Here is a 57,671-nt window from a genome sequence, read left to right as displayed (position 1 = left end):
ACTGCCCTTTTGATTGCTTGGCGGGTCAGCGATGATGAGATCGTAAGCGCCGAGTTTACGCAGCTTACCCCAGGAGCTGAAAATATCGTGTCCCAGAAAGCTCACCCCCTTATCAAATCCATTGAGCTGGTGATTTTGCTTACCTACAGACAATGCGCCTTTGGCCATATCGATGTTGATCACGGCTTGCGCCCCTCCTGCCATCGCCGCAACAGAAAAACCACAGGTATAGGCAAACAGATTCAGTACCCGCTTTCCCTGGCTGTGCTGCTTGACCCAATGCCGCCCTTCGCGCATATCCAGAAACAGCCCATGATTCTGACCTCTGAGCAGATGCACCAGATATTGGCAGCCATTTTCGGTCACAACATGACGCTCGGGAACTTCACCGGCCAGCAAACGGGTTTGGGTTTGTCCACCGGCACGATACTGGTATACCAGATTAAAGGGCTGAGCGGCCGCTACCCGAGTCCAAAATGCAGTCAGGCTTTGCTGCAGACTTGCCAACTCCTGCTCAGGTAACTCCCGAAAGCTGGTCAACAGCAATACCGGGGCGAACCAGTCAAGACAAAGATGCTCAGAGCCTCCAAAACGCCCGCCCCGCCCATGAAACAATCTGCCGGAATCTGCGGGCAGTGAAATGCTGTCCAGATATTCAATAAACGCTTGCATATAATTCAACCATAAAAAAGGCCATGGAAACCATGGCCGGCAATGACGCGCAGGATACCACATCCGCCCAGTCAGCGGACATGCAGACTAGGGTTGAGGAGGCAATCCGGTACGTGAAGGTAATTCGTCAACCCGATCAGACAGCATGACGGCCAGCCACTGACCACTGTTGCTCGACTCCAGCGCAATTTTAACGATCATGGTTAAAGGCACAGACAGCAGCATACCGACGCTGCCCAGCAGCCATCCCCAGAAAATCAATGACAAAAATACCACCAGCGTCGACAGTCCCAGCCCACGCCCCATGAATTTTGGCTCGACAATATTGCCCATAACGGTATTTACCGCCAGATAAAGACCGGCGACCACGCCGGCTGACGCCGGGCCAAGCTGTAAAAACGCCAGCAATACTGCCGGCACCGCCGCAATGATTGAACCAATATTGGGGATATAATTAAACAGGAAGGCAATCACCGCCCACAGCAAGGCATAATCAACGCCGACAATCCACAATCCCAGACCTACAATCACCCCGGTCGCCAGACTCACCAGGGTTTTAATCACCATGTACTGGTTGATGGACTGCAACACCTTATCAATTTGTTTGAGGCGCATGTCCGGATCATCCAGCGCAAAATGCAGCTTTTTGGGCATTTCCGAGGCTTCAAACAACATAAATACAATAGTCAGAATGATCAGAAACAAGTTGGCCATCACATTGCCCACGCCGGAAAGCATATTGGTGGTCATCGACAAGGCGACACCTGGGTCGAATAACGCCAGAACTTTTTCCTTGGAAATCTGAATATTAAACTCTTTCAGCTTATCCAGTATCCAGGCGAACTGGTCAATCAGCTGAGTCTGATAATGGGGTAACTGACGGGTAAAGTCGTTGACGCTGCTGCCCACCACCGACGCCAGCCACAATCCCATCAACACGATAAACAACATCAGCAGCGACACGGCCACGACTTTGGGAATACGGTGGCGCACCAGCCATTGAATCACCGGGTTGCAGATCACCGCAATAAAGGCCGACAGGACAAAAGGAACCACTATGGTACTTGCCGCTTTGATCCCCGCCAGAATAATCACCAGAAATGCCATCACGGCAAAGCCCCGGTACGCCAGCGATACGCCTTCCAAGCGTTTCATTTGTCACCTCTTTCCTGTTTTACATTGGATACTGGCCGATACCGGCAATACTGAATACACTGCCAATAAATCAATTAATTAGCCAGATACAATTGATCCTGCCGTCAGCCTTGAGGGTATTGTACAGAATAAAAGGAGTGACTCTGTCATGAATATACTGATTACCGGCGCAACCGGCTTTATCGGTCAGGCACTGGTATCCAGACTGGCCGGGCAGCACAACTTATTACTCCTGACCCGGGATCCCCTTAAAGCGGCCAGGTTACTGCCTGACCCCAACTGCCGCTTCATCGATAACCTCGATTCCCTTTCAACCCTGAATGATACTGATGCCATCATTAATCTTGCCGGTGAACCCATTATAGGCAAGCGCTGGAACCCGCAGCAAAAGCAGCGGCTATGTCACAGCCGCTGGGATATCACCGAAACACTGGCGGCACTTATTCGCCGGTCAGAAACTCCGCCACAGGTATTTATCAGCGCCTCTGCCGTAGGATTTTATGGCACCTGGAATACTGAATCCCTGACTGAATCATCAACGCCCAAAGCGGACTTCGCCCATGCCATCTGCGCCAGATGGGAGTCGCTGGCGCTTGGTGCAGCCAGTGAACATACTCGGGTGTGCATCGCACGGATTGGTATCGTACTGGGTAAGCAAGGGGGCGCGCTCGCCAAAATGCTGCCAGCCTTCAAACTTGGTCTGGGCGGACCCATTGGGCATGGGCAACAGGGCATGAGCTGGATCCATCTGGATGATTTGCTGTCGTTGCTGGAGTTCATGCTGAACAGCCCGACCGCCAAAGGCATTTACAACGCGGTAGCGCCCAACCCCGTCAGCAACCGTGAGTTTGCAATCACGCTGGGCAAGGCATTACACCGGCCTGCCGTGCTGCCCGCCCCGGCCTGGATGTTAAGCGTGTTACTGGGGGAACAGGCTATGTTGTTGACCCAGGGACAATATGTGCTGCCAACACGGGCCATTGAAGCCGGCTTCAACTTCCGCTATCCGCAGCTTTCTCAGGCGCTGGCCGCGATAGTACAAAACTGATAGCCAAAGGACAGCTCAGAACTGATGTTTGAAATACAGCAGAATATCCACGGATGCCGCCTTCAGGGCCTGCAATTCACTGTCGTCGAAGTCCGATGACAGTATGTTGGACAGGCCCACTGCCGACTCACCATCAAGCCTGTCTGTATCGACAAATCCCATGCTCCAATCGGCAAAATGTCGCTCCAGCAGATACCCGGCATACAGTTGAGTCACTCTGGAATGGCGGGGATCGCGCTTGATTTTGTTAAACAGTTCCCGCACCGCGGGCTCTTCTCCCTCGAGCAGTTGCACAAATGACCCGGATTGATACAGCAATACTCCGGAGATCCCAAGACTTGCATTGCCTACTCTGGCCTGCTCCAGCAAAGCGTTAAGATCCCGGGGCAGCAGCGGACTTTGTGCGCGGGACATATAAACAAGTTCAAAATACATTGCGTCGGCCTGATGCAGGTATCATAAGTCAATTCTATGCAAACCTGGCGGATAATGCCTGCCCGCTATTCGTCGGCGCGGGCGGCTGATGCTGACTCCATTGCTTTGCCAGCCAGGAGACACTGATATTCCATCCCGTCTATATGCGATGACTCAACCTCAAACAGATCAACCTGATATCTGTCATGATAGCGATACCCGGTGCGGTGATAGCGGGCATGCGAACAAGTCATCAGTGACTTTTCACCGGCTTCGCACTTGAGCGCCGCCCAGCCACGGGTTAACATCTTCGAAACAACATGCAACCAGAAATTAGAACGGTGACACGGGCCTGCGGGCTTCTGTCCACATAAAAAAGGTCGTTGATTGCAGAATACTAAATTTAATCCACCGCTGTTGCAGTTGGCGCTGCTGCTTGGGCTGCTGGGATATGTACTCAACCTCTACCCCATTCCCCTGTTTGCCAACGTAGAACTGGTCATTGGTAATGTTTGTCTGGTGATTGTTGCTGCGGTCGCCGGCCCTTACTATGCCCTGCTGACAGCCTTCTGGTGCGCAGCCGGGCTCTATATGAGCTGGGATTCCCTGTATCCCTTCATTATTTTCATGCTCGAAGCCCTCTGGCTTGGTTATGCCAAGCGCAGGGGATTTTATGTGTTCTATGCCGCAATAGTGTTTTGGTTGATGGTCAGCCCGGCGATATTCATGCTGTATGCGTCTTTGTATACCGGCCTGACAGAAGACCACATCTTTTTTATCGTCATTAAACAGGCCATCAACGGCATGCTGTATGCCAGTCTCGGCTGCCTGGTGGTATTGCTTATCCCTGCACTGTTCAGGTTAAGTTTGCGTCAGGGGCATCTCAGACGCAGCTTCAAACAACAGCTGAACTATGTGTTTGCCCTGCTTATCACTGCAGCCATGCTGATATCTTCACTGCTCTACAACCATACTTACCTGAGCAATCAGCAGCAGATAGTGCAGAACAACCTGCAGGACTCGCTGGGCTCGCTGGCCAATTCGGTGGAACGTTATCTGAAAACCCACCAGCAGGCAATCAGCAACGCTGCCCGCTGGTTAAGCCTCTCCAACACAGATAAAGACCACTGGCAGTTTATGCTGACCCGTCTGAACCAGACTTATCCCAACTTTCTGACCATGCTGATTGCCGACCACAAAGGCAACATTCTGCATGCCAGCCCGGCCTCCATGCTCAAGGATAAACCCGCAGCGAGCCTGAATGTCGCCGATCGGGATTATTTTCGCGAAGCCCTGTACAACCAGAATGACTTCATTTCTGATGTGTTTCTTGGCAGGGGGTTTGGCAATGACGTCATCGTTGCCATGAGCTCTCCTGTGTATCTGCAGGAAAACTATCAGCGCCCTCAGGCCATTGTAGAAGGCTCTCTGGATCTGACGGGCTTTTCGCAACTCGAGTTACCCGCTATGCAGCGGGAAGATTTGAGCATGGTGCTGACCGATGCCAGAGGCAATGTCATTTATGCCTCAGATACCCTGGCACTGACGCCATTGTCGACGTTTCTGTTCAGCCCCAGCGGTAACTTCTATCGCATGTCCATGCCGATGATGAACCTCAAACAAACCAGTAGTCAGGTACCTGAATTTCTGTACACCCGCAAAGAACTCAACAACCAGTGGCAGCTGTATCTGCTCAAGCCATTTGACCCTATGCTGAGCATGGCACAGCGTCAGTATCTCACCTCAGTGGCATTGCTGGGAGCGTCTTTGCTGATCACCCTGATACTGTCTTCGCTGCTGGCAAAATCCCTTACCCGCCCGCTGGAGCTTATTGCCCAGCAGTTCCGGCAGTCAGATGATAAACCGCGCCCCAGATGGAATGACGAAGAAATCACCACGGAAGTGCACCAGCTCTATGAGCAGTTGAAATCCTCACAGCAGGAGCTGATAAAACAGCAGCTGCAACTCGAGGAGCAGGTCGCGCTGCGTACCTTTGAGCTGGAGCGGGCCAACTCAGAGCTGCAGACACTGGCCGAGCGCGATGCCTTGACCGGGATTTACAACCGGCGATTTGCCGAGAGTCAGTTCAAACAGGCACAGATGCTGTGTCAGCGCGGTGAGCAGGCGCTGGCAGTGGTACTACTGGATTTGGATCACTTCAAACAAATCAACGACGAGTATGGTCATCTGGGAGGAGATGCCAGCCTCAAAGCCGTTGCCAACCTGTTGTGTCAGCATTTTGTACGGGAAACCGATATTGTCTCCCGCTATGGCGGGGAAGAGTTTTTGCTTATTCTGCCGATGTGCAACCCGCTGAAGGTGGAATCCCACCTCAAAGAGTTTGCCAGCAAACTTCGCAGCACGCTGATCACCAATCCGGACGATGGCCGTCAGTTCACACTCAAGACCAGTGTGGGTGCGGTTATCGCCAACGCTGCATTTTCAGGCAAAATCGACAGCTGGATAAAACGGGCAGACGATAACCTGTACCGCGCCAAGAGTGCCGGTCGCGATCGGGTCATCTGCAGTATTATCGAAGATATTTGACGCCATCCAAACGAATGGCGACAACGCTTACCGGCCAGCGATAGACCGGCCGCAGCATGAAATCAATCGTAGATAGTCGGAATAGCCTGACGTTTATGCTGGGTAGCCAGGTAAATACTGATGAGGCGTTTTTCCACTTCAACAGGTACAGGTTTACCCTCCAGGAAATCATCTATCTCATCATAGGTCAGCCCCAACGCCACTTCATCTTCCAGCAACGGCTTGTCCTCCTCCAGATCAGCCGTCGGCGCTTTGTGGATAAGGACTTCAGGAGCCCCCAAATATGCCGCCAATTGACGCACCTGGCGTTTATTCAGGCCAAATAACGGCGCCAGATCGCAGGCGCCATCGCCCCACTTGGTATAAAAACCCGTAATATTCTCGGCACTGTGATCTGTGCCAACCACCAGTCCGCCGGTTAATCCACCGATTTCATACTGAGCAATCATCCGCATGCGGGCTTTAACATTGCCTTTGACGAAATCGACATTGACTTTAGGGGGCACATCTATGCCTGCATCACTCAGGGCATTGAGGGTTTCATAGTGCACGCCATCCACACCGGCATGGATATTCACGGTAACCTGGCGGCTTGGCTGAATGAAACGACAGGCCATTTGCGCCTCATCCTCATCCTGTTGTACATCATAAGGCAGACGCACCGCGATAAACCGATAGTCATCACTTTGCTGCTCCCGGTTCATTTCATCCACCGCCAGTTGACATAATTTACCAGTGACTGAAGAGTCCACCCCGCCGCTGATCCCCAGCACCAGCGTCCTGCTGTTGGCCTGATGTAATTTACTCTTGATAAAACTCACCCGGCGTTGCACCTCCAGCTGAGGGTCGATACTGGGCTGTACTTTCATTTCACTAAGAATATGTCCTTTCACAGGCAACGCTCCAAACTGATTAACGCAAATATTCGCTGCGACTATTATGAGTTAACTGTCTCAGAAACTTAAGCCTTTACTGACGATTGCCGGGGAGCAATTCCATTATGCTCAAATCTCCGGCGCAGATTTTAACGAAGCGATAATTGCCGATGGTGCAATCATTTACTGGTTTTTGACGGCGGCTGAAGATTAGAATCCAGTGAAATGTTAACCAGAGTGCAGCCCATGCAGGAAAAGATGACCTATTTGCGGCCCGGGCAATTGCCCGGGGTGGAAATAAGCCAAGGCCATTTCAGGCAATTCAGTTTCGCGCCCCATGTCCATCTGGATTTTCATATCGGGGTAGTCACCCATGGCGCCCAGCGTTACCGGCACAGCGGGGAAAACCTGCTGTTACATCCCGGCAAACTGGCCACCATGAATCCGGATATGGTGCACACCGGAGAAAGTGCTGATGCCGGCGACTATGTGACCAAAGTACTGTCCTTGCCGGTTGACTGGATGACCCTGATTGCCCGTGAGCATGGCTCCGGTGAGTGGTTTTTCCGTTGTGGACAACACACAGACCCACAGCTCTACCACAGGTTTGTGACGTTGCATCAGCAACTGAGCGATCCGCGCATGCCGACACTGGCACTGGAATCGGCGCTTATCAGTCTGATGGCTGATATGATGCGCAGTTGCGGCGAAAACCGGGCAGAGCCCAGGGATTATTCGTTATCGTCACCGGCACTGAGCCGGGTCATCGACAGGCTTCACGCGCATCCGGGGGATGACTATCAACTGCAAACCCTCGCGGACATTGCCGGGCTGGGGAAATATCAGCTGCTGAGGCAATTTAAACAGACACTGGGGATCACGCCGTTTGCCTATCTGCAACGCCTCAGACTGGAACATGCCAAAAAACGCCTCCACAGGAATGAACGTCTGTGCGATCTGGCCTGCTCGCTGGGCTTTTATGATGAGGCACATTTGAACAAAGCCTTTAAACAGGCCTTTACCGTGTCGCCTTCGGCATACCGAAAAGCGATGTGTGGATAAGAAATACTATGGAAACTCAGTTGTTTATTACCCTTGCCGGGATTCATTGGCTGGCACTGATGAGCCCGGGTCCCGACTTTGCACTGATGCTCAACAAGGCCACCGCCCAGCGCAGCGCCGCACTGGCAACGGCACTGGGTATCAGTGTCGCTATCCTGATCCACACGCTGGCCAGTCTCAGTGGGATCAGTTTGCTGATCCAAAGCAGTCCCCCCCTGTTTACACTGGTAAAAATTCTGGGGGCAAGCTATCTGGGCTGGATGGGACTGCAAATGCTCAGAAGCGGCTGGCGTCGGGCCCGGACCTGTGACACGCAGCTTCCGGCGACTGAATTACCCACAGGAAACAGCTTTATGCAGGGACTGTACACCAATCTGCTCAATCCCAAAGCCCTAGTGTTTTTCCTGACGCTGTTCTCTACCCTCGTCAGTGCTGACGCAGGATTTATGGATAAGCTTCTGATCTGTATCCTGATGTTCAGTCTCAGTCTGCTGTGGTTCAGCCTGCTGGCAGTGGGCCTCACCAGCCGCGGATTAAGACCCTGGCTTCAGGCAAAAACCTGCTTTATCAACAATCTTTCCGGGCTATTATTCGTGGTGGTGGCCATCACAATTCTGGCTAATTTGCTGGTTGCTTATTAAGTAAATCGCAGATATGTGAACTGGCAATCCAAAAGCATCTTTAGTATTTGCTACCCTGCAACCAAATATTCATGGAGGTTGTTTCATGTGGTGGCGAAGTATTCTGGTTGCTTTGGCGTTCTGGCTTATCGGTGCTCATTTCCTGCGTTTTGATGATATCTGGCTGTGCGTGGCGGCAGCACTGATGCCAGCCCTGCTGCTGTTTTCCAACCTGGCGGTCTATCGGGTTATGCAACTGGCATTGGTCATCGGCGCCGTGGGAGTGTGGGGTGTCAGCGGCTACGATTATGTACAGATGCGTATCGCCATGGATGCCCCCTGGTTAAGACTGGCCGCCATCATGTCGGCAGTGGCGCTGTTTACGTTCGCCGCGGCCTGGTGGGTGGAGGGCATAGCCCGTTTACGCAAACTCAGCCGCTGAATCCCGCCTGTGACTGCGCCCATTCAACAGGCGCGGTCACAGATTCACACCAATGCATGTTTCTCCAGTCGATATAAAAAAGCTTTGTAACTCATCCCCAGCCATCTAGCCGCCCGGGTCCGGTTGTTATCATGTCTGAGCATCGCCTGTTGCAAGCACTGTTTTTCAAACTCATCCCAGTTGACTCCGGAATCAGGCAGGCAACAAGCATTGCCACTGACTGCTGCCGATGAGGCCTGTTTCAGCTCCTGCAATAACTCCTGCTCATCGCCCAGCAGCACAAAGCGTTCAATGCGGTTGGATAACTCTCTGACATTGCCCGGCCAGTGAAAATCCAGCAACTGTTTCATGGCGACTTTATCCAATACCGGGACCGGCAGGGAGTAGGCTCTGGCGTGCAGTTTGAGAAAATACTCAATCAGCCGGCCAATATCCTCTTGCCGCTGGCGCAGGGCCGGCATATGCAAAGGCACCACGTTGAGCCGGTAAAACAGGTCTTCACGGAAGCGACCGGCACTGACCTCTGCACTCAAATCCCTGTGGGTCGCGGCAATAACCCGAACATCCAGCGACAGCTCGCCCTGCTGACCGAGTCGACTGATAATCCCTTCCTGCAGGAAGCGCAACAATTTGGTTTGCTGCAACAAGGGGAGTTCTGCCACCTCATCTAGAAACAAAGTGCCCCCATCCGCCATTTCCAGTTTACCGATTTTCTGGCTGGTTGCGCCGGTAAAAGCCCCCTTCTCAGCCCCAAACAGCTCAGCTTCGGCCAGAGATTCCGGAATCGCACCACAGTTGATGGCGACAAAGGGTCTGGCGCTGCGATCCGATAGCTGATGCAATGCCCGGGCAGCCAACTCCTTGCCGGTACCACTCTCACCGCCAATCAGTACGGTAACATCGGTAGCACTGATCCGCCGGATCCGTTCATACACCTTCTGCATGCAGGGAGCTTTACCCACCAAACCCACCAGTTCCTGCTGTTGACTGAGGGCGCTGGAAAGCGCTTTATTCTGTCTTTTCAGCTCCTGGGTCCGGGCGACTTTATCGATAGCCAGCAACAGGGCCTGACGCTGAAACGGCTTCGCCAGATAATCATCCGCACCGGCCCGGATAGCCTCGACCGCATGACTGATGGTGCCGTAAGCTGTCGCGATGATAAACCCGGTTTCTCCCTGCTCCCGGCGCACATAACTGAGCAAATCCATCCCGGATAACTGGCCCAGTTTCCAGTCTGAAAACACCAGATCAGGTTTGTCCGCCTTGATCAGCAAAATGGCTTCCTCAACACTGCCGCAGTCAGAAGTCCGGTACCCTGCCTCCTGCAGCATGGCACTTATCAGCTGCCGCTGTTGTGGTTCGTCCTCCACCACCAGAATATGCAGTGTTTCACCCATTATGCGTCCTCCCTGAATATCACGGTAACCACGGTGCCACCTTCGGGATTATCGTCAAACATCAGCTTGCCGCCATAGTGGGCTTCAAGCAGTCTGCCGGCGATATAAAGTCCCATGCCCGTCCCTTCGGCTTTGGTGGTGTAATGGGGCTGCCCCAGATGTTGCTGTTGCTCAGGCGTCAATCCACAGCCCCAGTCGGTAATATGAATATGAACCTCCTCTCCGCTCTGACCGCCGTCGATGAGGATCCTCGCCAGCGTCTGCCTGCTGGCTTCACCGGCATTAACCAGTACCGCGTGCAATATGCTGCGGATCTCCGACTCAGCGCCGGTGACAAAGGTGCCCGGGGCAATCTGAAGGTCGGCATCAACCCGGGTTCCGGTGACTGACAGCTCAAGCAAAATGTCCTGCACAATTGCCCCCAACGGCACTTTTTGTGTGCGGCACAAACCATTGGCAGACAGTGTCAGCAAAGACTGTATTTGCTTGTCCATCAAATGAATTTTCATGCGCATTTTATCCAGGGTCTGCAGCCGCGCGGTCTCATTTTGCTGCGCACACATGGATTCGGACAGCAACCCCAGAGTCTGCAGTGGATTTCTCAGGCTGTGGGCGATACCTCTGGCTATCTGCCCAAGCTCGGCCAGATGCTGTTGCCCGGCCATTTGCTGCTCTTGGTGACTGAATTCCAGCAGTCTTAAACTCATGGTATTGAATCCTGACAGCATGCGCCGCAGCTCGCTGACGCCCTGCTCCCGGATTTGCACGCCAAGCTGTCCTTCCCCCAACGCCCGGTGACCACGGGCCAGCTCCGACAGCGGACGGCTGAAACGGGATATCACCCAGGAAGCCAGTAAAATCGCGATAAGGCCGGTAATCGAGATAAGCAGCAGCATCCACTCCACATAGCGGGACAGCAAATCATTGGTGTGACGCTGACTGAAATTGAGTTCATGGATCATATCGGGAGTGGCAATAAGTTCTACCCGGCCAGGTGTCATCTGGATATTTTCCAGCCGGGTCAGCACAGCATCGGCTTTGTCACGATAATATGCCTCGGTCTGACGCCTCACCCGCTCCGCCCAGCGACGTTGCAGCTCAGCCAACTGCTGCTCGCGAAACTGCACCAGCCCTTCGGCCTGCAAAGCCCGCTGACGCAGCATCACAAGTCGCTCCTCCTCTCCATCCGGTAGGGTTTCTGCGTTACCTTCAGCGTCTATTCTTTCCTCTGGCGTGACAGACACCCGGTGAAGGCGCTCATCGATGCTGCTCAATTCATCCTCCAGCCTGCCGTATTGCTCAGCCAGTGCCTCCAGCTCCCGCAATTGCTTAAGTTGCTCGCTGGGCAACGGCTCCTCCGATTTTTGGGGAAAATTGAACGGTGGGAGCGGTGCCGGTGAGCCAAACACTACGCTGACTACCTCCCGGGACAGCGCCCTGGAATCAGCCTGCACCTCCTGCTGCAGTTGCCCCTTAAAAAACCAGGCAAGGAACAGCTGACTGGTACTGAGCAGCAGGATGACTCCACTTATCAGCAGAAACAGATAACGCCGGATGGACATAACTCTTCCTTTCGTCACGCCGCGTTGCGGCTCAGGTACTGCAGGTAATCAATAATCGCGCCATTTTGCAGCAAACATGTCGAGTGCATCATCAATGCAGTCCAGCTGCCGGTTTTTCATCGGCCGATGTGCAAACGACAGATTTACCTTTGATACATTCCCGGCTCCTGTCAAGGCAGATTTCCTGATATGGGGAAGCGCAGCTGCGCAAATCGGCACTGTTAGCGGCATACGCCCCTATGAGTAAATCCCATCAGCATAATATTCATACAGTTAGCCTGATGGCACGATTCTGGCTGAGCACATAGGGTCCGAACATCAACAACAAGGAAATTGTATGAAAACCTTCATTCCACTGCTGCTGGGTATCAGCCTGTCCGGCGGACCGATGATTGCCCCGGCAGGTGCCGTCGATGTGCAAACCATCCATATCAAGGGCGATGAACAAGCTTTTGGGACCACTACCCTGAAAGTCTTTCAGCAAGGTGTTGAACTGACGGAGTCTTTCACCAGTGATGAACTGAAAGATCCCGACGTGCTGGCAAACCGGCTGGCCTCATTGCCGGAGGATAAGCGCAGCAAAATCATTAAATTGCTGCAGAGCATGCAAAACAACGCGCTGCTGTTCGACGTGGAGCCTCCTCCTGCAATGGACGCTGCAATGGAAGAGCGTGCCCGGGTGTTTGAGCAGCAACATGAGCAGTTTCTGCAGGAGATGGAGCAACATGCCAGGCAACTGGAGCAGCGCAGCCGGGAGATGGAGCTGCATGCGCTGAAAATGGCGGATCAAGTGGATTTATTCCTGCCCGGACTGGAGGGATTCAACATAGAGATCAGTGAAGAAGGTGCAGACAGGCTGATCGTCGTTCGCGATGACGCCAGACCCGCAATGACCCGCCGTATCGTCGGCATGATTGAACACAGTGAGCTGACCGAAGAGGACAAACAGGCGATCCGCGATGCCCTCAACAAGTCAGGCAACAATCCATAATCTCACAGTGTCAGCAACTCCCTGCGCCACGCAAATCCGGGGCGGACGCGGAGTCAGCAGGCCATGGGGCGCACAGCCCGGGCCTGCAGTCGCTGACTCAAGGCGTCTACCAGCATATTCAGCAAGGCGGTAAATAACAGCAACATCGCCGCATTGGCCAGACGTAACTCGGCAAAAGCACTGTCCACGTAAAATCCCAGCGTCATCACCCCTATCATCCCCAGAATGGCACTTTCCCGCAGGATCACCTCGAAGCGATACAGCAGCAATGCCATGGCATTGGGGTAAAGCACCGGCAGTACTCTGAAATGCCAGTCATCAAAACTGTTCAGGGGGACACTCTGGGCCGGCAGCTCATCCGCCTGCCTTGCCAGCAGAAAGACCAGCAGTGCGGCATTGTGCAGCGCCAATGCCAGAATACCGGGCAACATGGATGGCCCTACCAGCAACACAAACACAAATGCCAGCAGATATTCCGGAGTCGAACGCAGCGCCAGTGAAGCCAGTTGTCCACTCAGCCATCCGGGCCAAAAACGCCGGCTTGCCAGAGGCAGGCAGAGCAGCGTCAGCAGATGGGTCAGGCCAAGGGCGGCCAGCGCCAGCAACAGGGTGGCAGCCACTCCGGGCAGGATTTGCCCGTAAAATAGTGGTGCAAACCAGTCAGATACCCCCTGCATCAATGTCATCACGTTGGTATTTCCCGGTCGGGAGTCCAGCTGCAGTGGTGGCAGCAAGTCGTGCAAAAACTGCTGCAACAGTGTGAGACTGTCCAGTGCCGGTGCGGCTGGCAGCCAATACCATGCCGCCAGCAGGTAAAATGGCAATAACGTCCGCCTTGCCCAATACTTCAGCGTGCCAATCAACAGGATAAACAGTAACAGCAGTGCGCCGCCCAGTGCATATTGTCCCTGAGAATAAGCAGACTCAAGGTAAAACCCCAGGGTCGGCAGCCCGATAAACCCCAGCACGGCACTGCTTCTGAGCGCACATTCAAAACGGTAACGAATATAACTGGCCATCAATGGCCACACTTTGGCCATACGGCCATACACAAACCGGCTGAGCCAGTCTCCGGGCAAGCTGTGTTCCAGCGGCGCCGGCGCGAGTCTGAGCATGTCATAAAACACCCGGGCAAACGTGGCCGCAAATGGCAGCGCAATCGCCAGTATGCCGGTCAGCGGCGCAAGTCCGAAAATCTGCATCAGCAGCAATGCCCAGAATAGCTCATGGACACCCCGCACCAAAGCGCAGCCAAGTGCGATCCCCTTATGCTGATACCCCAGCGCCAGCATCAGTCCAGCAGGCAGCGCCAGCGCAACCCCCAGCAGGGCAAAGGCAACCGTTTGCCAGACTGTGCGCAGCAGAAATTCCATTTGCCCAAGTCCGGGCCGCAAAATTCCCTGAGCGATCAATTGCAGCTCGTGCCAGGGATCGATGGTAAGCACAGCAATATCCGCAAGGTACCAGGCGATGGCAAACAGGCTATAGAGCAGTGCAGTACGCCACTGCCAAGGACCGGGATGCCAGTGCGGCGCAGCAGGAGAGGAAGGTTTCTGTGGCATTGACAGTATCAGCCGGCAGATTCGGGGATGGCGGCAACCGCGTCCTGTTGATACAGCGCAGTCAGCATGGATGGGGTCACCTGCGCCGCCGGCAGATCAAACTCGATTTGCCCCCGGGCAATCCCCACAACCCGATCGAATGCCCGGCAAGCCAGAGAGGCGTCATGCATGACCATGATTTGGGTGTCGAATGTCCGGTTGATGCAGGTAAGCAATCTGTCGGTCATCCGGGCATCCAGTGCAGAAAAAGGCTCATCGGCCAATAACACCCGGCGCTGCTGATACAGAGCCCGGGCCAGCGCCAGACGCTGCCGTTGGCCGCCGGACAACTGAGTCACTGCACCGGTCAGCGGCACAGCCAGTTCCAGCTGAGTACAAATCTGCGCCACTTCACACCTGTGACGCCTGCCAGGCCAAATGAGAGTTGCCAGATTATACAGCCAGTTGTGTCGCCCCAATGCGCCCATGTACACGTTGTGAAACACACTCAGATTATCGACCAGCGCATGGGACTGGACACACAATGCAGCCTTTCCGGCAGGTAAACGCCGGTAAAGTGCATGCAGCAGACTGGTTTTGCCGCCCCCGGACGGACCGAGTATGGCAATCCGCTCGCCCTCTTCAATTGACAGACTGACACGTTCAAGCACAGTCTGCTCACCATAGCCGATACGCTCAGCAGTCAATTTCAACATCAATCGAGCAGTCCGATACTCTGGGCCAGCTCTTCAATGGGTAAATAGTCCTGATTGACTGCCGGCACAAAGGACTGGCGCGGAAAACTCGCCAGCAGTTCGGGATCTTTCATATTCAGCAGCGCCTGAGTCAATTTTTGTCTGAACCCCTCGCCCCAAACTTCATCAACCCCGGCACGAACCGTCCATTGATAGTCGGGATAGGCCGGACTTTCCCAGATCACCTGCACCTTATCCGTGTCAATTTTGCCTTCGGCCAGTGCCGACTCCCATACCTTGTAGTTCAGCGCACCGACCTGATATACGCCAGCCTGAACCAGCGCCAGAGTACGGCTGTGATCACCTGAATAGCCAATCCGGGAGAAAATTTCCGTCGGTCGTTTACCCAGATTCCGTTCAATGAAAAACTGCGGCATCAGGCGCCCCGAGGTGGAGTCTTTGGAGCCAAAAGTAAAGGTCAGGCCGTTCATGCCGGGAAAACTGTCTGATGGCGTCAAACCCGCTGATTTATGTGCAATAAAATAGCTTTTGAAAAACTGGTCTTCATATCCCTGGGCGATGGCCTCAGAGCCGGGCACCAGGCGTCGAGCCTGCACACCTGACAAACCACCAAACCAGGCCAGCTGGACCTGATTGTTACGAAATGCAGTCACCGCCGCAGCATAGGATTTAACCGGCAAATAGGCCACCTCGATCCCCAGTTCCCCTTCAAGGTAACGGGCGACTTTTTCAAAGCGGGTCTTTAACTGGGTCTCATCCTCGTCAGGAATCGCCGTAAAGGTGAATACCTGCGCCCAGGTCAGCGCGGGCAGAAGCAGAAAAACACTGAAAAGACAGACCCTCAACGATTTCACAACACAACCTTCGGTAAAAATTTTACGAATACTTAACCAGACAAACCGCAAACTCAAGTCTTTTTTACCGGCTTTTTCATTCAGGCTGTGATTCAGCTAAGGTACAGGCGAGTTGTATTAGCATAACGATGACTTTTACAGCGCATCGCCCGATAGGTAAGATATTGATCAGACGTGGGAAGATGCGAATAGGCCGGATATCGGGAGAAATTCGATGCGAATTTTGGTTGTAGAGGACGATGCTATCCTGTCCCACCATCTCAGAGTGCAATTAAGTGAACTGGGCAACCAGGTGCAGGTTGCCTCAACGGCAGCAGAAGGTCTGTATCAGGCGCGGGACTATCCAATCGATGTCGCCATAGTGGATTTGGGTCTGCCCGACGGCGACGGCGTGGAACTGATAGGCCGGCTGCGGGAGCTGGGCATCAAAACCCCGGTGCTGGTACTGACCGCCCGGGTGAACTGGCAGGATAAAGTCACTGCCCTAAACGCCGGCGCCGACGACTATCTGGTCAAGCCGTTTCAGAAAGAGGAGTTGGTGGCCCGCCTCGATGCACTGGTGCGCCGTAGCGCCGGTTTTGTCAGACCGGTGATCACCAGTGGTGCCATCAAACTGGATCTGGCCGCCAAGCAGGTCAGCTGGCGGGACGAAGAGCTGGAAATCACCGCCTTTGAATACCAGATCCTGGAATACCTGATGCGCCACCATGGTGAAGTCGTGGCCAAACAGCGACTGCTGGATGTGCTTTACGGTGACAAGGAGGGCGATCCCAACACCATTGAAGTGATGATTAGCCGTTTGCGTAAAAAACTCACCCGTGAGGGCAATGATTGCCCCATTACCACTATCCGTGGTCAGGGTTACCGATTCACCCAGACGTGTCACTGAGCCAGCCATGCCGGTAACCATCAAAAAGCGCCTGATGGCGCGCATGTTTTTCACCTCATTGACGATTATTGCCCTGGTCGGGTTCGGTCTGGCAGCACTGATCAACCTGCTCCATGAGCAGAACGCCTACAATGAGGAAACCGCAGAGCTGATTGCCGAAATGCCCAGCGTTGCGGCAGAGCTCAGGGAAAGCCGTCAATTGCCGCCAGCCCAAGAATGGCTAGACAGCAACCGTTTACCCAAGCGATACATCATGGCAGCCTGCGGTCCGGACTTCAGCCAGATCTGGACGTCATCAAAAGCCTCCGAGCTGGGGTTGATAAACGCCTGCCATGCATTCGATGACATCAGACACGACTCCCCCCCCTACCGACTCACCCTGTCGGATAATCGCCACTACTACGCCTACCTGCTGAGCGTTGAACTTGGCGGCAAGCCATACAGTTTGCTGGTCATGAAAGACGCGGCCAAAATCCAGCAGGAAAACCGCGAGTTCAGCGAACGCACCTACTGGCGCCTGGCGCTGGTGATGGCACTGGCCTTTATTCTGCTCGCCAGCGCAGGATATTGGGGATTGAGGCCGCTGATGACACTGCGCAACGAATTGCAGGCGATCAATCAGGGTCGGGCAAGCGAATTGTCGGCTGACTATCCGGCAGAGCTCAATGGCGTAACCACTGCGGTCAATCAGCTGCTGGGCCAATCAGCAGCGCAGCAGCAAAGAGTTGAGCATGCGATGAACGATCTGGCCCACAGCCTGAAAACCCGCCTGGCGGCAGTGCATGCCATCACAGATGACAAAACGTTGAGCCGTGAGGAAGCCAATGAGCGCATCATGGCACAGATAGGTCAGATGGATCAGTTGGTTAAATATCAGTTGAAACGTGCCACCATGGGTCGGAAAGGCCTAAAATTGGAAGCCACTCCGGTACTGCCGATGCTCAAACAGATGCAGCAGATGCTGGACAAAGTCTATCGGGACAAACAGGTCATGCTGACGCTGGCCGTGGATGACACGATCCATTTTCCCGGTGCGCCTGAAGACCTGATGGAGCTGTGCGGCAATCTGATGGAAAACGCCTATCGTTTGTGTATCAGTAGCGTCAGGGTCAGTGCATCCATGTCTGACGGGCAATTTGTGCTGACGGTGGAAGATGATGGGCCGGGTATCCCGCCCCCCCTGAGAAACAAGGTGCTGCAACGTGGTATCCGCGCCGACAATCGGACATCGGGTCAGGGAATTGGTCTGGCGGTATGTGATGAAATTGTCGGCAGCTATCTGGGCACCCTGACCATCGAAGACTCTCTAATGGAAGGCGCGCTGTTCCGTATTACGATTCCCGGCTGACAGCTTAAGGTGGACTGATAACCTTAAGCTGTAGCTAAAAATTAACTGCCTGATTTTTTCAGCGGGCCATAAAGCTGCTCTGCCCGGTTAAACATGATCCAGGAGGTGGCGATGTACTTATCGCCACTCAGTGGCATATTGCCCCGGTGTGAGTGGGTAAACGCTGCCGGCGCAATCACCAGCGTGCCCTTGCGTGGCGTCAGCTTGCGTCCCTGATAGAAAAACTCGGTTTCGCCACCCTCTGCCACATCGTTTAAGTAGAACATGTAAAGCACCACCCGGTGCAGCGCCTCATTGTGTCCGGCCTGGGGAAACTGCTCTGAATGCCAGTGAGGGTAGCCCCCTTTTCCCTGCGGATATTTCTGGATATTAATAGTGCCGCTGCGAAACAGGTAGCGGATAAGCGCTTCGGTCCTGGGACGGCCAAGTCGCTCGAAGTTCTCCGGAGACAGAGTAACAGGCCGGTCATGTTCATCACTGACCTGCACAGCCACGGCGCCCATCATCGCCAACGGATATTTGTTGAAATAATCCACTGCCCGGGTCAGGGTATATTGCAGCAGTTCATTGCGCAGTGCATCCAGGTCCCGATGGGCATCGAGCATCAAATCCTGACTGTTCTTCTTTTCCTTATCAACACCATGCCCGGTATGACCGTCAGTCACTCCGGGATGCTGCTCAAAAGTAGCGATCAGACGGTCACAAAACGCGTCCGGCAAAGCATTCGGATACACTTCGATAAAGTCCATGGCAATCCCTGTTTTCCCTGTTAATTTCAGCGCGATGCGCATCATTTAGCGCTTCACCCGGGCTGAAAGAAATGCAGCATCTGCTCAACATCTGCCGTTTACGCTATCCGCAGAATCCCGGGTAGCCTCAAAGCCATTTGTGAAACACGGTCACATCCTGGCCCATCAACTTATCACGTCTCAGCGCTGCCATGCCTATCTGCCGGGCCACGCCCATGGACGCCAGGTTGCCATCCAGGATCAGCGCAATGGCCTCATCCAGCTGCAGCCGTGGCTTAAACTCGGCGATGGCGGCGCGGGCAGCTTCAGTCCCCAACCCCTGGCCCCAGTACTGAGGCATATAACGGTAACCCAACTCCACCTTATCAAATTCAGGAAGATACTTGGGACCACAAAAACCTATGACCTTGCCGCTTTCTTTAAGCTCCACGGCCCAGCGCCCGAAACCATGGGTGCGATAATCTTCAAAAATCACCTCATGCAGCACTTTTTCGGCCTGAGCCCTGTCAGTCAACGGCTGCTGGGGAATATAGGTCAGCACCTTGGGGTTGCTGTTCATCAGAAATAATGCATCGACATCCCGTTCGTCGAAGTGTCTTAAAATCAGCCTGTCAGTGGTGGTAATTATCACGGTATGCGCTCCTGCTCCGCCCGTCTGAAAGAAGTTTCTCTCCTGAAACAGGCCTCACGTTAACACAGCCAACCAGAAGATCACAGTCAGGATACACAGGGTGGATGACAGTACCACTGTGCCGGCGATAACCTCGCTGTCCCGCTTCAGCTGAGCAGCAATCAGGTACGCATTAACACCAAGGGGCGACGCACCAAGCAGCACTGTGACCGCCAGTTCCACCTCTGACAGTGACAGCATCTGTCCACACAGCAGAATAAGTGCAGGCAACATCAGCAGCTTGACGGCACTGAGCCCCAGACTGACCGCAATGGCACCGGACAACCGATATTGATTGAGATTGGCACCAAGGACAAACAATGCGCATGCTATCGCGGGCTTGGCCAGCATATCCAGGCCGCTGCTCAGTGCCGCCGGCAAGCTCAGTCCCGCAGCATTGCCCATTAACCCAAGACCAATACTGGCCACAACAGGATTGAGCAGTAATCCCTTTAACAGACTGCCCCGCCGTTTATGCTGCTGTGGGGCAATGGCAAAGGTCAGGCCAAAGAGTACTGCACTATGAAAGGGAATGATCAGAAACACACTCGCCATCTGCTGCGGCCCAAAGGCTGCCACGATGACAGGTAAGCCCACCAGCAGGGTATTGGAATAACTGCCTCCCAGGGCCAGCACCGCGGTTTCTCTCTCCGTTCGCTTAAGCAGCCACGCGCAGCCCAGCAACGTCATGACAAAAGTCAGGATGACCGGTATGTAAAAGGCACCCAGTACCGGCAGGCGGATGCTGTCTTCCAGGGGCACCCTGAGCATGGCTGAAAACAGCAGCGCAGGAATACTCACATAAAAGGCAAATTTACTGATCCCGGCAATATGCTCAGCACTGAACCAGCCGCTTTTACTGGCAGCAAACCCCAGCGAGGCGATAAACAGAAGCGGAAATACAATATCAATGGTGGCCATGGTGACTCGATAATTAAGGAAACTCAGGACGCGGAAACCAGACAAAAAAGGCGCCCGCAGGCGCCTTTTTCTGAAGGATGGGATTACCAGCCTGTCTTTTCGCGCAGCGCCTTGCCGATATCGGCCAGCGAGCGAACGGTAGTAACACCGGCCGCTTCCAGAGCAGCGAATTTATCTTCGGCAGTGCCTTTACCACCGGCGATAATCGCACCGGCGTGGCCCATGCGCTTACCGGCAGGTGCTGTGACACCGGCGATGTAAGACACAACCGGCTTGGTCACGTTGGCCTTGATGTAAGCCGCCGCTTCTTCCTCGGCAGTACCACCGATTTCACCGATCATCACGATGGCTTCGGTCTGAGGATCGTTCTGGAACATTTCCAGTACATCGATGAAGTTGGTACCCGGAATTGGGTCACCACCAATACCTACGCAGGTAGACTGGCCGAAACCTTCGTCAGTGGTCTGCTTAACGGCTTCGTAAGTCAGAGTGCCTGAACGGGAAACGATACCCACTTTACCTGGCTTGTGGATATGACCTGGCATGATACCAATTTTACATTCGCCAGGAGTGATAACACCCGGACAGTTAGGACCGATCATACGCACGCCGGTCTCTTCCAGCTTCACTTTCACCTGCAGCATATCCAGCGTTGGAATACCTTCAGTGATACAGACGATAAGCTCGATGCCACCGTCAATAGCTTCCAGAATGGCGTCTTTACAGAAAGGTGCAGGTACATAGATCACCGACGCTGTGGCGCCAGTCGCCGCAACCGCATCTTTTACTGTGTTGAATACCGGCAGATCAAGGTGAGTGGTACCGCCCTTGCCGGGAGACACACCACCAACCATTTTAGTACCGTAAGCAATCGCCTGCTCAGAGTGGAAAGTACCCTGACCACCGGTAAATCCCTGGCAAATTACCTTGGTATCTTTGTTGATCAAAACAGACATTATTTACCCTCCGCAGCTTTAACTACTTGCTGTGCAGCGTCGGTCAGGCTCTTGGCAGCAATAATGTCCAGACCAGATTCAGCCAGCACCTTGGCACCCAGTTCCGCGTTGGTCCCTTCCAGACGCACAACCACAGGCACCTTCACGCCTACTTCTTTGACCGCACCAATGATACCTTCGGCGATCATGTCACAACGTACGATACCGCCGAAGATGTTCACCAGAACGGCTTTTACATTGCTGTCAGACAGAATGATCTTGAAGGCTTCAGATACGCGCTCTTTGGTTGCGCCGCCACCTACGTCGAGGAAGTTGGCTGGCTTACCGCCGTGCAGATTTACGATATCCATGGTCCCCATGGCCAGACCGGCACCGTTCACCATACAGCCGACGTTGCCATCCAGCGCCACATAGTTCAGTTCGAACTTGGCCGCATGAGCCTCACGTGGGTCGTCCTGGGATGGGTCATGCATATTCTTGATTTTTGGCTGACGGAACAATGCGTTACCATCAACGCCAATCTTACCGTCCAGACAGTGCAGGTTGCCTTCAGTGGTGATCACCAGCGGGTTGATCTCCAACAGCGCAAAGTCGTGGTCGATGAACATGTTCGCCAGACCCATAAAGATCTTGGTGAACTGTTTCATCTGAGTCGGGTTCAGACCCAGCTTAAAACCGAGATCACGGGCCTGGAAAGGCTGAGGACCGGTCAGCGGGTCAATGATGGCTTTGTGGATAAGCTCAGGTGTTTCTTCCGCCACCTTTTCGATTTCTACGCCACCTTCGGTAGAGGCCATGAACACCACGCGACGGGTGCCACGGTCAACCACTGCGCCCAGATACAGCTCATTGGCAATATCAGTGCAGCTTTCTACCAGGATCTTGGCAACTGGCTGGCCATTTTCGTCAGTCTGATAAGTCACCAGGTTCTTGCCCAGCCAGTGCTCGGCAAAGGCGCGGATCTCTTCTTTGTCGCCAGTCACTTTCACACCACCAGCCTTTCCGCGGCCACCGGCATGTACCTGACACTTCACTACCCACATGTCTCCGCCAATGCGGCCCGCTGCTTCCACCGCTTCCTGAGGGGTATCACAGGCATAGCCTTCAGAGACAGGTAAACCATATTCGGCGAACAGGCCTTTTGCCTGATACTCATGCAAATTCATGATGATCTATCCATATACTTCTAATCAGTTCCAACTGGCCGTCACCGGCCAATCACCAGGTTTTAGGAGGGCGACAACTCCTGTTTGCCCTCCACTGGCCTGCCCGAAGAGGGTGAGCAGGCCTGGTCAGCATGCTCAGAGATCAAGCAGCAGACGGGTTGGGTCTTCCAGGAATTCCTTAATGGTCACCAGGAAGCCCACAGACTCACGGCCATCGATGATACGGTGGTCGTAGGACAGTGCCAGGTACATCATCGGCAGAATTTCTACCTGGCCATTTACTGCCATAGGACGGTCCTTGATGGCGTGCATGCCAAGGATCGCGCTTTGGGGCAAATTCAGAATCGGCGTGGACATCAGAGAGCCAAACACGCCACCGTTGGTCACAGTGAAGTTACCGCCGGTCATGTCTTCCACGGTCAGCTTGCCATCGCGGCCCTTGATGGCCAGATCGCGCACCGCTTTTTCAATATCGGCCAGGCTCATGGTGTCGGTGTCACGCAGCACTGGCGTGACCAGTCCACGTGGGGTAGAAACCGCGATGCTGACATCGAAGTAGTTGTGGTAAATGATGTCATCACCGTCGATAGAGGCATTGACTTCAGGGAAGCGCTTGAGGGCTTCGGTCACGGCTTTCACGTAGAAAGACATGAAGCCCAGACGAATACCGTGCTTCTTCTCGAACTCATCCTGATACTGTTTACGGATGTTCATGATGGGCTTCATGCTCACTTCGTTGAACGTCGTGAGCATGGCGGTGGAGTTTTTGGCTTCCAGCAGGCGATTGGCGATGGTCTTGCGCAGACGGGTCATCGGCACCCGCTTCTGGCTGCGCTCACCCAGCGGAGCAACCACAGCAGCGGCTGGAGCAGCCGTTTTGGCCGCGCCACCTTTGACGAAGGCTTCAACATCTTCCTTGGTGATGCGACCACCTACACCTGTGCCCTTGATCTTGCTGGCATCCAGGCTGTGTTCGGCAATCAGACGACGCACTGATGGACTCAGGGCATCGTTGCTCTCGTCACTGGCCGCTGCTGCAGGCGCCGCAGCTTCAGCTTCAGCCTTGGTCACTTCCTGACCGGCAACTGCACCGGCGACAAAATGGGCAATCACCTGCTCACCCAGCACAGTGTCGCCTTCCTGAGCCAGGAATTCAGCAATCTGGCCGTCTTCCGGGGCAACCACTTCCAGTACAACCTTGTCAGTTTCAATATCAACCAGGTTTTGATCACGGGAAACCTGCTCACCTGGCTTAACGTGCCAGGTCGCGATGGTAGCATCGGCAACAGATTCTGGCAGGACGGGTACCTTAATTTCGATACTCATGGATCAATATCCTTTTTATAAAAATGTCTATTACTTTAGATTCAGTGCGTCATTAATCAGGGTCTGCTGCTGCAGGTTGTGCAGTTCAGGGTACCCACAGGCCGGAGCTGCTGAAGCAGCACGTCCGGCATAGGTCAGGGTTGCGCCTTTGGGGACAGCACTCCAGAAATGATGCTGGCTGCAATACCAGGCACCCTGATTCTGAGGCTCTTCCTGACACCAGACGAAATCTTTCACATGCTGATAGTCTGCCAGCGCCGCCACCATCTCCTCATGAGGGAATGGGTACAGCTGTTCAACACGGATAATGGCAACATTATCAAGCCCTTCCTTACGGCGTTTCTCGAGCAGTTCGAAATACACTTTACCGCTACAGAACACCACGCGGTTGACCTTGCTGGCGTCCAGTTCGTCGATTTCACCAATCACGTTCTGGAAGCTGCCATTGGCCAGCTCTTCCAGACTGGACACCGCCAATGGGTGACGCAGCAGGGATTTTGGTGACATGACTATCAATGGACGACGCATCGGACGCACCACCTGACGGCGCAGCATGTGGTAAACCTGCGCGGGAGTTGAAGGCACACACACCTGCATATTGTGGTCAGCGCACAGTTGCAGGAAACGCTCCAGACGGGCGGAAGAATGCTCAGGGCCCTGTCCTTCATAACCATGAGGCAACAGCAGCGTCAGACCGCACAGACGGCCCCACTTCTGCTCGCCGGAGGACACGAACTGGTCGATCACCACCTGGGCACAGTTGGCAAAGTCACCGAACTGGGCTTCCCAGATGGTCAGACCGCCGGGTTCGGCCGTGGCGTAGCCGTATTCAAACGCCAGCACAGAGGCTTCGGACAGTACAGAGTCAGTAATATCGATTGGCCCCTGCTCATCAGCCACATGGCGCAGCGGCAGATAGGTAGTGGCATCATTCTGGTTATGCAATACCGCATGACGGTGGAAGAAGGTGCCGCGACCAGAATCCTGGCCAGTAATACGTACCCGCTTGTTGTCTTCCAGAATCGTCGCGTAAGCCAGCGTTTCGGCAAAGCCCCAGTCCAGCAGTTTCTCACCTTTGGCCATGGCTTCACGGTCACTGTACAGCTTGGCAACACGCGCCTGCAGCGGATGGCTGGCAGGCACATCAACCAGACGGGCAGCCAGATTCTGCAAACGAGCCATAGGCAACTTAGGCTCATAAGCCACATCCCAGTCGTGACCGATGTAAGGGCTCCAGTCCACTGAATGCAGCGTCATCGGCCGCCATTCTTTGACCACGCACTCGCCCTGATCCAGAGCGTCACGGTAATCATTGATCATACCGGTGACGTCATCGGCTGCCAGGGTGTTTTCAGCGATAAGCCTGTCCGCATAAATCTTGCGTGGTGTTGGATGCTTTTTGATCTTGGCGTACATCAGCGGCTGAGTCGCGCTGGGCTCATCCGCTTCGTTGTGACCATGACGGCGGTAACACACCAGGTCAATCACCACGTCACGACGGAAAGTGTTGCGATAATCTACCGCCAGACGGGAAACAAACGCCACCGCTTCAGGGTCATCTGAGTTCACGTGGAAAATCGGTGCCTGCACCATCTTGGCAATATCAGTACAGTATTCGGTAGAGCGAACGTCCTGATGCAGTGAAGTGGTAAAGCCCACCTGGTTGTTGACCACGATGCGGATACTGCCACCAATCTTGAAACCGCGGGTTTGAGACATGTTGAATGTCTCCTGCACGATCCCCTGACCGGTAATGGCGCTGTCGCCGTGAATGGTAATGGGCATCACCTGCAGACCGGTTTTACAGTGACGTCTGTCCTGCCGGGCACGTACCGAGCCCATCACCACAGGGTTAACAATCTCAAGGTGAGAGGGGTTGAACGCCAGGGCCAGGTGCAGATTGCCACCGGGTGTTTCAAAGTCAGAGGAGAAGCCTTGATGATATTTCACGTCTCCTGAACCCAGCTCGCCCTTGTGTTTACCGGCAAACTCGTCAAACAGTTCTCCCGGGCGTTTGCCCAGCACGTTGACCAGCACGTTCAGACGCCCACGGTGAGCCATACCGATGACGATTTCCTTGGTACCGGCTTCACCGGCACGGTACAGAATTTCTCGCATCATGGGGACCAGCGCATCGCCACCTTCCAGTGAGAAGCGTTTGGCACCGGGGAACTTGGCGCCCAGGTACTTTTCCATCCCTTCGGCGGCATTCAGTCCTTCGAGGATACGGGTCTTTTCAGCTTTAGTAAGCTGAGCACGCCCCAGAGTCGGTTCGAGTTGCTGCTGGATCCAGCGCTTCTCTTCGGTATCTGTGATGTGCATATACTCGGCACCAATAGCACCGCAGTAGGTGGTCTTCAGCGCCTTGACCAGGTCAGCCAGTTTCATGGTCTCGCCACCGTGGGCGAAGGAACCTGTGTTGAATTCCCTGTCCATGTCCTCGGCATCCAGGCCGTGGAAAGCCGGATCGAGTTCTTTTACCGGCTCACGCTTCCACAGTCCCAGCGGGTCCAGATTGGCATTCTGGTGACCACGGAAACGGTGGGCGTTAATCAGCTGCAGCACTTTAACCTGTTTGGCGTCCAATTCTGGATCCGATACCCGGCCTGAGCCGCCTCGGCGTCCTTCCAATGCCAAACTGCGAAAATAGTCACGAACTTTGGAATGCGCGGCTTCCGGGGCAGACCCATTCACCGCAGGGAGATTATCGAATACCGCTCGCCAGTCATCAGTAACCGATGAGGGATCGTCCTGATAGGCCTCATACATCTCTTCAACATAAGTCGAATTAGCACCACTCAGGTGAGATGATTCGAGCCAGGCTTTCATAGTGCCTTGGTGCATTGCTATTCCTTTCAAACTTGATACACGTGCTTAGCTTGTTGCCCAGCGAAATTCTGTTTGCCGCCCCGGATGTCCCGTCCAACGGCGCTTTGTCATCCCTGACAGTAAAGAGTCACCTTCCCGCCAGGAGAAAGTGACTCTGGATGAGCTAACTGATTATATGTTTTTGCTCAGTATCTTGCATCTATACAGCCCGGTTCAGCAGCATGGATTTAATGTGTCCAATGGCCTTGGTGGGGTTCAGCCCCTTGGGACAGACATCCACACAGTTCATAATGCCGTGGCAACGGAACACGCTGTAGGCATCGTCCAGACCCGACAGACGCTCCTCAGTGGCCGTATCCCGGCTGTCAATCAGGAACCGATAGGCATGCAGCAAGCCGCTTGGACCAACAAACTTGTCCGGGTTCCACCAGAAGGATGGACAGGCCGTTGAGCAGCAGGCACACATGATGCACTCGTACAAACCATCTAGATGCGCACGCTCCTCAGGACTTTGCAGGTGTTCACGGGCAGGCTTTTTGTCATCATTGATCAGGTACGGCTTAATCTTTTCGTACTGCTGATAGAACTGTGACAGGTCCACCACCAAATCGCGCACCACCGGCATACCAGGCAGTGGACGAATTACCACCTTCTTGCCCTTGAAGCTGGAAATAGGCGTGATACAGGCCAGACCGTTCTTGCCGTTCATATTCATGCCGTCAGAGCCACACACCCCTTCACGGCAGGAGCGACGGAACACCAGAGTGGGATCCTGCTCTTTGAGCAGCAGCAAAGCATCCAGCACCATCATGTCGGAGCCTTCCTGGACCTCCAGAGTGTACTCCTGCATGCGCGGCTTGGTGTCCACATCCGGGTTATAACGATAGATAGAGAATTCAAATTTCATCGTCGTTGCCCTTCCTTAGTAGGTGCGCTTCTTGGGTGGGAAGGCTTCCCTGTGCTTGGGCGCCATATTCACTTCACGGCGGCTCATCTGCTCTGTGATCGGATCAAACAGCGAATGGCACAGCCAGTTGTCGTCGTCACGCTCCGGGAAATCTTCACGGGAGTGTGCGCCGCGGCTCTCGGTGCGGTAGTTGGCCGCATATGCGGTAGCAATAGCCGTAGCCATCAGATTATCCAGCTCCAGACACTCGATACGCTGAGTATTGAACTCGCGCGAGTTGTCAGACAGCTTGGCATTGGCCAGACGCTCACGGATTTGCTGCAACTGCTCCAGACCTTCTTTCATGGCCTCGCCACTGCGGAATACGGAGAAATTCAGCTGCATACACATCTGCAGATCTTTACGGATAACCGCCGGGTCTTCACCGTCTTTGTTGCTTTCCCAACGCTTGAGACGCGCAAGAGACTGCTCGATGTCGGCTTCGGTAGCAGGCTTGGGATCCGGAGTTTCATCCAGTGCCTTGCCCAGATGCTGGCCGGCAGCACGACCAAATACCACCAAATCCAGCAGCGAGTTGCCACCCAGACGGTTGGCGCCGTGTACCGATACACAGGCAATTTCGCCTACGGCGAACAGCCCAGTGATGTCAGTTTCACTGCCATCATCGTTCTTGCGGATCACCTGACCACTGATCTTGGCAGGCAGACCACCCATCATATAGTGGCAGGTTGGAATAACCGGAATGGGGCCATCAGCCGGATCTATGTGCGCAAAGGTACGGGACAGTTCGCATACGCCCGGCAGACGGGCTTCCAGGGTTTCTTTACCCAAATGGTCCAGCTTCAGCTTGATGTGGGGGCCCATTGGACCGTCACAGCCACGGCCTTCACGGATCTCAGTCATCATGGAACGTGCGACCACGTCACGGGAGGCCAGATCTTTGGCATTGGGGGCATAACGCTCCATAAAGCGCTCGCCATCTTTGTTCAGCAGGTAACCACCTTCACCGCGGCAACCTTCGGTCACCAGCACACCGGCTCCGGCAATCCCAGTGGGATGGAACTGCCACATTTCCATGTCCTGCAGCTGCACACCGGCACGGTAAGCCATACCAACGCCGTCACCGGTGTTGATGTGGGCATTGGTGGTGGAGGCGTAAATACGACCGGCGCCGCCAGTGGCTAGCACAGTCGCTTTGGCTTTGAAGTAAACGATTTCACCACTTTCAATGTCGATAGCAGTACAGCCGACAATCACGCCGTCTTCATTTTTTACCAGATCCAGGGCATACCATTCGGAAAACACCTGGGTTTTGTTTTTGACGTTTTGCTGGTACAGACAGTGCAGCAGCGCATGACCGGTACGGTCAGCAGCGGCGGCCGTACGGGCTGCCTGCTCACCACCAAAGTTCTTGGACTGACCACCGAAAGGACGCTGATAAATCGTGCCATTGTCAAAGCGGGAGAATGGCAGGCCCATGTGCTCAAGCTCAATAATGGCCTCAGGACCTGTCTGACACATGTATTCAATGGCGTCCTGGTCGCCGATAAAATCGGAACCTTTTACCGTGTCGTACATGTGGTATTCCCAGTTGTCTTCATGGGCATTGCCCAGCGCAACAGTAATACCACCCTGTGCAGACACAGTATGTGAGCGGGTCGGGAATACTTTGGACAACAGCGCGCAGCTCTTGCCTTCCTTGGAAATTTGCAGTGCAGCACGCATACCCGCGCCGCCTGCGCCGATTACCACGGCATCAAATTCGCGAACTGGAATACTCACTTAAACACCCCACACGATAATCAAGCCTGCTGCCAGATAGCTCAGGGCAACCACAACAAAGGCAAATTGCAATACACCGCGAAGCGCTATGTTTTTCACATAGTCAGTCAGTACCTGCCAGACACCAATCCAGGCATGGATCAGCAGCGCCACCAGGGCAACCAGGGTGTACATCTTCATTGGCAGCGACGCAAACAGACCGCGCCAAACCTCGAAGGTCAGAGGCGAACTGAGCGCAATAAAAGCAACCAGAAAGATGGCGTAGGAAGCCAGTATCACGGCACTGGCACGTATCAGGATGAAATCATGGACGCCACTGCGACCAAAGCTTGCTGCATTCGTTACCATACCCAGATCCCCACAACTACGGAAAACACAATGGCCAGCACAAAAGTGGCCTTGGCTGACGCCGCACCTGAGTCCAGTTCTTCCCAACGACCAGTATCCATCACCAGATGACGGAGACCCGCCAGAATGTGATAGCCCAGTGCGGTCAGGATGCCCCAGACGATGAACTTCACGATCAAGGTATCAAACAGTGCCTGAACGTCGGCAAAACCCTGGGAGGAAGACAACGAAGTGTTGAGCAACCAGATCAGGATGCCTACGGCAAACAACATGATGACACCGGAGATACGGTGAAGAATGGATGCGATTGCAGTCGCAGGGAAACGAATAGTCTGCAGATCTAAATGGACAGGTCTTTGCTTTTTCACTTTCTGCTCACTCAGCTCCATTGAGCACTATTTTTGTTATTTGAATCGTTAGTAAAACTGCTTTCCATGACCAAAGTCACGAACACTGGCTTTAGATACGATGTTTTTAAACAAACGGTTTACCAACTGAAGTACCATCAAATTAATTTGTAAAAAAAATGATATTCAGATAAGTGCGTTTGCAACCCCTGATGGGCGGTCAAAGTATACAAGTGCTAAATGTCAAATACAAACATCACATTATCGAAATATTGTTTTTTTTGAGGCTTGATTCCGCTAAGTCTAGACTGTACTTGGTAATCACCAAGCATACCGACCAAGGTCTAATCAATTTAAACGCTTATTTAAATTGAAATGTGATCTATGTTGCCTGTAAAGTATGGCAGGTTTGATATGCCGCACTCACATAAGAATGAAGTAAGGAGACGGGGTATGGCTGATTTAAAAGCCAAATTGGAATTGCCTGAAAATGGCTCAATTGAACTACCGGTAAAACAAGGGACAGCTGGACACGATGTCATTGATATCAGCAAGTTAGGAAGCTCAGGTTACTTCACATTCGACCCGGGATTTCTGGCAACCGCATCCTGCGAATCAGCAATTACCTACATAGACGGCGACCAGGGGATCCTGTTACACAGAGGTTACCCAATTGAACAGCTGGCAGAAGAGTCCAATTTTCTGGAAGTCTGCTATTTGCTGTTTTATGGCGAATTGCCAACCAAAGCACAATTTGCCAACTTTGTTGAAACTGTAAAAACCCACACCATGGTGCATGAGCAGCTGGCATTTTTCTTCCGCGGTTTCCGCCGCGATGCTCACCCAATGGCCATGCTTTGTGGTGTAACAGGTGCACTGTCTGCGTTTTATCAGGATTCGCTGGATGTCAACGATCCAACCCACAGGAAAATCGCAGCATTCCGTCTGGTTTCCAAAATGCCGACCATTGCAGCCATGTGCTACAAGTATTCAGTCGGTCAACCATTCATCTACCCACGCAACAACCTCAGCTACGCCGGTAACTTCCTGCAAATGATGTTTGCCGTGCCCTGTGAAGATTACGTCGTAAATCCTATCGTTGAACGTGCGATGGATCGCATCTTCGTACTGCACGCAGATCACGAGCAAAATGCATCGACTTCTACCGTGCGTCTGGCTGGTTCCTCAGGTGCCAATCCATTCGCCTGTATCGCAGCGGGTATCGCGTCTTTGTGGGGGCCTGCACACGGCGGTGCCAACGAAGCTTGCCTTAACATGCTGGAAGAAATCGGTACAGTGGATCGCATTCCTGAGTTTATTGAACGCGCCAAAGACAAGAATGATCCATTCCGTCTGATGGGCTTTGGACACAGGGTTTACAAGAACTTTGATCCACGGGCCAAAGTGATGCGTGAAACCTGCCACGAAGTGCTGGAAGAGCTGAAGATTGACGACCCATTACTGGATGTCGCCATGGAGCTGGAACGCATCGCCCTGTCTGATGAATATTTCATATCCAAGAAGCTGTACCCCAACGTCGACTTCTATTCAGGTATCATCATGAAAGCCATCGGCATTCCTACCAGCATGTTCACCGTGATTTTCGCGCTGGCAAGAACTTCTGGCTGGATTGCTCACTGGAAAGAGATGCTGGATCAGCCCGGTCACAAAATCAGCCGTCCACGTCAGCTGTATACCGGTAAAGCATCAAGGGATTTCGATAAGATGGATAGCCGCGGCTAACCTTCGGTTTTCCCCGAGAGAAAAAAAGCGCCTTTATGGCGCTTTTTGTTTGCCCGCCCCTCCTGACCGCATCCTATGCTGCGGCGACAATGAGCGCCCGGACTGAGCGAGAAGCCAGGTTTACAGCAATCCGGATATTGACCATTGCTGTAATACCAATTTCATTTAATAGTTGATCTGTTTCAGTGGGAGTTCAATGCGCTTGAGACAAGGTCATTAACCGCTCCTGGGTTAATGACCTTCGCCACATCCATGTGGCTTGCGAGCTGGCGAAGTCATAGTGGTGCTATATCAAGACGGCTGGGCACAGTATCAAGTGCATTGAAACCCGCACTGCGTGAGCGTGTCAGGCATCCTGCTTCTGTGTTGCATTGCTCTCAAAGGGAACCACCTTTAGTCAATCAATGCGCCTTGAATCAGAATCCCTGACACGCTATGAATTGATCAAACTATTAATGAAGTTGGTATAACATCAACGGGAAGGCACAGGCCCAAACCAAAATTCCCCAAAAGGGTAACCAAACTTATCTGCGAAGTTATCTGTAAACCCGAACTGACCAGGGAGCTGGCAAATTTTTCGCAGTGCTGACTCACCTCCAATAGCCATTATTAACGGCCTTCCGGCACGTCATTACCCGGGCGTAATTCAACCTCCCCTTTTTGGCACGCAACATATCCGAACCGTCTGAAATGCCTTGTTGCACACTTGTTATCCAGACAACTTGAGTTTTTGGCATCTGCGGTATTTAGTCATATTCATTACTTTTTCAACATTTTTACTACATCATGGTGAGCAACTCATTTTCAACCATCCACAAAACAGCATCAACATACTGTAATAAAAGGAATTTAAATTGTGGCACGTTATCTGCTAACTGCTTACCAATCGGAACTGACAGGTAATCAAGATGGAATTAACGACTATGCGTAAATCACTGCTGCCCTTCGCAATCACATTGGCCTTGCTGGGGGGCGTGACAGGATGTCAGCAGGAAGAAGCCAAATCGGAAGAAAAAGAGTACGCCATTCCGGTAGAAACAGCGGCGGTTACCCGTGGCGACATCACGTCGTTTTACAGCACCACGGCAACGCTGGAGGCACCGGAAGAGGCCAAAGTGGTCAGCCGGATTGCGGGGCTTATCAAACACATTCAGGTTGAAGAAGGTATGCAGGTCAAAAAAGGGGACTTGCTGGCTGTGATTGATGCCGACCGTCAGCAATATTCGCTGGATGCCAAAAACGCAGAAGTGGCCATCATTGAACAGGAACTGGATCGTCTCAAAAAGATTTCCAACCGCAATTTTGTCAGCGCGGAGCAACTGGCCAAGCTGGAGTACAACCTGCAGGCGGCGCTGGCGCAGCGGGATCTGGCCGCTATTCAGGTTAAAGAAAGCCGGGTGTTGTCACCTATCGATGGCACGGTGGCCCGCCGCTATGTCAAACAAGGCAATATGGCCAAAGAATTTGAAGAGTTGTTTCACATTGTGAATCAGCAGGAACTGCACGGCATAGTGCACCTGCCGGAGAAACAGCTGCAAAGCCTCAAGCAGGGACAAAACGCAGATATCTACACCAGCCGAGATCCCAGCCATGCCTACGATGCCACCGTGCTGCGTATCAGCCCTGTGGTGGATGCCGCCAGTGGTACCTTTAAAGTGACTCTCAGAGTGCCTAATGCTCAACAGGAGCTCAAAGCCGGTATGTTTACCCGGGTAGAACTCAGGTACGACACTCACTCAGATGTGATTACCGTGCCCTATCAGGCGGTCATCAATCAGGACAACCGTCAGGCGCTGTACATCATTCAGGACGGCAACGCCCAGCGTCGGGAAGTGGTGCTTGGTTACCGCAACGGCGATCAGGTGGAAGTTCGCAGCGGTCTGGATGAAGGGGAGCAACTGGTCGTCCGCGGTCAGCAAAACCTCAAAGATAAGTCGCTGGTTGAAATCGTCAATCCTCAGAGCATGGCTGCGGTGACCCCGTCCGCCGTGGTATCCGGCAACTGAGGAGAACGTCATGTCGATGATAAACACCGCGGTGAAACGGCCGGTGGCCGTATGGATGATGATGCTGGCTATCATGCTGTTTGGTATGGTCAGCTTCTCCCGTCTGGCGGTCAAACTATTGCCGGATCTGAGTTACCCAACCCTGACCATACGCACTCTGTACGATGGCGCCGCACCGGTAGAAGTGGAACAGCTGGTGTCCAAGCCGGTGGAAGAGGCCGTTGGCATCGTCAAGGGACTGCGCAAAATCACTTCTGTCTCCCGCTCCGGCATGTCCGATGTGGTTTTGGAGTTTGAGTGGGGCACCAATATGGATATGGCCAGCCTGGATGTGCGCGAAAAGCTGGATACCATCACCCTGCCGCTGGATATCGACAAGCCCCTGCTGCTGCGCTTTAACCCCAATCTTGACCCTATCATGCGTCTTGCCCTGTCACGGGACGAGGCCAGTGGCAGCGATCTGAAGCAGATGCGTACCTATGCCGATGAAGAGCTCAAGCGTCGCCTGGAGGCTATGCCAGGTGTGGCTGCAGTGCGCCTGTCCGGCGGACTTGAGCAGGAAGTGCATATCCTGCTGGATCAGCAGAAACTCAGCCAGCTTCACCTGAGCAGTGAGCAGATCAAGCAACGTATCGCCCGTGAGAATGTCAACATTTCTGCCGGTAAAGTGGTGCAGGGGGAAAAAGAGTATCTGGTGCGTACCGTCAACCAGTTCAAAACCCTGGATGAACTGGGTCAGGTCATTGTGTATCGCGATAATGAGCGTCAGGTCAGGTTGTTCGAAGTGGCGCGGATCCAGGATGCCTATGCAGAACGCACAGATATCACCCGGATTGGTGATAAAGAATCCATTGAGCTGGCTATCTACAAAGAGGGCGACGCCAACACAGTGGCGGTTGCTGGCAAACTTAAACAGGCTATTGAGCAAATAAACGAACGTAATCAGGGCGATAAATTGCAGGTGATTTACGATCAATCGACCTTTATCGAAAGTGCCGTCAGTGAAGTCACCTCGGCCGCTCTGCTGGGCAGTTTGCTGGCCATGCTGGTGATCTATCTGTTCCTGCGGGACATAATCCCGACGCTGATCATCTCGGTATCCATCCCGTTTTCGGTGATTGCCACCTTCAACATGATGTATTTCTCAGAGATCAGTCTCAACATCATGTCACTGGGCGGTATTGCCCTGGCAGTGGGGTTGTTGGTTGATAATGCGATTGTGGTGCTGGAGAACATCGACCGCTGCCGTAAGTTGGGTATGAGTAAAATTGAAGCGGCCATTGTGGGTAGTCAGGAAGTGTCCGGTGCCATTATGGCTTCCACCCTGACCACCCTGGCGGTGTTCATTCCGCTGATTTTCGTCGATGGCATCGCAGGCGCGCTGTTTGCCGATCAGGCCCTGACGGTGACCTTTGCCCTGCTTGCCTCCTTGCTGGTTGCGCTGACCGCCATTCCCATGCTGGCGTCCCGCGACGGCTTCAAATCACTGCCACCGGCCGCCCCCGGAGCACCAAAGCCTGCCCCCACCACGCTGGGGGGTAAACTCAAGCGTTTGGGCGCAACTGTGTTCAGTTTCCCATTTGCGCTGCTGCTCAACTATCTGCCCAGCGCCCTGATGACGCTGGTACTGACACTGGGCCGGTTCATCTCCTGGCTTGCCGGATTGGTTATGCGTCCGTTAAGCGCAGCATTTAACTGGATCTACGGTCTGCTGGCCAGGCTGTATCAAGGTTTACTGGAGCTGGCGCTGGCCCACCGGGGTACTGCCTTGCTGCTGGCGCTGGCGATCAGCGGCGGCAGTTTTGCGCTGCTGCCGCGACTGGGTATGGAGCTTATTCCACCCATGAATCAGGGCGAGTTCTACACTGAAATCCTGCTGCCGCCGGGCACTGAAGTCACTCAGACCGACAGAGTACTGCAACAGCTTGCCCGCAGTATCAGCCAGCATGAGGATGTAGTGCATGTTTACTCCCAGGCGGGCAGCGGTGGTTTGATGACCTCAGACACCAATCGCGGCGGAGAGAACTGGGGGCGCTTACAGGTGGTACTCGCCGACGCAGGTGCCTTTGAGGCGGTCACGACCCAGCTGCGTCAAACCATTGCCCGCATCCCGGATCTGGAGGCCAATATTCAGCATCCGGAACTATTCAGCTTCAAAACGCCGGTAGAGATAGAGCTGTCCGGTTATGACCTGGATATTCTAAAACGCACCGGCGAACGGTTGGTCAGTGCACTGGAGCGCTCAGACCGCTTTACCGATCTCAATACCAGTCTCAAAGATGGCCAGCCGGAATTGACCATACGCTTTGACAACGCCCGCATCGCCGCGTTGGGACTGGACGCGCCGGATATTGCCAATCGCATCGCCCAACGTATTGGCGGCACAGTAGCCAGCAAATACACAGTGCGCGACCGTAAAATCGATATTCTGATCCGCGCTGAGGAAGACGAGCGTGATCAGGTCACCGATATCGAGCAGATGATCATCAACCCGGGTAGTGCCCAACCTCTGCCACTGCTCGCGATTGCCGATGTCGAACTGGCCACCGGCCCGTCTGCCATCAACCGGATCAGTCAGCAACGGGTAGCCCTGATCACCGCCAACCTGGCTCACGGCGATCTGAGTGATGCCATCAATGAGGCCCGCCAAATCCTGGCCAGTGAAACCCTGCCATCTTCTGTGCAGGCCAGATTCGGCGGCCAGAATGAAGAGATGGAAGCATCCTTCCTGTCACTCAAGATTGCACTGGCATTGGCAATCTGCCTGGTGTACCTGGTGATGGCCAGTCAGTTTGAATCCCTGCTGCACCCGCTGTTTATTCTGGTGGCCGTGCCCATGGCCATGAGCGGCAGCGTGCTGGGCCTGTATCTGACCCAGACCCATCTGAGCGTCGTGGTGTTTATCGGTCTTATCATGCTGGCGGGGATCGTGGTCAACAATGCCATTGTGCTGGTTGACCGAATCAACCAGCTGCGTGCAGCAGGCGAAGACAAAATTGAGGCTATCCGTCAGGCGGCTCACTCCCGCCTGCGCCCCATCATCATGACCTCCATGACCACTACCCTGGGTTTGCTGCCCATGGCCATTGGTATGGGCGATGGCAGCGAGGTGCGGGCGCCGATGGCCATTACCGTGATAGCCGGACTGACGCTGGCGACCTTACTGACACTGGTGGTGATCCCAGTACTCTACAGCCTGTTTGACCGCAAGCAGTATCAGCCTCAGTCAGCACAGGAGATCAGCCAATGAGCCTGACTAAACTCGCCATCAAGCGGCCTGTCACCACCAGCATGTTCTTTCTGGCCATAGTGCTGTTTGGTATGGTTGCCAGTCGGCTGCTGCCGCTGGAGCTGTTTCCCGGCATCGATATTCCCCAGGTGTTTATCGAAGCGCCCTACCCTGGCTCTACCCCGTCAGAAGTGGAGCGGGAAGTCACCGAGGTACTGGAAGAGGCGCTGGCCACCATGGGCGGCATCGATGAGATGCGCTCCAACTCCAGCCAGAGCGGCGCCAGCGTGCAGCTGCGGATGAAATGGGGCGAGAATGTCGCCACCAAGGCGCTGGAAGCACGGGAGAAAATCGATACTGTGCGGCATCTGCTGCCCGATGATCTGGAGCGGGTATTTATCCGCCAGTTTTCCACCTCGGATATGCCCATCATGACATTGCGCCTGTCCAGCGAGCGGGAACTGTCCGGTGCCTTTGATCTGCTGGATAAACAGCTGAAAAAGCCACTGGAGCGGGTCAGCGGCGTGTCTCAGGTGACCCTGTACGGCGTTGATAAGAAGCAAATTGAGATCCGTGTGGATGCCAACAAGCTGGCTGCCAGCGGTATCTCAGCGCCGGAACTCAACAGCCTGATGCACAAAGCCAACTTTATCGTCAGCGGCGGCACACTGCGGGCCCGCGCGCCCGGTGCCAGCGAAGGCATTGTGTATCAGGTATCGCCCAAAGGTGAGTATCGCAGTATCGAAGAGGTCGCCGCTCAAGTCCTGCGCCCGGGGCTGGAGCTCAAGGACATCGCCAGCGTCACTTTTGCCCTGCCGGAAGCTATTGAGGGCCGCCACCTGGACCGCAAATACGCCGTCGGACTGGATGTCTTCAAGGAGTCCGGTGCCAACCTGGTGGAAGTCTCTGAGCGGGTGATGAAGGTGGTGGAGGAGATCAAGCAGGACCCTCAATTCACCGGGATCCGTCTGTATGTGATGGATAACTCGGCCGATGGCGTGAAATCGTCACTGAAGGACCTGCTGGCTGCGGGACTCATGGGCGCGCTCATGTCCTTTGCCGTGCTTTACCTGTTTTTGCGGGACATGCGTATGACACTGGTGGTGGTCAGCTCTGTGCCCATCGCCATCAGCATGACACTGGCCGCGATGTATTTTCTTGGCTATAGCCTGAATGTGCTGTCGATGATGGGGTTGCTGCTGGCCATTGGTATGCTGATCGACAATGCCGTGGTGGTCACCGAGAGTGTGCTGCAGGAAAAGCAAACGCCCCACAGCCATGATGCCCAGGGCGAACAGGATGCTGTCGTCCGGGGGGTGGATAAGGTATCGCTGGCGGTACTGGCCGGCACCCTGACCACCGCCATCGTGTTTCTGCCGAATATTTTTGGCGTCAAGGTACAGCTCACCATTTTCCTTGAGCACGTGGCTATCGCCATCTGTATTTCGCTGCTGGCATCGTTGCTGGTCGCCAAAACCCTGATCCCACTGATGCTGAGCAAACTCAATATTCAGCCCAAGGCCAGTGCGCAGCACCCGCAACTGACCGCCTTTTATCGTAAAACCCTAGGCTGGGTACTGTATCACCCCAGATGGAGCACGCTGATCGCAGTGGTCATTCTGGCATCCACAGCTCTGCCTCTGTCCATGGTCAAAGACGATCAGAATGAAGGCCAGTCAGACAACCGGCTGTTCATCAATTACCAGATAGAAGGCCGGCATACGGTGGCCACCACAGAAGCGATGATCGACCGGATGGAGGCTTATCTGTATGCCAACAAAGAGGCTTTCTTCATCGACTCTGTGTACAGCTATTACAGTCCTGACAGGGGTCAGTCGACGCTTATCCTGCAAAAAGATCTGCCCATTCCGACGGAGGAGCTGAAGGAAAAGATCCGCGCCGGTTTTCCCAAATTTGCCTACGCCAAACCGCAATTTGGCTGGGGCAACGAGGACAATGGGGTACGGGTCACCCTGATTGGTCGTTCAACCTCTGAGCTAATCCGCATCAGCGAGCAGGTGATGCCGCTGCTGTCTGCCATCGACGGAATGGAGGATGTCCGCTCCGAATACAATGGCGGTCAACAGGAAGTGATAGTGCGGCTGGACCCTGAGCTGGCGTCCCGTCTGGGGATAGATACCCGTACTCTGGCCAGCAGTATTTCACTGGCGCTCAGGGGTAACGCGCTGCGCTCCTTCCGCCATGATCCCAATGGCGAGCTGCGCATCGAACTGGGTTATGACAAACACTGGCAATCATCGCTGGAGCAACTCAAGGCTCTGCCTGTGGTGCGTATGGATAACCGGGTATACAGCCTGGAGAGTCTGGCACAAATCAGCATTCAGCCCAGATTTGACACCATACGCCATTACGACCGGCAAACCTCGCTGCAGATTGGCGCCAACCTCAATGAGCTGACCACGGAAGAAGCCCGCGAACAGATCACCAATGTGATGGACGCAGTCGCCTTTCCGCCTGGTTACCGCTATTCGCTGACCGGCGGTTTCCAGCGCCAGGACAGAGAGCAGCAGATCATGGTAACCAATATGCTGCTGGCGGTCGCCATGATCTACATAGTGATGGCCGCGCTGTTTGAATCCCTGTTGCTGCCCAGCGCCATTATCACCTCAATTGTGTTTGCCATTACCGGGGTGTTCTGGGCGCTGCTGTTTACCGGCACGCCCATGGATATGATGGCGATGATCGGCATCCTTATCCTGATGGGAGTAGTGGTCAACAACGGCATTGTACTGGTCGATCAGATTAATCAGATGACACCCGAGCTGGATAAGCTCGCCGATACCATTCTGGAAGTGTGCCTGACCCGTCTGCGTCCTGTGCTGATGACAGTAGGCACTACCGTGCTGGGGCTGGTGCCGCTGGCGATGGGCGATACCCAGATTGGCGGCGGTGGCCCCCCTTACGCTCCCATGGCGATTGCCATCATAGGTGGATTGACCTTCTCGACTGTGACCAGTCTGTATCTGGTGCCGCTGTGCTATCAGGGTCTGTTCCACATGCGCCATGCCAGTGCCGTGAGACTGGGACAGGCAGAGCGCTTCTCCCGCCGCGCCCTGCCCTGGATACGCTGATAGGGTAAGGTAAGTTGCTGAAACAACAAAGGCGCCATCCGGCGCCTTTGCTTATCAATATGCTATCTGAGTTACACAAACCCCAGATAGTGAGTGGCAATCACCATCACACTGGACCCGGTCACCAGCATCAACATAAAGCGCCAGATAAACTTCACCCAATCGCCCCAATCGACCCGGCATACCCCCAGAGTCGCCATCAGGGATGCCGACGTTGGCACCAGAATGTTGGTAAAGCCATCACCCAGCTGGAACGCCAGTACCGCCACCTGACGGCTGACACCCACTATGTCCGCCAATGGCGCCATCAAAGGCATGGTCAGCGCCGCCTGGCCTGTGCCTGAGGTCACGAAGAAATTAAACACAGACTGGAACAGATACATAAACCAGGCAGACACCACATCCGGCAGCTGACCTATGCCCTGACCGGCAGCGTTCAGAATGGTGTTAAGTACGCTCGGCTCAGTCGCCTTGCCACCGCCCAGCAGCAACAGGATCCCCGAGGCACAGCCCACCAGTACCGCAGGTTCAATCATGGTCGCCGCGCCCTGCTTGAAGCTGCGGGCAATGGTGTTCATGGTCATGCCATTGAGGCGGAAAATCACCCCGATAATGCCAACGATAATTCCCATGGTGAAGAACTGACTGGCAATTTCAGGAATGAACCAGGCGTGGGCCACTACACCCCAGACCACCCATACGATAGTGCCGGCAATGGCGGCCAGCACCAGCCAGTCTCCCAGATTGAAACGGCTGTCCAGACTTGAGCTGGCCTGCTGCTCACGAAAGTGCGCGTCCGAGTGATAACTGTATGACGCTGTTGGCGTTTTCTGGATTTTCGAGGCATAACGCATGGTGAATAGAATACCCAGCAGGGTAAAGCCCATCCACATGGGCAGGCGCACCTCAGTGCCGGAGAGCACGGGCACACCAGCGATCCCCTGAGCAATCGCGACCCCGAACGGATTCATCCAGCTGCTGGCAAAACCCACCTGAGTCGCCACATAGGTGACCATCACAGTGGTCATGCCGTCATAACCCATGCGTATCATCAGGGGGCAAATAATGATGGCAAAGGCGATGGCTTCCTCGCCCATACCAAATACCGCACCGCCCAGGGAAAACAGGGTAAACAGTGCTGGGATAAACAGCTTTTCATTGCCGCGGGTCTTGTCGATCAGCCGCAAAATACCGTTATCTATGGTGCCGGTGGCCATCACCACCCCGAAGGAGCCGCCGATCACCAGCATGAACATGATCACACCAATGGCGCTGCCCCATTTGGAGCCGGAAGTCAGGCCTTCAAAGGCAAAATTCAGAAAGCCAACACCACCGCCGCCTTCAAACAGGGCAACAGGTTGCTTGAGCGGCTGTCCCGCCTCATTCAGGGCATAGTGAAAGGATTCGGGATTGACCACTTCCCGGGTCTTTTCCACGCCATCCACCACATAGTGAATTTCCTGAGTCTGGAAGGAGCCAATAGGGACGAAATAGGTCAGCAGCGCGGCAGCAAACGCCACGAAAAAGATAATGACCAGAGTGTCAGGCATTTGCCATCCACGGGATGGCGCCCCACTTTGGGCAAGGTTTTGTTGATGCAAAGCCATTTATATTGCCGATTATTATTTTAAAGACCGGCAATATAAACCAATCGTTCAATCCCGCCCAGAGTGAAACGGCGAATTCTTTGATGCTGCGCGCATAACCAAGCAAAAAATATGCATAGTTTAAACAGACTCTGTATCGCCTGCTCTCAGTCGCTCAAGAGCGCATACCAACAGCATAGCCAGTGCAGAGAGGCACAGTGCCGGGACAATCGGATGCACCTTGGCAGGCAGTGGCGCCAGTTGCAGCAATCCCAGATAGCTCGCAAGACCGGTCAGCATGGCTGCAAAGGCCCCGTGGCCTGACACTCGCGGAAAGAACAGGCCCGCGATAACCGGCCACAGGAATACCGCCTGCAGCGCGCCGAACGCTGCCAGATTGAGCCACACTATCATGTCCGGCGGTTTCAGCGCCCACCAGGCCGCCAGCGCGGTGATCACCACCATGGCGCCGCGGGTATAGCGCAGCTGCGCCGTGCCACTGAGCTCTGTCGTGGTAAATTGTCGCCGCTCCCGCACCAGCGCATCGCGGATCATGGTCACTGCCGATTGGAGCAACATGGAATCCACCGATGACATCACGGCAGCTATGGGCGCGGCCAGCAGTACCCCGGCCACCCAGGGCGAAAACAGCTCACTGATCAGGGTCGGCATAATGGTATCCGGCACCTTGAGATCAGGATACAACGCCCTCCCGAAGAAACCGCAAAGGTGCGGCACCAGGGTCATAAAGGCGCTGATCAGCGTGCCCCACAGAATGCCCCGGCCCAGCGCAGCCTTGTCTTTTACCGCCAGCAGGCGCACCACGGTATGGGGTAATCCCAGGGTACCGAAACAGATAAGCACCCAGAATGACAGCATCATTGGCCAGCCCAGCTGCTGCTCGCCGCCCATGGGACTGAGCAGCGCAGGTTTGCTTGCCGCCAGCGCAGCAAGCTTGTCGCCAAAGCCGGGAGAGGTCAACACGGCAAACAACAGCAGCAACACCCCGGCCAGCATCACTATGCCCTGCACCGCGTCGGTAGTGGCGACCGCACGAAATCCGCCGGTCAGCGTGTACGCCAGCACGGTCAGCACAAAAATCGCCAGCCCCACTTCATAGCTGATGCCACTGACACCGGCAAACAGCCGCGCGCCACCGATAAACTGTACGGTAATCATGGCGACAAAGCCCAGCACCAGCGACACAATCGCCAGCCGTGACAGCCAGGCATGCTGGAATCGACAGTCCAGCCACTCCAGTAAGGTGGCGTGTTGCTGTTTCATGGCTACAAATCTGGGGCCCAGCACCCCCATGGTGAGCATCGCCACCGGTACCTGGATCAATGCCAGCCATACCCAGCCAAGACCGATGTTATAGGCCGCCCCCGGCCCGCCGATAAAGGAGCTGGCACTGGTGTAAGTGGCCACCAGGGTGAGCGCCAGCATGGGACCGTTAAGAAACCGGCCACCGATAAAAAACTGCCTGGCTTTATCTGCATGCAGTCCCTGTGAGAAGCGGCGACTCAGGTAGCGGCTGATCAGCAGGCTCAGCAGCAGATACAATAAAATCGGGATAATGGTACTCATAAGTTATCTCTGGCGCTGAGCACAAACAGGGCCAGCAGCAGCAATGCCGGTGCCAGCAAACAGGAAAACCAGAACCAGAAAGGCAGCCCAAACCAGAGCCCGGTGTCAGCCAGCAGCAATGGTCCTGCACACCACAGGAGAAAATACCCAAGCGTCAACGCCAGGGTCAGTCTGGAGAGTGAAAACATAAGATCCCCGAAGTTCATCCTGCACTCGCCGGTCTGGCGACATCTTATGCCTGCCGCTGTTACTGCGGCCAAATGGGACACAGTCAAACAGGGTAAAGGCAATCACGCGCAGTGCCGGAAGATCCTGCCATCGGGATGCAGAATCGCAGAATATCAATAAAGGAGGCGGATTCTAGATCACATCGCCTGCAGGGGCAATTGTGTGTTCATCATGCCAAAGTGCCAAAGCAGTTATCCGTATAAAGCAAAACGCCTCCGGTCGGAGGCGCTTGGCTCTTGAGGGGAGATCACTCCTCGCTCTGGTACTCACCGGCACGGTTTTCCAGCAATACCGGAATACCGTCTTCAATCGGATAGGCCAGCTTATCGGCTTTACATACCAGTAGTTGCTTGTCTTTCAGGTATTCAAGTTTGCCCTTGCACACAGGACAAGCCACGATTTCCAGTAATTTTTTATCGAACGCCATGGGTGTTTCCTTGTTTTCCCGCTTTGGCTGCCACGACTTTTTGCAGCAGCTGAGTATCAAAATCTGGTCCTAGCTTGGCATCTACCGCCAAATACCACCAGTGTTGTTTTGCAAAACCGCGACACTTAACCGCATCTTTTTCTGTCATCAATACCGGAAGCGATGCCGACAGGGAGTCGATATCGGCCAGCGTGAAGGCCTGATGATCATCAAAGGCTCTGGTGCCGGCCAGTTCAAAGCCCTGCTCTGTCACCGTGGCAAAAAAGCGTCCGGGATTACCGATACCGGCCATCGCCACGACGGCGTCGCCAGCCTGAGGCGGCACGGCAGGATTATCAGCCAGCACGGGCCTCAGACCTGACGGGGATAAACTCATGGCGATTTCCTGTTCGGCAGGCTCGCCGCCATTGCACAGGCGGAAATCCACACTCTCCAGTCGCCAGGTGCCTTCACGCAACGGACCGGCCGGAATGAGCATGCCATTGCCAAAACGGCGATCTCCGTCAATCAGAGCAATTTCAATATCCCGACCCAGGGCGTAATGCTGCAGGCCATCATCACAGATAATGACATCCACCTGCGCGGAATCACTGTTAACGCCGACCTTATTGTCCAGCAGCACTTTTACCGCCGCAATACGGTTTGGACCAACCACCATGGGCACGCCGGTGCGGGCGAAGATCATGGCAGGTTCATCCCCCACCTCAGCACTGCTGTGATGGGCCTGAACCAGAATAGGGGCCTGAATGTTTACCCCATAGCCGCGGCTGATGACGCCGGGGGTATACCCGGCAGTCCTGAGCAGCTCAATCAGATACAGCACAGTGGGCGTTTTGCCGCTGCCACCGGCGGTGATATTGCCCACGACAATCACAGGCACGGGAGCGTGAAATACCGGCTTGATACCCAGCGCAAACAGGCGACGGCGCACACTGCTTATCAGCCAGAACAAGCCGGACAGCGGCCACAAAAGCCATTTAAGCCAGTGCCTGCCATACCAGATTTGATGAACCAGTGACTGCATTTAGCTGCCAAACTGCATTTGGTAGAGTTTGGCGTACATGCCGCCGTGCTCCAGCAAAGTTGCATGAGTACCGGACTCAACAATCTTGCCCTGCTCCACCACCAGGATCTGATCAGCGCTTTCAATGGTCGATAATCTGTGGGCAATCACCACTGAGGTGCGGTTATGACGCAGATTATCCAGCCCCTGCTGAATCGCCTTTTCCGACTCGGTATCCAGTGCGGAGGTGGCTTCATCCAGAATGAGTACCGGCGCATCGCGCAGCATGGCGCGGGCAATCGCGATACGCTGACGCTGACCGCCGGACAGCAGCACGCCGTTCTCGCCCACCATGGTATCCAGCCCATCGGGCAACTGCTCGATAAACTCCATGGCATGGGCCAGCGTTGCGGCTTCAATGATTTGCTCACGGGTGACTTCACCCGGATAGGCGTAAGCGATGTTGTTGGCAATCGTGTCGTTGAACAGGGTGACCTGCTGGGAAACCAGTGCCACCTGGCTGCGCAGGTTTTTCAGATCGTAATCATAGATACTGGTGCCATCCAGCTTGATGCTGCCATTCTCCAGCCCTATGTAGAAACGGGTGATCAAACTGGCAATGGTCGACTTGCCTGATCCAGAGCGGCCCACCAGCGCCAGTGTCTGGCCCGGTTTAACCTCAAAGTTAATCTGCTCCAGCGCCAATCTGTCCTGCTGTGGATAACGGAAAGACACGTCGTTGAACTGCAGCAATCCGGTCGCGCGCGCCACTTTGAATTGACCGGGATCAGGCTCAGGCTCGGTATCCAGCAATTCAAAAATCGTGGTACAGGCAGCGATCCCGCGCTGAAATTCGGCATTCACCCGGGTCAGGTTTTTAATGGGCTGCAGCATGGCCAGCATGGCACCCAGAATAGTGGCGAAGGTACCGGCAGTCAGCTCGCTCTTCATGCTGTCCAGGCTGGCGGCATAGAGCACAAATGCCAGCGCGAAGGAACCGATGATCATAATAGTGGGCTGACTGATGGCCTGCGCCACCGCCAGTTTCATATTCTGCTGACGGTTGCGGTTATTGATTTCGCTGAAACGGCGGGATTCGGTTTCCTGACCACCGAAGGCCAGCACGTTCTTGTGGCCTTTCACCATCTGCTCAGTGGTAGCAGTTACGCCGCCCATGGCGGACTGGATTTGTCTGGACACCTTGCGGAAACGGCGACTGACCAGCGTCATCACCAGTCCCATCAAAGGACCAATCACCAGAATGCACAGCGACAGTTTCCAGGAGTACCAGAACATCAGACCCAGCATACCGATAACGGTGACACTGTCGCGGACGATGGAGATCAGCGCGCTGCCGGAAGCCCGGGCGATCTGCTCGGTATCGAAGGTGACACGGGAAATCAGATTACCGGAGTTTTCCCGGTCAATGTAGCTGACCGGCAGATTCAGATAGTGCTCAAACACTTGCTGACGCATCTTCATAATGAGCTGGGCACTCATATAGGAAATGCCATAAGTAGAGACAAAGTTGGCCAAGCCCCTGAGGGTAAACAGACCTATCACCACCAGGGGGGCCAGCGTCAGTACATCGGTACTGGCCTGAAAGCCGCCAGTGGTAACCACATCCATGGCCCCGCTGACTCCGGAAAGTTGTCCGGCATTGCTTGCCTGTCCGCCAAAACCTTCGTCGATAAAGGGTTTAATAAAGGCGATGAAAGTGGCATCGACCAGACCATAGGTAACAAGTCCGCATACAGACAGAATAAACATGCCCTTCATCGGGGTCAGATACCCCATCAGGCGTTTAAACACTGTCCAGACTTCATTTTTCTCAGCAGCGGTCATGTGGAAATTATACTGTTGACGACAAAGGCGCCATTCTACCGCCCTTTTTTTCCCTCTCCAAACTCAAACAGCCTGTTGTACCAAAAAGGCGCCATGTTTGTACGATAACTGAGCACCTGCCACTCCTGCCGCGCCGGATAGACCCGAATGCTGATTTGTCCCTGCTCGCCGGTAGTCAGCGTGGCAATACCCAAATCCCGGTATCGCTGCAGCACATCAGCCTTGGGAAAGCCATACTGGTTGGCATAGCCTGCGGGAAACAGCGCCAGCTCTGGCGATACCGCCTGAATAAACGCGGTGGACGATGAAGTGCGACTGCCATGATGCGGCGCCACCAATACCTGCGCCGATAAGGCTTTGGCCGACTGCAGCAGCGCCATTTCACCGGCCAGCTCAATGTCCCCCGGCAGTAACAGACTGAATCTGCCATCACTGACTTTCAGCACACAGGAGCCATCATTGCCCGCCAGCGGAACCTGCGGACCCAAGATGGTCAGTTCAATCCCCTGCCATTGCCACTGCGTCAAACGACAGGGGTGCACCCCGGCCCTTTTACCCAATTCGGGCAACTCAGATCCCGGTAACTCGGGCGTTCCGACTCCGGGATCAGATGCAAGCCCGGCATTGGTGATCAGCACCGCATCCGGAAAGGTCTGCCTCAGCAGGGCCGCGCCGCCGGCATGGTCGTTGTCACCATGGCTGACAATTAGATAGTCCACCTGTGTCAGCCCCCGGGCCGCCAGAAACGGCAAAATACTGCGACTGGCATAGGTAAATCTGCCATAGGCTGCGCCCGTGTCATAAATGACCGCTCTGTGCTCACGGGAAATCACCACTGCCAATCCCTGCCCCACATCCAGCACATCTACCTGCCAGGGCTTGACTGCGTTATCCCCGGCTGCACTGACGTATCCCCACTGTGCGGCCGCAAATCCCAGAGGCAACAATGGCATCAGCGCTAACATCCGCCTGCCGGGAAGCAGCCAGTAAAGCAAACCGGCGATAAGCACAGCGCTCAGCGCCCATTGCCAGGCTTCAGGCAGCGTCAGCCAGGCGAAGGGCCAGCTGTCACTCCAGTGAAGCAGCCAGAGCAGCGGCATCACGCCCCACTGCGCCGGCAGCAAGGGCCAATTGCCCACAATGCCAAGCGCCAGACCCAGTGCACTGATCAGTGCGCCCAGCAAGGTCAGCGGGATCACCACCAGACTGAACCAGGGTACCATCAGTAAGTTCACCAGTATGCTGTAGGGACTGATGGCACCAAACAGCCAGGCCTGCAGCGCTCCCAATCCCAGTGACAAAAGCAGTTGCAGCCGGATAAATGCCAGCACGCCGGCGCGCAGTCGCTCGGATTGGGAAAGATGGGTGGCCATCAGCGGCCTAAGCGTCAGTAAAATGATGGCCAGCGCCGCAAACGACAGCCAGAAACCGGCACTGAGCGGCGATAGCGGATCCAGCAGCAATACCGCAAACAGCGCGTACAGCAGTCGTTCCCAGGGAGAGGCGAAGCGCTTACTCACCATCAGCAGCAGTACCATCAACAGCATCACCAGCGCCCTGACTGTCGGCAGACCGAATCCGGCCATGGCGGCATAAAACGTCGCGCACATCGCCGCCGCGCCCAATGCCAGCAATAGATTGCGTCGCCCCTGCGAGGGCCACAACCACCCCAGCAGCCAGATCCCCAGCAGATACACCCAGCTGCTGACCACCGTCAGGTGCAAACCGGATATCGCCACCAGATGGCCGGTGCCGGTTTGCCTGAGCTGTTGCCAGCGCTCATCGGACAACTGTCCGGTTTCCCCCATCATCAGTGCCAACAACAGATCGCCACCTTTCATGGAGGCCGTCAGCGGCGCCATGGAGGTAAGCAAGCGCTGACGAAGCGACTGGGGCGTTGCCAGCAACGTCGCCTCCAGTACTCTGCCCTTGGCGATAATATGATGACTTAAAAAGTATTTTTGCTGGTTGAAGCCGCCCTCATTGAGCACAGCGGCGATGCCCTTGACGCGCAGTCGGAACTCCCACACCTCGCCGACATTCACCGTTGGCGGCTCGGGCCAGCTGAGTCTCATGGCGCTGTAGGCTGGCCAGCTACCGCCCGGATTTAACAGGCGAATATTCGCACCAAGCCAGTCGCCCTCTCCCGAGACTAGTGATATGATTTCGCCGCGCACCACTGAGCTTGCCGGTTTATCATCCGTCTGATAGGACGACCAGACTGCAGTTGGCGAACTGAACATGCCATACAGACAAAGACTGAAATACAGGGTTGCAATCAGGCATCCGGCAATCACGGGTTGTCGTTTCAGTGTCAGCAGGGCGAGGCAAATCAGTCCGGGAAACCAGACTGGTCCGGGCACGTCAGGCCACAGGATGGTTGAGATCAGGGTGAGACAAAACCCGAACAGGAAATAGTTCATACGACTAGAGTAAAGACAGTAAACACCGCCTATGCCAAAAAAACTGCTGCAACGATATATCCCCAAACCTGAGACGCTGAAGCAACACAAGCATTTGAAAATGTTTGGCGATCTGCTGCACAACAACAATCTGTGGGTACTCAATCGCAAATCAGTGCCCGGCGCATTTGCCGTCGGTCTGTTTACCGCCTGGATCCCTATTCCGTTTCAAATGGTGCTGGCCGCCGCGCTGGCCATCGTATTCAAAGTGAATGTCCCGGTTTCCGTGGCACTGGTGTGGATCACCAATCCACTGACCATGCCGGTGATGTTTTACGTCGCTTATTTGCTGGGTGCCAGTTTGCTGGGCGTGGATGCCAGCCATTTCGAATTTGAAGCGTCCTGGGCCTGGATTAAGGCATCACTCACCACCATAGGCCCAAGTTTTCTGCTGGGCTGCGCCGTCATGGCCATCAGCTGGGCAGCTGCAGGCTACTTTATCCTGCGCAACATGTGGAAATACGCCACCCTGATGAAGTGGCAGCGCCGCAAGCGCCGCTAAAGCCAATGGCTATAGTGGATGGCTGAAGACCAAAAAGCCGGGCATTGCCCGGCTTCGTTCTTTAGTTAATTTGTTTGATTTAATTGGCTTGATTTGACGGGTGTTGACTGAATTGCAGAAGCATTGCCCGTCTGCACTCAGCGACCCGACAGCGCCTGCGCCGGCAATATACGGCTGGCTTTCAGCGCCGGATAGATGGTGGCAATCAGGCTCATCACCATGGCCATGGACAGCACTATCAATACGTCGCTGCTTTCCAGTCTTGAAGGCAGGAAATCAATAAAGTAAATATCCGCCGCCAGCAGTTTGACCGAAAACAGCTGCTCAATACCGCGGGCGATGGCACTGAGATTCAGGGCTATCAGCACACCGGCCGCGCCCCCCAACAGACAACCCAGTACCCCGTTTAATGCGCCCTGTACCATGAAAATCGTCATGATTGCACCGCGCCGGACACCCATGGTCATCAGAATGGCAATCTCGGCGGCCTTGTCGCGCACCGCCATCACCAGAGTGGAGACGATATTAAAACAGGCCACGGCAATCACCAGCGCCAGCACCAGATACATGACCACCCGCACCAGCTGAATATCCTGATACAGGTGCCCCTGGGTGCGGGTCCAGTCACTCATGTACAGATATTGATCCTGCTTGAATCCCAGCTCGCGAATAAGCGCTGGCGCCTGAAACACATTGGCGGTCTTGATGCGCACACCCGTCACGGTGTCACCCATATTCAGCAATTTGGCGGCGTAAGCCATGGGGATATAAGCGTTGGTTTGCTCCAGTTCCCCGCCCAGTTTGAAGGTGCCGGATACCACAAAGCGGTGGCTTTTGGCGCTGCCCAGACGACTGGCCTCACCGTTGCTGACGCTGGGGACATACAAGGACAGCAGATCGCCAACCTTGAGTCCAAGTTTGGCTGCCAGGCTGGCGCCCAGCACGATATTATTGCTGTCAGTGGCCAGTGAGTCCCACGCCTGTGGCGACATAAAATCGCGGATCACCGAGACATCAGGCTCCAGCCGGGTATCTATGCCGGTCACCGCCAATCCCTGAAAACCACCGGGCTTTTGCACCAGCCCCTCAATACGGATAAAGGGCGCAGCCCCTTCAATACCCGGGATCACCTGGGCCGATTTGACAATATCCGGCCAGCTGTGCAGCGGCTCGGCGGCGCCAATCAGCTCACCGTGCGGCACCACCCCCAAAAACCGCTGCTCAAGCTCACGCTCAAAGCCATTCATGGCAGACAGCACAATAATCAGCACCGCCACACCCAGGGCAATGCCGGCGGTGGAGGCGAAGGAGATAAAACTGATAAATCCGTTGGCCTGTCTGGCCCGGTAAAATCGCCATCCAATCCAGAAGCCAAGCAACCCTCTCATGCGTTGACCTCTTGTGGCACGATATGCCCATCCTGCATGCGTACCCGGCGATCCATACGGCTGGCCAGCTGATTGTCATGGGTCACCACCACAAAGGCGATGCCCAGACGACCGGCCAGCTCGCGAATAAGCTGATATACCGCCTCGCCACTGACCGCATCCAGATTACCGGTCGGCTCATCGGCCAGCACCACTTTAGGCTGATTAATCAGCGCCCTGGCAATGGCCACGCGCTGCCGCTCACCGCCGGACAATTCAGAGGGCGCATGTTTGGCGCGATGCCCAAGGCCCACCTGCTCCAGCAGTTCAAGCGCCCTGGCCAGCGCCTCTTTACGGCGGACACCGGCGATCAGTGCCGGCATGGCCACATTTTCCAGTGCACTGAATTCCGGCAACAAATGATGGAACTGATAAATAAAACCCAGCTCGCGATTGCGCACCTGCGCCTGACGGGCGGCATCCTGGACAAACAGTTTCTCATCCCCCAGCAGCACATCACCGCTGCAGGGCGTATCCAGAGTGCCCAGAATATGCAGCAAAGTACTCTTGCCCGAGCCTGAGCTGCCAACAATCGCCAGCAACTCGCCTTTATAAACATCCAGATCCACGCCTTTGAGCACCTGGGTCTGGGCTGCGCCATCATGATAGGTTTTGGTGATCTGGCGGCAGCTGAGCACAACATCCTGCATCTGTTTCTCTCTATTCATATCTCAGGGCTCCGGCGGGTTGAACTTTGGCGGCACGCAGCGCCGGATACAGGGTTGCCAGCAGGCTGATAAGCATAGTGCCCAGGGCGATAGAGCCCAGCTGGCTTAAACTTAACTGGGCAGGTAACTGAGTGCCCGCCCCCAGCACGGCAATCCCCAGGGTTTGCAGCACCAGATTGATATTCAGGGTGACCGCCACACCGGCAGAAATGCCCAGCACCAAACCGATAATGGCATTCAGACTGCCCTGAAACATGAAAATCCCCATCACCTGAGTGTGGGTCATGCCCTGGGTTTTCAGTACCGCCACATCGGCGGTCTTGTCCACCACCATCATCACCAGTGCCGACACTATGTTGAAGGCCGCCACCGCGATGATGAGGCTGAGCATCAGCGACATCATATTCTTTTCCATTTTCACGGCGCCAAACAGATGACCATAGTCCTGCCGCCAGTCGGTGACTGTCACCTTATCATTCAGGGTGCGAGCTTTGGCCTCCACGGCGGCGGTCAGCGCCGGTGCATTAAACGGGTCCTGCAGGTAGAGTCTCAGGGTGTCGACAGTATCGGGATTTTTACGCATCAAACGTCTGGCGTCCTGATACTGGATATACGCCACATTGGCATCCACCTGCGAGCCCATCTCAAACAGGCCGCTGACAGTAAACTTGCGCTGACTGGGCACCGGCCCCAGAGGCGAATACACCACCCCTTCACCACTGAGAATGCGGATGGTATCGCCGGGCGAGACGCCCAGACGGGAGGCCAGCTGACTGCCGAGGATCACGTGATATTCACCGGCTTTGAGGCTGTCAAACGAGCCGGCATAGGTGTGACGCGCCACATCGGACACAGCACCGATTTGCCCGGGATACACGCCGTACAGCCGCACCGCCGCAATGTTGGAAGGGGATTGCAGCATCGCCTGGGTAGAGGCACTGTCAACCACAGCAGTGACGCCCGGTAAACTCTGCAGCGCCTGACGCAGCGCATCGGGATCGCGCAATGCGTCAGCAGACGACACTGTCATCTGCGGCACGGCGCCGAGAATTCGCTGCTTGAGCTGACCTTCCAGACCATTCATTACGCTGGAGACGATAATCAGCGCTGCCACGCCCAGAAAAATCCCGCTGACGGCGAAAAAGGTAATAAAGGAAGCAAAAGCGTTGGCTTTGCGGGCGCGCCAGTAGCGGTAGCCGATAAAGAAAGGTGTGGAAAAGTTCATTGGCCCCTGACGGCTAAACTTGCTAAATCAAAGGAATGGGCACGATAATAGGTGGAATACCGGCATAAATAAAGAGGCAAGCCTTGATCTCTCCAGACAATTCCTATTTTAACGTGCCTCACGAATTCACAGCCTATCTTGAACCCTGGCAAGGCAAACACCTGCCCAACGACGCGCAGCTTCGGGAAATGCAATCCGTGGGGCTCAAGCTCATCACTGAAGTCAAAGAGCTGGAAAATGCCTGCCTGCTGCAATTGCGCCATCTGGATAACGAAGCCAAAGCCGTAGTGGACTTTCTCAAACTGCAATCGCGCAAAGTAGATCTGGTGCTGCAGTATATTCTGGAAAAAGAGGTTCAGGCGGGCAGCAAGCATGCGGGATTGAGCTTCGGCGGCAGTGGTTTTACTCTGTCATCACCGGCAGCACTCGCCCCCGGCAGCCAGTACCAAACCACTTTGTATATCCGTGAAGAGCTGATCAACATTCTGTGCATTGCCACTGTCACCGCCTGCGGTGAACAGGATGGCAAATTTATCAGCCAGATGGAGTACAGCGCCATTCTTGAGTCTGATATCGAGCAGTTGGTGCAGGCCAGTCTGCGGGTGCAGCAAAAACAACTTAAAGCCAGAAAACTGGGCAATACTCCCTGACACACCACAACGCCGCATCTTGATAGCGCCATCGCCCATTCCCCTGCCGCTAACCGCGGCGTTTACCCATCATTTTTCCGGCATCCGTGGCGGACACCTGTCAACCAGGCTATCGATGCGGCAGTTAGCCAATGCCAACGCCTTTGTCCGATCAGTACCCATCCGCATAGAAGATTGAGCTCATCAGAGGGCGAGTTGAAAAGGCTCACATACTGCGTCGCCACTGATGTTGAAAATCAAAGGGGATTTATCCCGATAGACCGTCAACTTGCCGCAAGCCACATGGATGTGGCGAATGTCTATATTGCAGGCGCAAATATAGTCCTTGCCTCTGTGCCTTTTCATTCTCGCTGAGTGACTAAACTCCTATGTGGATTGGTATAAAACGTGGGCCCAAAACACTGACCATACAATTCACTGCGTAAACCATGCCCGTCAGCTACAAATCGGCACTGATTCAATTACAAAGCACAAACACCATCAACCCGGAGTGATCGTTAGATTAATCTTCGTTAGTCTGCTGGGCGGGCTCTCAGATCTCATCATTAAATATGGAGTAAAACCGCCTGGGGCGTATATTTAGGGCGCTTTCACCTTCCCCCCTGCCATTTGGGCGACTTGCCATTTCGGGTACACACATGATTGATGTTCGTTACAAAATCAATGACCTCGTCCTGCATGTCAGTGAGGGGAAATTGTGTTTTCAGGACAGAAAACTCTGCATTGAACCCAGACTGGTCAACCTGCTGGGCTTTTTTGCCCGCCATCCGGAAACCGTATTTTCCCGGGAAGAGCTGATCCAGTCAGTATGGGAAGGTGCCGTGGTCACCGAGCAGGTGGTCACCCAATCGGTATTTGAGCTGCGCAAACTGCTGACAGAGTGTGATCAGGCAGGCATCATCACCACCATTCCCAAGCGGGGTTACAAGCTCAGCGCCGATATCGAAATCATTGAGGCCGATACCCTGTCCTGTGAGTGCGAGCATCCCGGCAACGACGACAAGCCCCGCGTCCAGACAGTAGACACCGCAGTGTCCGCGACGCCGCCTGTCAGCCCTGTCCAGCCGGTATCAGAATCGCCCACGCCTTTTCCTGCCGGCCCCATGAGTCAGGCCCTGTGCAGTCTCAGTACAACGCCGGACAAACCGCTGCTGTCAGGCTTCGCCGAAATGGCCAATGCACTGGCCAATCGCTTGTTTGACACCCTGATGCTGCTGGTGTTGGTGGCCATCGTTGGCTATCTGACCCTGTATCAGGCAGAACATACCAGTATGCCGGAGCTGGACAACCAACTGATTGCCATCGAGTCGAGCAACAATGCCGCGGTGCCGGATCATATGGGGTTGCTGGCCTATGGCATCAGCAAAACCCTGCAGCGCAATATTGAACAATTCAGCCATTACCGCACCCGCTATATCAGCTCCAGCCAGCAAACGCCGGGCAAACGGCTGATGGTCAGCATTGACCAGCGTGAAGACGGCGCTTACCTGACAGTACGTCTCTACAGCCATGCCACTGAGCGCGATATCTATCACAGCAGTGAATTGCTGACTCAGGAGAATCTGGCTCAGGTGATCCGCCACACAGGTCTGGCACTGCTTGACGATCTGCATGTCAGCCTGAACGATAGTCAGCGTCAGGCACTGATCCAATCCACCCCAAATGCGGATCAGGGACTCAAGCCACTGCTGCTGGCCAGTTACTGGTTACATGAAAGCGTGCCCCAATCCATTGATAAAGGTATTGCCCTGCTCGATACCCTGCTCTCCCAGCAGCCCAACAATGGCGAAGCACTGGCACTGAGATACACAGGCTATGCCCAGCTGCTGGCGCTGTCCAACCAGAGCACAGACAACAATGTGCTGCGCAATTATGGTCAGGCACTGACCGACTACCTGCAACACAACGCTGTGGTGGACACCCCCGAATTCTGGAATGCCGTGGCACTGCATGCGGTCATCTGTGGTCAGGATACCGACGCCAGACACGCACTCGCCAAAAGCTATGCACTGACCGGTGATTACACCTCCCTTGGCTATATCATTCTGGGCAAATTGAGCGAGCGAACCCAACCAGTGGTCGCCAGTGAAGCCTTCAGCCAGGCCTACTATCTCAACCGCAGTCCGCGCACTTACAAATTGTGCCAGTCGCTGGTTCACCCCAGTGAATTGAGTCAGAGTGCGCCAGTGCTGGCGAAGCTTAATTGAGAATAATCAGAGCTGAATTAAGGCCTGTTTATCACCAGCTTAATGGATTCGGTGGTTTGGTCAGAGTTAGCGGAATTCGCCGCCCGTGATGTAGAAGGTTTTCAATACTGAGCAGACGTTCAGAGGACAGCGTTAAATTTCCCAGGCAACAGAGCCAGCGCTGGATTCAACACACTTCCCTGCAAGAGCATTCCCAATGTTTTTGCTCACCTTTGGGGCCCAAGTGGCCCCGTTTTTTTGGCCTGATGGCGTCAGGCAGTGACGCATACTTTGCCAAGTTTTACTTGGGCGAGATTTGAGGTTTACCTGTTCACAACTGTCTTCTACTGGGTCGGTTACCGAGCTGCGCTTGGTCGAAATCGAAGCCAAATGCATCCCTGCACAAAAGCCAGTTCGCCATCCATGGCTCTCGTTCGCGACAAATGCCTTCGGCATGCTCACCCTGTCTCGCGTTCTTTAGCTTATCGCTGCGCGATACTCGCCCTTGATTCGACTGAGCCTGCGAGGAATCTGCCGGACAGGATGTCCAAATGCCATGAAAGGATGGATGCCTGAGAATGGCCATGCCAAGCCCACGCTATTTTCATCAACACCCTTCGGCGGCTCCAAAGGGGAAGCGGTGCAATCTTCAACGCCCATGTATCTAACTTCGGGACATTAGTTACTTGAGGGCAAGGGAATTAACGCCCGCATAAGGCGCCCATTACACGCTTGCTAGTATTTTAGGCCTTGTGCCGACCCAGCAAGCGTGTAATGGGTCGGCTTTAATGCGTTTGTTACACGATTTGGCGAATCAACATATTTTTGATATGCCTTTACTTATTAGATCGCCCTCAAGGTTATTGTAGCCATAGCAAGGGTGAGGCGAGCCTATTACGTGAACATTTCTGCCTTCAACATTTATAGAGCAAAATTTGTAATTTCCAGTGTTTCCCTTGGGGATAGATACGATATTGCTTTTAACTTTGTAGTACTGTGTTAGATATCTCCATGCAGAATGACCAGAGTCGGCATTACCATATGCAAATATAACGCTAGGCCTGGACAGAGATAGAGTGCAATTATGGAAAAAATTCATTGAAGACTTAACAAGATCACCAATGCGGTTGAATTTGGTGTCCTGCCTCTTCAGAAGTTTAAATCTATTGGGGATATCCGAAACTCCTTGGGAGGCCAAGAGAAGACCATTTGTAAGAATCATTCTTGACTTGTCGAAAGTTCCACTTCCGTAATGGTTATTTAAGATATCTGGTAGCTTTAAGAGTTCTTCGCGTAGAGGTGATTTTCCCCAGTCGCCTAACGATAGGTGGCAATAGTCGGGTTTTCTTGATCTTTCAGAAACCCATTCTTTATTGGTTTTTCCATAATCGGTCATGTTTCCATTGGTTCCCATGACGATCAGGTTGACTTCATTTCTATCCTTTTTGAAAAGGTCATATGCATTGTCGTATGGACTTCCATTGACATTGCTTAATCCGTTCTCTGAAAGATGATATTGGATTTTCTGAGTGACTCTGTTCATGCTTCGATTCGTATAACATTTGTATTGTGCGCATGCGCATTTTCTCACCTCTGACCACTTGGCAAAATCTCGCGCAACCCGCTGTTTTTTTAGATTGATTTTTAACCTAGCAAAAATCACCTTGGGTA

General features: G+C 54.3%; 47 protein-coding genes (1 of these 47 running past the window's edge). 15 read left to right on the top strand and 32 right to left on the bottom strand.

From position 1 onward, the window contains the following. Positions 1 to 672: the 5' portion of a class I SAM-dependent methyltransferase gene (locus tag ACRRUX_RS13555; protein WP_432531188.1), read on the bottom strand. Its footprint begins 246 nt before the window's first position; 672 of the gene's 918 nt are visible here — the first part of the coding sequence; the start codon lies at positions 670 to 672; its stop codon lies off the left edge, out of view. Positions 673 to 759: 87 nt separating this feature from the next. Further along, complete coding sequence (locus ACRRUX_RS13550) at positions 760 to 1,827, bottom strand: AI-2E family transporter (protein ID WP_432531186.1); 1,068 nt, start codon at positions 1,825 to 1,827, stop codon at positions 760 to 762. A gap of 148 nt (positions 1,828 to 1,975) precedes the next feature. On the opposite strand from ACRRUX_RS13550, the gene ACRRUX_RS13545 reads away from it, so the two are divergent. Then, a complete protein-coding gene (locus ACRRUX_RS13545; protein ID WP_432531184.1) occupies positions 1,976 to 2,875 on the top strand; it encodes a TIGR01777 family oxidoreductase in 900 nt (299 codons plus the stop codon). Between the two features lie 15 nt (positions 2,876 to 2,890). Here the strand turns inward: ACRRUX_RS13545 and ACRRUX_RS13540 are convergent, their stop codons facing one another. Both ACRRUX_RS13540 and ACRRUX_RS13535 read right to left on the bottom strand, forming a co-directional pair. Continuing rightward, positions 2,891 to 3,310 (bottom strand): BLUF domain-containing protein, encoded by a 420-nt coding sequence (locus ACRRUX_RS13540; protein ID WP_432531182.1) that lies wholly within the window; start codon positions 3,308 to 3,310, stop codon positions 2,891 to 2,893. A gap of 65 nt (positions 3,311 to 3,375) precedes the next feature. Continuing rightward, positions 3,376 to 3,597 carry a hypothetical protein gene (locus ACRRUX_RS13535; RefSeq protein WP_432531180.1) on the bottom strand — a complete coding sequence of 74 codons (222 nt, stop codon included), beginning with the start codon at positions 3,595 to 3,597 and terminating at the stop codon, positions 3,376 to 3,378. Positions 3,598 to 3,676: 79 nt separating this feature from the next. On the opposite strand from ACRRUX_RS13535, the gene ACRRUX_RS13530 reads away from it, so the two are divergent. Next, complete coding sequence (locus ACRRUX_RS13530; RefSeq protein WP_432531178.1) at positions 3,677 to 5,836, top strand: sensor domain-containing diguanylate cyclase; 2,160 nt, start codon at positions 3,677 to 3,679, stop codon at positions 5,834 to 5,836. A gap of 62 nt (positions 5,837 to 5,898) precedes the next feature. On the opposite strand, the gene nadE is transcribed toward ACRRUX_RS13530, so the two are convergent. Then, entirely contained in the window at positions 5,899 to 6,729 is an 831-nt protein-coding gene (gene nadE / locus ACRRUX_RS13525; RefSeq protein ID WP_432531175.1) for an ammonia-dependent NAD(+) synthetase, read from the bottom strand. 207 nt (positions 6,730 to 6,936) lie between these two features. On the opposite strand from nadE, the gene ACRRUX_RS13520 reads away from it, so the two are divergent. From ACRRUX_RS13520 to ACRRUX_RS13510, 3 genes are all read left to right on the top strand, one after another. Beyond that, positions 6,937 to 7,773 (top strand): AraC family ligand binding domain-containing protein, encoded by an 837-nt coding sequence (locus ACRRUX_RS13520; protein WP_432531173.1) that lies wholly within the window; start codon positions 6,937 to 6,939, stop codon positions 7,771 to 7,773. 8 nt (positions 7,774 to 7,781) lie between these two features. Then, entirely contained in the window at positions 7,782 to 8,414 is a 633-nt protein-coding gene (locus ACRRUX_RS13515) for a LysE family translocator (RefSeq protein ID WP_432531171.1), read from the top strand. An 85-nt stretch (positions 8,415 to 8,499) separates the two neighbouring features. Beyond that, positions 8,500 to 8,835, top strand: a complete 336-nt coding sequence (locus ACRRUX_RS13510; RefSeq protein WP_432531168.1) for a hypothetical protein — start codon at positions 8,500 to 8,502, stop codon at positions 8,833 to 8,835. 44 nt (positions 8,836 to 8,879) lie between these two features. On the opposite strand, the gene ACRRUX_RS13505 is transcribed toward ACRRUX_RS13510, so the two are convergent. Then, positions 8,880 to 10,232: a sigma-54-dependent transcriptional regulator gene (locus ACRRUX_RS13505; RefSeq protein WP_432531166.1), complete on the bottom strand. Its 1,353-nt coding sequence runs from the start codon at positions 10,230 to 10,232 to the stop codon at positions 8,880 to 8,882. Beyond that, positions 10,232 to 11,794 (bottom strand): ATP-binding protein, encoded by a 1,563-nt coding sequence (locus tag ACRRUX_RS13500; protein WP_432531164.1) that lies wholly within the window; start codon positions 11,792 to 11,794, stop codon positions 10,232 to 10,234. Before ACRRUX_RS13500 ends, ACRRUX_RS13505 begins: the two co-directional genes overlap by 1 nt. Positions 11,795 to 12,131: 337 nt before the next feature. Between ACRRUX_RS13500 and ACRRUX_RS13495 the strand changes: the two genes are divergently transcribed. After that, positions 12,132 to 12,785: a hypothetical protein gene (locus ACRRUX_RS13495; protein ID WP_432531162.1), complete on the top strand. Its 654-nt coding sequence runs from the start codon at positions 12,132 to 12,134 to the stop codon at positions 12,783 to 12,785. 53 nt (positions 12,786 to 12,838) lie between these two features. Here the strand turns inward: ACRRUX_RS13495 and ACRRUX_RS13490 are convergent, their stop codons facing one another. Genes ACRRUX_RS13490 through ACRRUX_RS13480 form a run of 3 tightly spaced genes read right to left on the bottom strand, consistent with a single transcriptional unit; the run spans position 12,839 to position 15,887 of the window. Further along, positions 12,839 to 14,347: a PhnE/PtxC family ABC transporter permease gene (locus ACRRUX_RS13490; protein WP_432531159.1), complete on the bottom strand. Its 1,509-nt coding sequence runs from the start codon at positions 14,345 to 14,347 to the stop codon at positions 12,839 to 12,841. A gap of 8 nt (positions 14,348 to 14,355) precedes the next feature. Beyond that, positions 14,356 to 15,042 (bottom strand): ATP-binding cassette domain-containing protein, encoded by a 687-nt coding sequence (locus ACRRUX_RS13485; RefSeq protein WP_432531156.1) that lies wholly within the window; start codon positions 15,040 to 15,042, stop codon positions 14,356 to 14,358. Next, on the bottom strand, positions 15,042 to 15,887 hold the full coding sequence (locus ACRRUX_RS13480; protein WP_432531275.1) for a putative selenate ABC transporter substrate-binding protein: 846 nt from the start codon (positions 15,885 to 15,887) through the stop codon (positions 15,042 to 15,044). The genes ACRRUX_RS13485 and ACRRUX_RS13480 overlap by 1 nt, the downstream gene beginning before the upstream one ends. 223 nt (positions 15,888 to 16,110) lie before the next feature. Here ACRRUX_RS13480 and ACRRUX_RS13475 point away from each other — a divergent pair, with 223 nt between their 5' ends. Together ACRRUX_RS13475 and ACRRUX_RS13470 are read left to right on the top strand one after the other, a co-directional pair. Then, entirely contained in the window at positions 16,111 to 16,785 is a 675-nt protein-coding gene (locus tag ACRRUX_RS13475) for a response regulator (RefSeq protein WP_432531154.1), read from the top strand. 7 nt (positions 16,786 to 16,792) lie between these two features. Then, positions 16,793 to 18,133 (top strand): ATP-binding protein, encoded by a 1,341-nt coding sequence (locus tag ACRRUX_RS13470; protein ID WP_432531273.1) that lies wholly within the window; start codon positions 16,793 to 16,795, stop codon positions 18,131 to 18,133. 41 nt (positions 18,134 to 18,174) lie between these two features. Here ACRRUX_RS13470 and ACRRUX_RS13465 read toward each other — a convergent pair whose 3' ends face one another. The 11 genes from ACRRUX_RS13465 to sdhC form a co-directional block, all read right to left on the bottom strand. Continuing rightward, entirely contained in the window at positions 18,175 to 18,882 is a 708-nt protein-coding gene (locus ACRRUX_RS13465) for a 2OG-Fe(II) oxygenase (protein ID WP_432531271.1), read from the bottom strand. Between the two features lie 127 nt (positions 18,883 to 19,009). Next, a complete protein-coding gene (locus ACRRUX_RS13460) occupies positions 19,010 to 19,510 on the bottom strand; it encodes a GNAT family N-acetyltransferase (RefSeq protein ID WP_432531268.1) in 501 nt (166 codons plus the stop codon). Between the two features lie 57 nt (positions 19,511 to 19,567). Continuing rightward, entirely contained in the window at positions 19,568 to 20,473 is a 906-nt protein-coding gene (locus ACRRUX_RS13455; protein WP_432531152.1) for an AEC family transporter, read from the bottom strand. Positions 20,474 to 20,556: 83 nt separating this feature from the next. Further along, positions 20,557 to 21,429 carry a succinate--CoA ligase subunit alpha gene (gene sucD / locus ACRRUX_RS13450; protein WP_432531150.1) on the bottom strand — a complete coding sequence of 291 codons (873 nt, stop codon included), beginning with the start codon at positions 21,427 to 21,429 and terminating at the stop codon, positions 20,557 to 20,559. Further along, on the bottom strand, positions 21,429 to 22,595 hold the full coding sequence (gene sucC, locus ACRRUX_RS13445) for an ADP-forming succinate--CoA ligase subunit beta (RefSeq protein ID WP_432531148.1): 1,167 nt from the start codon (positions 22,593 to 22,595) through the stop codon (positions 21,429 to 21,431). The genes sucD and sucC overlap by 1 nt, the downstream gene beginning before the upstream one ends. Before the next feature lie 135 nt (positions 22,596 to 22,730). Next, a complete protein-coding gene (gene odhB, locus ACRRUX_RS13440) occupies positions 22,731 to 23,921 on the bottom strand; it encodes a 2-oxoglutarate dehydrogenase complex dihydrolipoyllysine-residue succinyltransferase (RefSeq protein ID WP_432531145.1) in 1,191 nt (396 codons plus the stop codon). A 30-nt stretch (positions 23,922 to 23,951) separates the two neighbouring features. After that, the gene (gene sucA, locus ACRRUX_RS13435) at positions 23,952 to 26,765 is read right to left on the bottom strand and encodes a 2-oxoglutarate dehydrogenase E1 component (RefSeq protein WP_432531143.1); all 2,814 of its coding nucleotides are present in this window, start codon (positions 26,763 to 26,765) and stop codon (positions 23,952 to 23,954) included. A gap of 184 nt (positions 26,766 to 26,949) precedes the next feature. Next, a complete protein-coding gene (locus tag ACRRUX_RS13430; RefSeq protein WP_432531141.1) occupies positions 26,950 to 27,657 on the bottom strand; it encodes a succinate dehydrogenase iron-sulfur subunit in 708 nt (235 codons plus the stop codon). 15 nt (positions 27,658 to 27,672) lie between these two features. Next, the gene (gene sdhA, locus ACRRUX_RS13425; RefSeq protein ID WP_432531139.1) at positions 27,673 to 29,439 is read right to left on the bottom strand and encodes a succinate dehydrogenase flavoprotein subunit; all 1,767 of its coding nucleotides are present in this window, start codon (positions 29,437 to 29,439) and stop codon (positions 27,673 to 27,675) included. Next, complete coding sequence (sdhD, locus tag ACRRUX_RS13420; protein WP_432531137.1) at positions 29,440 to 29,787, bottom strand: succinate dehydrogenase, hydrophobic membrane anchor protein; 348 nt, start codon at positions 29,785 to 29,787, stop codon at positions 29,440 to 29,442. Further along, the gene (gene sdhC / locus ACRRUX_RS13415) at positions 29,781 to 30,176 is read right to left on the bottom strand and encodes a succinate dehydrogenase cytochrome b556 subunit (RefSeq protein ID WP_432531135.1); all 396 of its coding nucleotides are present in this window, start codon (positions 30,174 to 30,176) and stop codon (positions 29,781 to 29,783) included. The genes sdhD and sdhC overlap by 7 nt, the downstream gene beginning before the upstream one ends. Positions 30,177 to 30,587: 411 nt before the next feature. Between sdhC and ACRRUX_RS13410 the strand changes: the two genes are divergently transcribed. The 4 genes from ACRRUX_RS13410 to ACRRUX_RS13395 all read left to right on the top strand — a co-directional run bounded on the left by ACRRUX_RS13410 (position 30,588) and on the right by ACRRUX_RS13395 (position 40,204). After that, positions 30,588 to 31,877, top strand: a complete 1,290-nt coding sequence (locus tag ACRRUX_RS13410) for a citrate synthase (RefSeq protein ID WP_432531133.1) — start codon at positions 30,588 to 30,590, stop codon at positions 31,875 to 31,877. A 908-nt stretch (positions 31,878 to 32,785) separates the two neighbouring features. Continuing rightward, the gene (locus ACRRUX_RS13405) at positions 32,786 to 33,883 is read left to right on the top strand and encodes an efflux RND transporter periplasmic adaptor subunit (RefSeq protein ID WP_432531131.1); all 1,098 of its coding nucleotides are present in this window, start codon (positions 32,786 to 32,788) and stop codon (positions 33,881 to 33,883) included. A gap of 10 nt (positions 33,884 to 33,893) precedes the next feature. Further along, the gene (locus ACRRUX_RS13400; protein WP_432531129.1) at positions 33,894 to 37,133 is read left to right on the top strand and encodes an efflux RND transporter permease subunit; all 3,240 of its coding nucleotides are present in this window, start codon (positions 33,894 to 33,896) and stop codon (positions 37,131 to 37,133) included. Then, positions 37,130 to 40,204, top strand: coding sequence for an efflux RND transporter permease subunit (locus tag ACRRUX_RS13395; RefSeq protein WP_432531127.1), 3,075 nt, complete (start codon positions 37,130 to 37,132; stop codon positions 40,202 to 40,204). Before ACRRUX_RS13400 ends, ACRRUX_RS13395 begins: the two co-directional genes overlap by 4 nt. Positions 40,205 to 40,275: 71 nt before the next feature. Here the strand turns inward: ACRRUX_RS13395 and yfcC are convergent, their stop codons facing one another. From yfcC to ACRRUX_RS13360, 7 genes are all read right to left on the bottom strand, one after another. Further along, the gene (yfcC, locus tag ACRRUX_RS13390; RefSeq protein WP_432531125.1) at positions 40,276 to 41,811 is read right to left on the bottom strand and encodes a putative basic amino acid antiporter YfcC; all 1,536 of its coding nucleotides are present in this window, start codon (positions 41,809 to 41,811) and stop codon (positions 40,276 to 40,278) included. Between the two features lie 120 nt (positions 41,812 to 41,931). Then, positions 41,932 to 43,377, bottom strand: coding sequence for a sodium/pantothenate symporter (panF, locus tag ACRRUX_RS13385; protein WP_432531123.1), 1,446 nt, complete (start codon positions 43,375 to 43,377; stop codon positions 41,932 to 41,934). Beyond that, positions 43,374 to 43,565 (bottom strand): DUF997 family protein, encoded by a 192-nt coding sequence (locus tag ACRRUX_RS13380; protein WP_432531121.1) that lies wholly within the window; start codon positions 43,563 to 43,565, stop codon positions 43,374 to 43,376. The genes panF and ACRRUX_RS13380 overlap by 4 nt, the downstream gene beginning before the upstream one ends. Before the next feature lie 287 nt (positions 43,566 to 43,852). After that, on the bottom strand, positions 43,853 to 44,032 hold the full coding sequence (locus ACRRUX_RS13375; RefSeq protein WP_432531119.1) for a Trm112 family protein: 180 nt from the start codon (positions 44,030 to 44,032) through the stop codon (positions 43,853 to 43,855). Further along, complete coding sequence (gene lpxK / locus ACRRUX_RS13370; RefSeq protein WP_432531117.1) at positions 44,019 to 45,056, bottom strand: tetraacyldisaccharide 4'-kinase; 1,038 nt, start codon at positions 45,054 to 45,056, stop codon at positions 44,019 to 44,021. Before lpxK ends, ACRRUX_RS13375 begins: the two co-directional genes overlap by 14 nt. Then, entirely contained in the window at positions 45,057 to 46,880 is a 1,824-nt protein-coding gene (gene msbA / locus ACRRUX_RS13365; protein WP_432531115.1) for a lipid A export permease/ATP-binding protein MsbA, read from the bottom strand. It abuts the gene before it with no gap. Positions 46,881 to 46,915: 35 nt separating this feature from the next. Further along, the gene (locus tag ACRRUX_RS13360; RefSeq protein WP_432531113.1) at positions 46,916 to 49,303 is read right to left on the bottom strand and encodes a DNA internalization-related competence protein ComEC/Rec2; all 2,388 of its coding nucleotides are present in this window, start codon (positions 49,301 to 49,303) and stop codon (positions 46,916 to 46,918) included. Between the two features lie 31 nt (positions 49,304 to 49,334). Between ACRRUX_RS13360 and ACRRUX_RS13355 the strand changes: the two genes are divergently transcribed. Further along, positions 49,335 to 49,844, top strand: a complete 510-nt coding sequence (locus tag ACRRUX_RS13355) for a DUF2062 domain-containing protein (protein WP_432531111.1) — start codon at positions 49,335 to 49,337, stop codon at positions 49,842 to 49,844. Positions 49,845 to 49,981: 137 nt separating this feature from the next. Here the strand turns inward: ACRRUX_RS13355 and lolE are convergent, their stop codons facing one another. From lolE to ACRRUX_RS13340, 3 genes are read right to left on the bottom strand one after another with little or no spacing between them, the layout of a single operon-like run. Further along, positions 49,982 to 51,232: a lipoprotein-releasing ABC transporter permease subunit LolE gene (gene lolE / locus ACRRUX_RS13350; RefSeq protein WP_432531108.1), complete on the bottom strand. Its 1,251-nt coding sequence runs from the start codon at positions 51,230 to 51,232 to the stop codon at positions 49,982 to 49,984. Then, complete coding sequence (gene lolD, locus ACRRUX_RS13345; RefSeq protein WP_432531266.1) at positions 51,229 to 51,921, bottom strand: lipoprotein-releasing ABC transporter ATP-binding protein LolD; 693 nt, start codon at positions 51,919 to 51,921, stop codon at positions 51,229 to 51,231. The genes lolE and lolD overlap by 4 nt, the downstream gene beginning before the upstream one ends. Before the next feature lie 10 nt (positions 51,922 to 51,931). Beyond that, positions 51,932 to 53,164 carry a lipoprotein-releasing ABC transporter permease subunit gene (locus ACRRUX_RS13340; protein WP_432531106.1) on the bottom strand — a complete coding sequence of 411 codons (1,233 nt, stop codon included), beginning with the start codon at positions 53,162 to 53,164 and terminating at the stop codon, positions 51,932 to 51,934. An 83-nt stretch (positions 53,165 to 53,247) separates the two neighbouring features. Here ACRRUX_RS13340 and ACRRUX_RS13335 point away from each other — a divergent pair, with 83 nt between their 5' ends. Together ACRRUX_RS13335 and ACRRUX_RS13330 are read left to right on the top strand one after the other, a co-directional pair. After that, positions 53,248 to 53,814: a hypothetical protein gene (locus ACRRUX_RS13335; protein WP_432531104.1), complete on the top strand. Its 567-nt coding sequence runs from the start codon at positions 53,248 to 53,250 to the stop codon at positions 53,812 to 53,814. A 638-nt stretch (positions 53,815 to 54,452) separates the two neighbouring features. Then, positions 54,453 to 56,021, top strand: a complete 1,569-nt coding sequence (locus ACRRUX_RS13330) for a winged helix-turn-helix domain-containing protein (RefSeq protein ID WP_432531102.1) — start codon at positions 54,453 to 54,455, stop codon at positions 56,019 to 56,021. Positions 56,022 to 56,814: 793 nt separating this feature from the next. Here the strand turns inward: ACRRUX_RS13330 and ACRRUX_RS13325 are convergent. Continuing rightward, positions 56,815 to 57,671 (bottom strand): hypothetical protein (locus ACRRUX_RS13325; protein WP_432531100.1); only part of this gene is annotated, 857 nt, incomplete at its 5' end.

Origin of the sequence: Shewanella sp. GXUN23E, from assembly GCF_050865035.1 — a bacterium.
GTDB lineage: Bacteria > Pseudomonadota > Gammaproteobacteria > Enterobacterales > Shewanellaceae > Shewanella.
This window is presented reverse-complemented; position numbering and strand designations above follow the sequence as displayed.

What these genes read in the sequence shown, in the direction of transcription:
- ACRRUX_RS13550 (WP_432531186.1), bottom strand. Translation starts at nt 1,827, where the DNA reads ATGAAACGCTTGGAAGGCGTATCGCTGGCGTACCGGGGCTTTGCCGTG.
- ACRRUX_RS13545 (WP_432531184.1), top strand. Translation starts at nt 1,976, where the DNA reads ATGAATATACTGATTACCGGCGCAACCGGCTTTATCGGTCAGGCACTG.
- ACRRUX_RS13540 (WP_432531182.1), bottom strand. Translation starts at nt 3,310, where the DNA reads ATGTATTTTGAACTTGTTTATATGTCCCGCGCACAAAGTCCGCTGCTG.
- ACRRUX_RS13535 (WP_432531180.1), bottom strand. Translation starts at nt 3,597, where the DNA reads ATGTTAACCCGTGGCTGGGCGGCGCTCAAGTGCGAAGCCGGTGAAAAG.
- ACRRUX_RS13520 (WP_432531173.1), top strand. Translation starts at nt 6,937, where the DNA reads ATGTTAACCAGAGTGCAGCCCATGCAGGAAAAGATGACCTATTTGCGG.
- ACRRUX_RS13515 (WP_432531171.1), top strand. Translation starts at nt 7,782, where the DNA reads ATGGAAACTCAGTTGTTTATTACCCTTGCCGGGATTCATTGGCTGGCA.
- ACRRUX_RS13510 (WP_432531168.1), top strand. Translation starts at nt 8,500, where the DNA reads ATGTGGTGGCGAAGTATTCTGGTTGCTTTGGCGTTCTGGCTTATCGGT.
- ACRRUX_RS13505 (WP_432531166.1), bottom strand. Translation starts at nt 10,232, where the DNA reads ATGGGTGAAACACTGCATATTCTGGTGGTGGAGGACGAACCACAACAG.
- ACRRUX_RS13500 (WP_432531164.1), bottom strand. Translation starts at nt 11,794, where the DNA reads ATGTCCATCCGGCGTTATCTGTTTCTGCTGATAAGTGGAGTCATCCTG.
- ACRRUX_RS13495 (WP_432531162.1), top strand. Translation starts at nt 12,132, where the DNA reads ATGAAAACCTTCATTCCACTGCTGCTGGGTATCAGCCTGTCCGGCGGA.
- ACRRUX_RS13490 (WP_432531159.1), bottom strand. Translation starts at nt 14,347, where the DNA reads ATGCCACAGAAACCTTCCTCTCCTGCTGCGCCGCACTGGCATCCCGGT.
- ACRRUX_RS13485 (WP_432531156.1), bottom strand. Translation starts at nt 15,042, where the DNA reads ATGTTGAAATTGACTGCTGAGCGTATCGGCTATGGTGAGCAGACTGTG.
- ACRRUX_RS13475 (WP_432531154.1), top strand. Translation starts at nt 16,111, where the DNA reads ATGCGAATTTTGGTTGTAGAGGACGATGCTATCCTGTCCCACCATCTC.
- ACRRUX_RS13470 (WP_432531273.1), top strand. Translation starts at nt 16,793, where the DNA reads ATGCCGGTAACCATCAAAAAGCGCCTGATGGCGCGCATGTTTTTCACC.
- ACRRUX_RS13465 (WP_432531271.1), bottom strand. Translation starts at nt 18,882, where the DNA reads ATGGACTTTATCGAAGTGTATCCGAATGCTTTGCCGGACGCGTTTTGT.
- ACRRUX_RS13455 (WP_432531152.1), bottom strand. Translation starts at nt 20,473, where the DNA reads ATGGCCACCATTGATATTGTATTTCCGCTTCTGTTTATCGCCTCGCTG.
- sucD (WP_432531150.1), bottom strand. Translation starts at nt 21,429, where the DNA reads ATGTCTGTTTTGATCAACAAAGATACCAAGGTAATTTGCCAGGGATTT.
- sucC (WP_432531148.1), bottom strand. Translation starts at nt 22,595, where the DNA reads ATGAATTTGCATGAGTATCAGGCAAAAGGCCTGTTCGCCGAATATGGT.
- odhB (WP_432531145.1), bottom strand. Translation starts at nt 23,921, where the DNA reads ATGAGTATCGAAATTAAGGTACCCGTCCTGCCAGAATCTGTTGCCGAT.
- sucA (WP_432531143.1), bottom strand. Translation starts at nt 26,765, where the DNA reads ATGCACCAAGGCACTATGAAAGCCTGGCTCGAATCATCTCACCTGAGT.
- ACRRUX_RS13430 (WP_432531141.1), bottom strand. Translation starts at nt 27,657, where the DNA reads ATGAAATTTGAATTCTCTATCTATCGTTATAACCCGGATGTGGACACC.
- sdhD (WP_432531137.1), bottom strand. Translation starts at nt 29,787, where the DNA reads ATGGTAACGAATGCAGCAAGCTTTGGTCGCAGTGGCGTCCATGATTTC.
- sdhC (WP_432531135.1), bottom strand. Translation starts at nt 30,176, where the DNA reads ATGGAGCTGAGTGAGCAGAAAGTGAAAAAGCAAAGACCTGTCCATTTA.
- ACRRUX_RS13410 (WP_432531133.1), top strand. Translation starts at nt 30,588, where the DNA reads ATGGCTGATTTAAAAGCCAAATTGGAATTGCCTGAAAATGGCTCAATT.
- ACRRUX_RS13405 (WP_432531131.1), top strand. Translation starts at nt 32,786, where the DNA reads ATGGAATTAACGACTATGCGTAAATCACTGCTGCCCTTCGCAATCACA.
- ACRRUX_RS13400 (WP_432531129.1), top strand. Translation starts at nt 33,894, where the DNA reads ATGTCGATGATAAACACCGCGGTGAAACGGCCGGTGGCCGTATGGATG.
- ACRRUX_RS13395 (WP_432531127.1), top strand. Translation starts at nt 37,130, where the DNA reads ATGAGCCTGACTAAACTCGCCATCAAGCGGCCTGTCACCACCAGCATG.
- yfcC (WP_432531125.1), bottom strand. Translation starts at nt 41,811, where the DNA reads ATGGCTTTGCATCAACAAAACCTTGCCCAAAGTGGGGCGCCATCCCGT.
- panF (WP_432531123.1), bottom strand. Translation starts at nt 43,377, where the DNA reads ATGAGTACCATTATCCCGATTTTATTGTATCTGCTGCTGAGCCTGCTG.
- ACRRUX_RS13380 (WP_432531121.1), bottom strand. Translation starts at nt 43,565, where the DNA reads ATGTTTTCACTCTCCAGACTGACCCTGGCGTTGACGCTTGGGTATTTT.
- ACRRUX_RS13375 (WP_432531119.1), bottom strand. Translation starts at nt 44,032, where the DNA reads ATGGCGTTCGATAAAAAATTACTGGAAATCGTGGCTTGTCCTGTGTGC.
- lpxK (WP_432531117.1), bottom strand. Translation starts at nt 45,056, where the DNA reads ATGCAGTCACTGGTTCATCAAATCTGGTATGGCAGGCACTGGCTTAAA.
- msbA (WP_432531115.1), bottom strand. Translation starts at nt 46,880, where the DNA reads ATGACCGCTGCTGAGAAAAATGAAGTCTGGACAGTGTTTAAACGCCTG.
- ACRRUX_RS13360 (WP_432531113.1), bottom strand. Translation starts at nt 49,303, where the DNA reads ATGAACTATTTCCTGTTCGGGTTTTGTCTCACCCTGATCTCAACCATC.
- ACRRUX_RS13355 (WP_432531111.1), top strand. Translation starts at nt 49,335, where the DNA reads ATGCCAAAAAAACTGCTGCAACGATATATCCCCAAACCTGAGACGCTG.
- lolE (WP_432531108.1), bottom strand. Translation starts at nt 51,232, where the DNA reads ATGAGAGGGTTGCTTGGCTTCTGGATTGGATGGCGATTTTACCGGGCC.
- lolD (WP_432531266.1), bottom strand. Translation starts at nt 51,921, where the DNA reads ATGCAGGATGTTGTGCTCAGCTGCCGCCAGATCACCAAAACCTATCAT.
- ACRRUX_RS13340 (WP_432531106.1), bottom strand. Translation starts at nt 53,164, where the DNA reads ATGAACTTTTCCACACCTTTCTTTATCGGCTACCGCTACTGGCGCGCC.
- ACRRUX_RS13330 (WP_432531102.1), top strand. Translation starts at nt 54,453, where the DNA reads ATGATTGATGTTCGTTACAAAATCAATGACCTCGTCCTGCATGTCAGT.